The sequence below is a fragment of the Kosakonia sp. YIM B13571 genome (assembly GCF_042788095.1).
Classification (GTDB): Bacteria; Pseudomonadota; Gammaproteobacteria; order Enterobacterales; family Enterobacteriaceae; genus Kosakonia; species Kosakonia quasisacchari.
Window position 1 is genome coordinate 283,966 of the sequence record NZ_JBHZPL010000001.1, and the last position, 56,614, is coordinate 340,579.

The following is a 56,614-nucleotide window of genomic DNA, read 5'->3' on the forward strand; positions in this document are numbered from 1 at the left end:
GTTGGTTTCCATGCAGGTGCGCATATTCGCTTCGAAATCCGCCGTCAGGTTCTTGATCGCCTGCATCAGGCTGGCCCGGCGTGGATCCAGGGAAAACCCGCCGGAAGCTGGGCCACGCTGATACTTGAGCAAATCGATGATATGCACGACTTCTATGCCCGCTACTTGCCACAAATGACGCTGGCAGCGAGCGTACCTCTGCTAATCATTGCCACTCTGTTCCCGATTAACTGGGCAGCAGCGCTAATATTGCTGGGTACAGCCCCGCTAATTCCGCTCTTTATGGCGATGGTCGGAATGGGTGCGGCGGACGCCAACCGCCGTAACTTCAAAGCGCTGGCTCGCCTGAGCGGCCATTTCCTTGACCGCTTACGTGGGATGGAAACACTGCGTATTTTTGGTCGGGGCGCTGCGGAAACAGAAAATATTCGTCATGCTTCACAGGATTTTCGCAGCCGCACTATGGAAGTGCTGCGCATGGCTTTCTTATCATCCGGCGTGCTGGAGTTCTTCACCTCATTATCGATTGCGTTGGTGGCGGTCTATTTCGGTTTTTCCTATCTTGGCGAGCTGAATTTCGGTCACTACGGCGCTGGTGTAACCTTGTTCGCCGGTTTTCTCGCGCTAATTTTGGCACCGGAGTTCTTTCAGCCGCTGCGCGATCTCGGTACCTTTTATCACGCTAAAGCCCAAGCAATTGGCGCTGCGGACAGCCTGAAAACGTTTATGGAAGCACCACTTGCACATCCGAAACGAGGTGATCTCACGCTGAAAACCGATGAGCCCGTAACGCTGACGGCAAGCGATTTGCTTCTGAAATCCCCAGAAGGCGCGGTACTCGCCGGGCCGCTCAATTTTTCCCTGTCCGCGGGTCAGCGCGTCGTAGTAGTAGGAAGAAGCGGCTCTGGCAAGAGTTCACTGATCAATGTGCTTTCTGGCTTTCTGCCTTACGAAGGTTCATTACGCGTTAACGACGTCGAACTGAGCGAGTTGGACCCGGATAGCTGGCGCGAAGCGATAAGTTGGGTTGGGCAAAATCCGCAACTTCCCGGCACCACATTGCGTGAGAATGTATTGCTGTCACGCCCCAACGCCAGCGATGCAGAGTTGAAAACCGTTCTGGATAAAGCCTGGGTCAGCGAGTTTCTGCCACTGCTTCCTGAGGGGCTGGAAACTCAGTCTGGCGATCAGGCTGTACGCCTCTCTGTTGGCCAGGCACAGCGTGTGGCCGTTGCCCGTGCGCTGCTCTCTCCCTGTAAACTGCTGCTGCTGGACGAACCTTCAGCCAGCCTTGATGCCCACAGCGAGCAACGCGTGATGCAGGCACTTACCGAGGCTTCGCGCCAGCAAACGACCCTGATGGTTACGCACCAGTTAGAACACCTGGCTGATTGGGATGTTATCTGGGTAATGCAGGATGGCCAAATTATGGAACAAGGCAGCTATGCCGAACTTGCTGCTGTGCAGGGGATCTTTGCCGACCTCCTTGCCCATCGCCAGGAGGAGATTTAAATGCGCGCATTACTGCCTTATCTCGCACTGTATAAACGCCACAAGTGGATGCTGATGCTCGGCGTTATCCTCGCCGTTATCACTTTGCTTGCCAGCATTGGTCTGCTGACGCTCTCCGGCTGGTTCCTCTCTGCGTGCGCCGTGGTTGGCGTCGCCGGCATCTACAGCTTTAACTATATGCTGCCTGCTGCAGGTGTTCGTGGCGCAGCGATTATTCGTACGGCCGGGCGCTATTTTGAACGGCTGGTCAGCCATGACGCGACGTTTCGCGTACTGGAACACTTGCGCGTCTCGACATTCAGTAAACTGCTCCCCCTCTCCCCTGCCGGGCTGGCGCGCTTTCGCCAGGGTGAGTTGCTAAACCGCGTCGTTGCCGATGTCGACACGCTCGATCACCTTTACCTGCGCGTGATCTCCCCGTTGATCGGTGCACTGGTGGTCATCATCGTTGTCACACTGGGCTTAAGCGTACTGGACATATCGCTGGCTCTGATGTTGGGCGGTATTATGCTGGCAACCTTGATTATCCTGCCGCCGTTATTTTACCGCGCGGGCAAACCGACAGGCGAAAATCTGACCGCCCTGCGCGGACAGTATCGCCAGCAATTAATCAGTTGGCTGCAAGGCCAGGCAGAGTTGACCATTTTTGGTGCCAGCCAGCGCTATCGTGAACAGCTAGAAAACACTGAACTCAGTTGGCATGATGCCCAGCGTCGTCAGTCCGATCTGAGTGCCGTTTCGCAGGCCGTGATGCTGCTCATCAGCAGCGCGGCAGTGCTTGTGATGCTGTGGTTTGCTTCCGCCGATATTGGTGGTAACACGCAGCCCGGCGCATTGATTGCGCTGTTTGTCTTCTGTGCGCTTGCAGCTTTCGAAGCGCTGGCCCCGGTAACCGGTGCGTTCCAGCATCTGGGGCAGGTTATTGCTTCCGCCATACGCATCACGCAGGTAACGGAATGTCAGCCGGAAGTCACCTTCCCGCAAAACAGTGCCGCCACGCCTACAGATGTCGCCCTGCAATTCGAGGCCATGACGTTTAACTACCCAGGCCAACCGCAGCGTGCGCTGGACTCAATTTCCTTATCGATTTCCGCCGGAGAACATGTGGCAATCCTTGGCCAAACCGGGTGCGGCAAATCCACATTATTGCAATTACTGACGCGCGCATGGGATCCGCAGCACGGCGAGATTCGTCTCAATGACCAGGCGCTTGCTAGCTTTGCGGAAGCTGATTTACGCAAACTTATCAGTATGGTGCCGCAGCGCGTACATCTGTTCAGCGCGACGCTGCGCGATAACTTGTTGCTGGCCTCACCGCAGGCGAGCGATGACACACTGAGTGCGATGCTCGCCCGTGTCGGGCTGGAAAAACTGCTTGAGGATAATGGGCTGAATGCCTGGCTCGGCGAAGGCGGACGCCAGCTCTCCGGTGGTGAGCTGCGTCGTCTGGCGATTGCTCGCGCGTTATTGCATGATGCACCGCTGGTGCTTCTGGACGAACCGACCGAAGGTCTGGATGCCGCTACAGAGAGCCAAATCCTTGAATTATTGGGCGAAGTGATGAAAGGCAAAACTCTGCTGATGGTCACGCACCGTCTGCGCGGGCTGGCACGTTGCGATCGGATAATTGTGATGGACAACGGGCAAATAATTGAGCAAGGTAATCACGCAGCGTTAATGGCGAAACAGGGTCGGTACTACCAGTTTAAGCAGCGTCTGTAGTGGCTATTCGTCATTTTGCCGTTTCTGTAACGGCAGCGCTAAAGTGGAACGACCAAAATGACGATAGTAAGTAGGGTCCCTTGTCGCGTTGTGGAGCACAGAAGTCATGCGCCTGGTGCAGCTCTCTCGTCATTCTATCGCTTTTCCTTCGCCCGAAGCGGCGCTGCGTGAACCCAATGGGCTGCTGGCGCTGGGTGGCGATCTTAGTCCGGCGCGTCTGTTGATGGCCTACCAGCGCGGCATTTTCCCCTGGTTCTCACCCGGCGACCCAATCCTGTGGTGGTCGCCCGATCCGCGCGCCGTGCTGTGGCCGGACACATTCCATGTCAGCCGCAGTATGAAGCGTTTTCATAAAACCTCTCCCTATCGCGTAACGCTGAATCATGCTTTTGGCCAGGTGATCGATGGTTGCTCGCAGGATCGCGACGAAGGCACCTGGATCACGCCTGATGTGGTGATGGCTTATCATCGTCTCCATGAGCTTGGACATGCGCACTCCATTGAGGTCTGGGAAGGTAACGAACTGGTGGGTGGTATGTATGGCGTGTCGCAAGGCGCGCTGTTCTGTGGTGAATCAATGTTTAGTCGCCGCGTAAATGCATCCAAAACTGCGTTACTTGTTTTTAGCGGCGAATTTGTGCGCATGGGCGGCGAGCTAATTGATTGCCAGGTGCTGAATAGCCATACTGCGTCGCTCGGTGCCATAGAGATTCCGCGTCGGGATTACCTTTTATATCTCGAGAAAATGCGTAAACTCCCTCTCCCTTCCCATTTCTGGGTGCCCCGAACGCTGTTTTCATCGCTCTGAAGAATGTTTTCGGCACATTTTTTATCAGAGTGTTATAATGGACGCTCAGAGCAGCTTTTGCCTGTTGCCCCGCCCCACCTGGGAGTTGTTCGTATCAGGGATGCCCTTCGCTTTACTCCACCGCTCCCCTTTACGGTTGCGCTTTTAGCGCGTCCAGGCTGTGGCGTGAGGGTAACTGGCAAAAGTCGTTTTGCTGTGTTTTATCAGCGTAAATCTTTACTTAACACACGAACTTCGGCATTATCTTGCCGGTTCAAAAATTATGGTAGTGATACCCCCGAGGATTAGATGGCCAAAGAAGACAATATTGAAATGCAGGGTACCGTTCTTGAAACGTTACCTAATACGATGTTCCGCGTAGAACTGGAAAACGGTCACGTGGTCACTGCGCATATCTCCGGTAAAATGCGTAAAAACTACATCCGCATTCTGACGGGCGATAAAGTGACTGTGGAACTGACCCCGTACGACCTGAGCAAAGGCCGCATTGTCTTCCGTAGCCGCTAAGATCTTCCATCAGCACAGCTAAGTGCACCTATTTCGAAGGCCGGGTAATCCCCGGCCTTTTGTTTTTCTTACGCCCATCCCTCTTGATTAGACTTTAACCACTACCGACAATTGTCTATAATCAATAATGACAAATGTCACCACCTGGGAGGAAAGATGAGAACCTGGAGCCCGGATCAAAAACCAGCTGAGAATGCGCTCTGGCGCTTTGCCGGTTTCCCCGCAAACAGAGGGCTAAAACTCGTTCAGATGCTGAACGAAGGCTTGCCCGTCAGCATTCTCGACAATATTCATGAATGGACAGAAATGTCCCGCTCCGACATTCTGCGCGTCACTGGTATCAACGAACGCAATGTTGCACGTCGCAAAAGCGCAGGTCGTACACTTACGCCGGAAGAAAGTGAGCGCATTGCTCGTTTAGTTAGGGTTGTTGATGCTGCGGTACAGTTTTTCGGTAGCAAAAAGATGGCGTGGGACTGGCTGGAAACCCCCGTTCGCGGCCTTGGCAACGTAGCGCCGATTTCGCTGATTGCTACTGAAAGTGGCGCACTGGAAGTGACCGATCTGCTCGGCAGGCTGGAGCATGGAGTGTTTGCGTGATTTTCTATCGACTGGTGACGCGCCGCTACGCCAGTGAAGCCTGGACAGGCAGCGGTGCGAATCTTTATGGCGGGCGCTGGAATCACAAAGGTCACCCTGCGGTTTACGTTGCCTCATCCGTTTCACTTGCAGCGCTCGAAATGCTGGTACACGTGCACAGCGACACGGTTCTGAGCCAGTATGGGCTGTTCAGTATCGAAATCCCTGACAAGGATATTGAACATCTGGATAAGAAATGGCTACCGCCAGACTGGCAGGAAAACCCGGCACCGCTTTCAACGATGGATTTAGGAACAGCGTGGCTTGAAGCCAACAGCGCCGTCGCGCTGGTGCTTCCGTCTTGCGTTATTCCACTAGAGAATAATGCGATTTTGAATCCTATCCATCCTGGTTTCAGTAAGTTACTAAAAACTGTTAAAGCGCTTCCCTTCTCTTTTGACCCACGCCTGGCAACCCCGTAATTTTTGGGCAATTTACCGGACACATCCACCGCCGGCTTGCGGCGATGCGCGATACGCTCGTAGAGCTGGAAAATGGCAAATATCCGCTGACATAATTACTGAACCGCCGCTTTATCCCTACCATTGTGCGCGGGAAATCTCACTGGCACTAAACGTGCGTAAACTCTTTATTCTGGCGATGCTGGATATTGACTACTTAAGAGCGTCGGACCCAGTGCGGGCGATACAGCGACGATCATTTCAGCTGCAGTGATGACGTTTTCCGCTACGGCGCGAAGAGTTTATGGTGCTGCTGGTCGAATCTGGCCTGTTATAGGCGAAAATCATTCTGGAAACGCTGCGGCAAAAAATTGCCACGTTGACGGTTAAAGTATCACCGGCACAACGCTTTTCGAATACTGTGGCGTTGGCGTCGCCGAGTTCGATTACCACCCGGATGACAAGTGATTGAATGATAAAGCGATCTCTATATTGCTAAAATCCACGGGCGCAATCGTATTGAAACCAAGCTAATTTGATGCTGCTTTTGCAGCCATAAAAAAACCGGGCTTATATCGCCCGGTTTTTAGAAGTGAACCGCAGAGATTAATGTGCCGCTTCCGGTTTGTGCTTCTGCGCACTCAGGAAGCCGTACTCCAGCTCATTTTTCTCTTTATTCAACGTTACCGTGACCTGACCACCATCAACCAGTGACCCGAACAACAGTTCGTTAGCCAGTGGTTTTTTCAGGTTGTCCTGGATAACACGCGCCATTGGACGAGCGCCCATTGCGCGGTCATATCCTTTCTCTGCCAGCCAGTCGCGAGCTTCCTGGCTGACTTCCAGCGATACGCCTTTCTGATCCAACTGCACCTGAAGTTCGACAATAAATTTGTCGACCACCTGATGGATCACATCGGTAGACAAGTGATCGAACCAGATAATGTTATCCAGGCGGTTGCGGAACTCCGGCGTAAAGATCTTTTTAATCTCTTCCATCGCATCGGTGCTGTTATCCTGGTGGATAAGGCCGATGGATTTGCGCTCGGTTTCACGCACCCCAGCATTGGTGGTCATGACCAGCACCACGTTACGGAAATCGGCTTTGCGCCCGTTATTATCGGTCAGCGTTCCATTATCCATCACCTGCAACAGCAGGTTAAAGACGTCCGGATGCGCTTTTTCGATTTCATCAAGCAGCAGCACCGCGTGCGGATGTTTGATCACCGCGTCGGTCAACAGCCCCCCCTGATCAAAACCCACATAGCCTGGAGGCGCACCAATCAAACGGCTGACAGTATGACGTTCCATATATTCGGACATGTCAAAACGCAGCAGTTCAATGCCTAGCGCTTTCGACAGCTGCACTGTCACCTCGGTTTTACCTACGCCGGTTGGGCCAGCAAACAGGAAGGAACCAACCGGTTTATGGTCTTGCCCCAGCCCTGCACGGCTCATTTTGATGGCTTCGGTTAATGCCTCAATGGCTTTATCCTGGCCAAACACCAGCATTTTCAGCCGATCGCCAAGGCTCTTCAGCGTGTCGCGGTCGCTCTGAGAAACACTCTTCTCAGGAATACGCGCGATACGGGCCACCACCGATTCGATATCCGCCACGTTAACGGTTTTCTTGCGTTTGCTCACCGGCATCAAACGCGCACGCGCACCCGCTTCGTCGATAACATCAATCGCTTTATCCGGCAGATGGCGATCATTGATATATTTCACCGCCAGCTCTACCGCCGCACGCACCGCTTTCGCCGTATAACGCACATCGTGGTGCGCTTCATATTTCGGTTTCAGGCCGTTGATAATCTGCACCGTTTCCTCAACGGACGGCTCAGTGATATCAATTTTCTGGAAGCGACGCGCCAGGGCGCGATCTTTTTCAAAGATATTGCTGAATTCCTGATAGGTGGTGGAACCCATCACGCGAATTTTACCGCTGGAAAGCAGCGGCTTGATGAGGTTTGCAGCATCTACTTGCCCGCCAGACGCAGCGCCCGCACCGATGATGGTATGGATCTCATCGATAAACAGAATGCTGTTATTGTCCTGCTCAAGTTGTTTCAGCAGCGCCTTGAAACGTTTTTCGAAATCACCACGATATTTGGTCCCGGCCAGTAAAGAACCGATGTCCAGCGAGTAAATTGTGCAATCAGCCATAATTTCCGGCACGTCACCCTGCACAATACGCCACGCCAGCCCTTCAGCAATGGCGGTTTTACCCACACCGGATTCACCCACCAGCAACGGGTTGTTTTTACGACGACGACACAGAACTTGAATCGCACGCTCAAGCTCTTTACCACGGCCAATCAGCGGGTCGATTCCTCCCACACGAGCAAGCTGATTAAGGTTGGTGGTGAAGTTTTCCATACGTTCCTCCCCTCCTGCCTGCTCTTCGCTGTTCACCTGCCCGCTACTGCTGCTGCCAGTGGCGTCAGATGATGGGCCTGGCTCGTCTTTACGCGTGCCGTGAGAGATAAAGTTCACCACGTCAAGGCGGCTTACTTCATGTTTACGCAGCAGATAAGCCGCTTGCGACTCCTGCTCGCTAAAAATGGCAACCAGCACGTTCGCACCAGACACTTCGCTGCGCCCGGATGACTGAACGTGAAACACCGCGCGCTGAAGAACACGCTGGAAGCTGAGCGTCGGCTGCGTGTCGCGCTCCTCTTCACTCATGGGTAGAACGGGTGTGGTTTGTTCGATGAAGGCTTCGAGTTCCTGTCGCAGCGCCACCAGGTCCACTGAACACGCTTCCAGCGCTTCGCGGGCAGATGGGTTACTGAGCAGTGCCAGTAACAAGTGCTCGACGGTCATAAACTCATGTCGGTGCTCGCGCGCTCTGGCGAAAGCCATGTTTAAACTGAGTTCCAGTTCTTGATTGAGCATAGGCACCTCCCCCAAGTTTTATACCTGCATTCAGGCTCTTTCCAGCGTACACAGCAACGGATGCTCGTTCTCCCTTGCGTACTTGTTCACCATTGCGACTTTCGTCTCGGCAACCTCGGCGGTGAAAACACCACAAATGGCCCTGCCGTGATAGTGAACCGTAAGCATCAGTTGCGTTGCACGTTCTACATCATAAGAAAAGAACTTTTGTAGCACGTCAATAACAAATTCCATTGGCGTGTAATCATCGTTCATTAACATAACTTTATACATGGATGGCGGTTTTAGCGCATCGCGCAGTTTATCTTCCGCCAATTGGTCGAAATCCAGCCAGCTATTACTCTTACCCATCGTTAGCGTTTCATCTTAGGTTACAGTTTCCGGCAGCGTTTAATCGGCCGATTACATGAGTCTAGATGTATTTTCAATCTACATCAGATGTCAGATAACAATCATCTATCGTTGTCATTCGCGACGGCTGTCACATTCCTTTGTAATAGCGTTAACTGCTTCAAAATTTTGATGCGCCGCCTCCCAGAACCCCTGCCAAATGCTTGACGCGTTATACGAATTATCTAAATTGTACAGTCGAGAGTTGGCGAGGTTTTGAACAGCCCGCTAGCTCTACCACCGGTTCATTCCATCTTACTTAAATAAGATTTACGAAGGATGTCGAAGCATGGAAACGGGTACTGTTAAGTGGTTCAACAATGCCAAAGGGTTTGGTTTTATCTGCCCTGAAGGCGGCGGCGAAGATATCTTCGCGCATTACTCCACCATTCAAATGGATGGTTACAGAACGTTAAAAGCCGGGCAGACTGTCCGGTTTGATGTACACCAAGGCCCTAAAGGCAATCATGCCAGCGTCATCGTGCCCGTAGAAGTGGAAGCCATGGCCTGAAGCCTGTTATCACATTGTGTACATGCCGCAGTCAAAATGCCAGCCCAATCGGCTGGCATTTTTATTACTCGCGAGCCAGTGCATCCACCGGGTCCAGCCGTGCGGCATTACGCGCAGGCAACCAACCAAACAGCACACCGGTAAACGTCGAACACAAAAACGCAGTTAATAGCGCCACCGGCGAAAAGCCAATCTCCCAGCCTGGTAAAAAGAGCTGCAACGTAAAGGCAATCAGCATGGATAGCGTGACGCCGAGCGCGCCACCGACAAGGCAAACAAATACCGCCTCAATCAGAAACTGCGACAAGACATCGCCGGCCCGGGCGCCAACTGCCATCCTGATGCCAATCTCTCGAGTCCGCTCGGTGACCGATACCAGCATAATATTCATTACGCCGATACCGCCAACCAGCAACGAAATGACCGCCACCAGCGTCAAAAACAGCTGAAGAGTACGTGTGGTCTTTTCTGCCGTTTTCAAGACCCCGTCCATATTCCAGACGAAGAAATCTTTCTTACCGTGGCGCAAATTGAGCAACCGCGTAAGCTGCTGTTCCGCCTGTTCGCTGCTGTAGCCCTCATTCACCCGTACCGTAATTGAGTTTAACCAGGACTGCCCCATAATACGCCCGGAGATGGTGCTATACGGCAGCCAGACACGCAGGATCTTGCTGCTGCCAAACATCGACTGCTTCTCCTCCGCCACGCCAATCACCGTTGCGGGCATGTTGCCAACCAAGATCACCTCACCGACCACGCTGACTTTATTGGGGAATAACTGACGACGGGTGTTGCTGTCGAGCACCACCACCTGCGCACGGCCTTTGAGCTGCTCCTCGTTAAACGAAGCCCCTTCGCTGAACGTCATACCATACACATTAAAATATTGCCCGCTCACACCATTGGCGCTCGCCGCCACATCAATATTGCCGTAGCGCAAACGTAGATTTTGTGAAACGGCAGGGGTGGCAGATTTTACCCAGGGCTGTTTTTGAATCGCCTGCAAATCATCATATTTCAGTGCCTGCTGGTATTGCGGCTCGTCGTCACCAAAATCTTTGCCGGGATAGACATCGATAGTGTTGGTGCCTATTGAGCGAATATCCGCCAGCACCAGCTGTTTAGCGGCATCACCGACCACCACAATTGATACCACCGACGCAATACCGATAATAATGCCGAGCATGGTCAGCAAGGTGCGCATTTTATTGGCCGCCATGGCACGCCAGGCCATGGTCAGCGCTTCCTGAAAACGGCTGACGAACTGCCGCCAGCCCCCGGCTTGCGTCATTACTGCATCATGGTTCGCGGGCGCGGCGGCTTCCGTTTTGGCTGGCGGATTACTGATTATCTCGCCATCACGAATTTCAATTACCCGCTCCGCCTGCGCAGCAACTTGCGGGTCGTGAGTCACGATAATTACCGTATGTCCGCGATCACGCAGCTGATGCAGGATTGCCATCACCTCTTCGCCAGAGTGGCTATCGAGCGCGCCGGTCGGTTCATCGGCCAGAATCACCTGCCCACCATTCATTAACGCGCGGGCAATACTCACGCGCTGCTGCTGGCCACCAGAAAGCTGCGACGGCTGATAATCAGCCCGCTCACCCAATCCTAAGCGGGTCAGTAATGCTTTTGCGCGCTCCAGCCGCGCTTTGCGTTCCGTCCCCGCATACACCGCCGGAACCTCGACGTTCTGCGCGGCCGTCAAATGGGAAAGCAGATGATAACGCTGAAAGATAAAACCGAAATGTTCGCGGCGCAGTTGCGCAAGCTGGTCGCTACTGAGCAACGACACATCCGTTCCCGCCACCCGGTAAGTGCCGCTGGTGGGTTTGTCCAGGCACCCCAGAATGTTCATCAGCGTGGATTTACCGGAGCCGGATGCGCCAACAATCGCCACCATTTCGCCGGCATTAATGCACAGCGTGATGCCTTTTAGCACCTCGACCTGTCCGTCACCGGACGGGTAACTGCGGCGGATATTATTCAGATCCAGCAATGCGGTCATTGCGCCGCTCCACTTTTCTCGCCAATCACCACTTCTTCGCCCGCATCCAGGCCTTTCGTTACCACCACTTCCGTATCATTGCGTGCACCCAACGTCACCTCGCGCTCGCGGGTTTCGCCATTACGTAGCACCTTCACTTTGTAACGGTTATCCCCCACCGGATCGCCAAGCGCCGCCAGCGGAATAGTGATCACATTTTTCAGGCCGGTCAGTTGGATATGTACCTGCGCGGTCATATCAAGGCGCAGCACACCCTCCGGGTTTGGCACTTCAAAGCGCGCATAGTAAAAAATCGCATCGTTGACCTTTTCTGGCGTCGGCAGAATATCTTTCAGTTCGCCTTCATAACGCGTTCCCGGATCGCCCAGCACGGTGAACCACGCTTTCTGCCCAGGCTTCAGGTGGATGACATCCGCTTCGGAAACCTGCGCTTTCACCAGCATCGTGCTCATATCGGCCAGCGTCAGGATGTTCGGTGCTTGTTGCACGGCAATCACCGTCTGGCCCTGCAACGTGGTAATTTGCGTCACTTCACCAGCCATCGGCGCAAGAATGCGTGTGTAATCAAGATTGGTTTTTGCGGTATCCAGCGTTGCCTGGTTGCGTTTGATCTGGGCATCAATGGTACCGATTTGCGCTTCTTTTACCGCCACATCCGTCGCCGAGGTGTCCAGATCCTGGCGGGAGATCAAATTGCTTTTCACCAGTTGCTGCTGGCGCGCTAACGTCACCTGCGCCAGCTTCAATTCAGCCTGCGCCTGACGGCGCTGCGCCCGCAGTTCCATTAAGGTCGCATCCACTTCCTTGATTTGGTTTTCCGCCTGATCGGGGTCGATCACGCCCAGGAGCTGATCTTTCTTTACCTTGTCGCCGATATTTACCGACAGCGTTTTTAACTGACCATTTACCTGAGCGCCAACATCAACTTTACGAAGCGCATCCAGCTTCCCGGTCGCCAGCACGCTTTGTTGCAATTCACCCGGGCGTACAATCAGCGTCTGATACTGGACAACAGGAGCATTGAGTTTGCCCCACAACCAAAACGCCGCCAGTAAAACAACCACTGCCAGCACAATCATTACCGTCCTGCGTTTTCCCTTCAGTTTCATAAAAATCCCAGATAATCGGACATGCAGTTTATAGAGACCAATCTTAACTAAACAAAACATCAACGAAACAAAAAATTCGCATTTCCTCCATCATTCATTTAGACGGCGTTGAGAGTGCAGCTGTTGAAATGGAGACATCCCTGTGACGTCCGGATTTCAACATGTCCATCATCGCTCAGACTACCCATACTGAACTGCCGCTGCCGAAAACAGCCGGGCAGCTTTTTCGTTGTTTAATTTCCGGCGAATTGATGCCGGGCCGCGCCTGGCAGAACCCGGCATATCGTCGCAAATTTTTGTTGCGCTCGTTGACCACACCGGTCAGCACCGCCAGCTATCTGGCTCACCTGGTCCAGCAACCTCTCCTAGCGCAGATGCTACACGTTCAACCCGGGCTACCGTGCCGGTTACATCGCCCGTGGTTGTCAATCAATATGAACCGTACGCAAACGGCGCAAGCTATTTGCTGGCACTATGAAAATATGATTCGCCTGTTGCCCGCCGCGCTTATCAACAGCTATCTCAGCAAACCCGGCCTCACGCTGGCCGTGCTGACCGGTAAAAATGAACAGGCCTATTCGCTGCGGTTGCGTTCAGATTTCATGCTGGATAAAGAGGGCGAAGCGACACTGGTTTTCTGCGATGCCCAAGACACCATACTTGCGGAACTGACCTTTGCTTTGTGCCAGTTTGCTGGCAAAACCACGCTCTATATTGGTGGGCTACAAGGCGCAAAAGCGCATGTTCCGCATGAGGCGATTCAGATAGCGACCAAAGCGTGTCATGGGCTATTCCCGAAACGTCTGCTGGTGGAAACTGCCATGACGATGGCGAAATTTCTGCAAGTGGAAGAGATCCGCGCCGTCAGCAATGAAACGCATATCTACCGCAACGCCCGTTATCGCAAGAAAAAACAGGGGCTGCTGCATGCCGATTACAACAGCTTCTGGGAATCGCTGGGTGCCGTTGCCGACCAGCACGGCGACTTTATGTTGCCGCTGGTGATGCCGCGCAAACCGATGGAAGAGATCGCCAGCAAAAAGCGTTCTGAGTATCGCCGCCGCTACGAGCTGCTCGACAGCCTGCAGGCACAGACTGCCGCTCACTGCCAGAACTAATCTGCCCGTCCGCGTGCCAGCCACAGCACGCGGGAAAACATTTTCCGAAAGAGATGCGGCACCGACTCCACGCCGCGCCTTCCGGCTTCCAGCGCAACTTCAATTGCCAGATCCGGTTTTGACGAACGGTGAATCGCTTTGATAATCACACGCCGCATATTCATCGACACATTTTCTGGTAACTGTGCGACGCGGTGATAGACATCCGCGAACCCTTCGCGATACATAAAATGCTCCATATCCAGCGCCGGAAGTTCAGTCAAATGTTCGCGCGTCTGATCCCTGTCGTTATCGAGCAGGCTGCGCACGGTAGCGGCATACTTCTTCCCGGCTTCGTCACCATCGACTAGTACATGCCATTCAATGCCCATACGGCGCGCAAACTTAATCAGCGGCTTTAAGCCTGACTGGGCAAACTCAATAATTTTCACCCCTTCGGCATCGAAATGATGGCCGCACTGGCGCGCCAGTTCATTGATAACCCAGTTTTCCGTCTCCCCTTCCACCAGCAACCAGCAGCGGGCAAACAGGGAAGAAGGCCGGTTAACGCGAATATGAAACGCAATGCGCCGCCCATCTTCGGCACTTAAACCGCCAGGGCCAAGACGCCATGCCGCCACACGCGAAGACTCACGCACCAGGCGACAAACATGTTCAACCGGTGTTAACGACAGCAGCTCACCGGAGTTGGTGGTGGTTATCTTTTGTAACGGCAGCAAGTTCAGCAACTGCCAGGCCACAGAGAGCATGATCGGATGCAGCCGCGTTTCCGGATCTTCCACCAGCAATAACGGTCGCGCGTCACGGTCGAGATGTACCGAACCCTTCGCCTGCAACAGTGTGGCGAAAAACCCCAGCAGGATAACCCGGTACATCCGCCCGCCGGGCTTATCGATCATGCGGTTGATAATGTCGAGATAGCGCCAGCTGCGTTGCTCATCATGAGAGCGACGGCGCATCAAGCGCTGGTGTGAAGCGCCACTGCCCTGCTCGGCAAAATAGTGCTCCAGTAATTGCACCATCGCCGACAGCCCGTGGCGTATCTGCGCGTCGGTTAAATTTTGCGGGCGGGAGATTAATTCGTGGGAGAGGAAATCAAGCTGACGCGCGGTGTTTTCCAGCAACGGCGTGTCCGGCACGCTGCCGTTACGAATGCGGCGCATAAAGCGTGCATCACGAAGCCGCAGTACCGGCATCAGCCGCACCAGGTGGCGGGCACTCTCATCAATGTCCTCCAGCGGCAGCAAATCCCCCTGAGCATCGAGAAAACCGCGTAGCGTCATTACGCTGCCATCGTCGGAAAGCTCACCTTCGTGCCGGTAGAACAGACGGCGATAACCGTCATTACTGGCGACCCAACAATCTGCCAACGGTCGATAACGCCGCGTGCGGTAACGTCCGGGTTCGGACTCGCGGAAAGTCAGAATAATATGCAGATGATGTTCTCGTCCTTGCAGATCCCCCGGCGGGAACCAAAAATCATCGCGGACAAAATGGTAGAGATCCGTTTCCGGTGACAGCAGCAGGGTTAACGCGTCCAACAGGCTTGATTTACCCCAGGCATTTTCACCAATTAGCACGTTGTTCTGCTCAAGCATCAGCGATAAACGATTAATGCCACGAAAGCCGACAATTTCCACACGCTCCAGAATCATTCTTCCTCCGGCATCTCTGGGCTTTTCCGTCTATTCTTTAAGAAGTATAGCGGGACGAAAAGCGGCAGAACACGCGCTAAGTGCAAAACTTTATTGAAATATATTTGATTATTCCGTCGTTGTTATATTTAAAAAGATCAACAACATCATTTAAAAGCATATCACTCTAATTTTTTAATTTAAGATGAAACTTAGCACCAATTAAAAGCAATAACTTACGATTAATTATCCACATGAAATCAATTTACTGGCTTTTATAACTCGTCTTTTTATTTTGTTATTCCGAAAATATGCACGCTTTTATTCACGCATCCATTGATGTCTGACACACGGCGCGGGCCTGTACCCGTTTCTGTTTTTTATCGAGGTGGCTATGTTTAGAAAATTAGCGGCGGAATGTTTTGGCACATTCTGGCTAGTGTTTGGCGGCTGCGGCAGCGCAGTGCTGGCGGCGACGTTTCCGCAAACCGGCATAGGTTTTGCTGGCGTCGCGCTGGCGTTCGGTTTAACGGTCATGACCATGGCATTTGCCGTCGGGCATATTTCCGGCGGTCATTTTAATCCGGCAGTCACACTCGGCCTGTGGGCTGGTGGCCGTTTTCCGGCAAAAGAGGTGGTGGGATATATTCTTGCGCAACTTGTTGGTGGCATTATTGCCGCAGCAGTACTCTATTTGATTGCCAGCGGTAAAAGTGGTTTCGATGCGGCAACCAGCGGTTTCGCCTCCAACGGTTACGGAGAACATTCGCCAGGACATTACTCAATGTATTCCGCCATTATTATTGAGATTGTCCTGACCTGCGGTTTCTTGCTGGTGATTCACGGTGCGACAGATAAAAATGCCCCTGTCGGTTTTGCGCCCATCGCCATCGGCCTGGCGCTGACGTTAATCCATTTAATTAGCATCCCGGTCACCAACACCTCCGTCAACCCGGCGCGCAGCACCGCTGTGGCTATTTTTCAGGGTGGCTGGGCGTTAGAGCAATTATGGTTGTTCTGGGTGATGCCGATTATCGGCGGCATCCTCGGGGGCGTTATCTACCGCACACTGCTGGAAAAACGCACGTAATATAAAGACCCGGTTTTATGCCGGGTCTTTTGCATGATCTTTCTCATTTTTTCGCAGCTTTACTCATTTTCCACCTTTGGGTAGTGTGTTCCCCGGTGTTTTCACTTTGCAAGGATTCGGGCGCTTCATGCTTTCAGGATTGTTAATTATTCTTCTGCCGTTGGTCATCGGTTATCTTGTTCCCCTGCGTCACACTGCGGCGCTCAAACTTATCAATAAATTACTTAGCTGGATTGTCTACCTGATCCTCTTTTTTATGGGGATAAGCCTCGCTTTTCTGGATAATCTCAGCGCGAATTTACTGGCGATACTGCATTATTCTGCGGTCAGCGTGGTGGTGATCCTGCTGTGTAACGCCGCTGCGCTGCTGTGGCTGGAGCGCACGCTGCCGTGGCATCACCAACACCAGCAAGAAAAATTGCCTTCGCGCATTGCGATGGTGCTGGAATCCCTGCGTCTGTGCGGTGTGGTGGTTATCGGTTTCGCCATTGGTCTTTCCGGGCTGGCGTTTTTACGCTATGCCACGGAAGCCAGTGAATATACGCTTATCTTCCTGTTGCTGTTGGTGGGTATTCAGTTGCGTAACAGCGGGATGACACTGAAACAGATTGTCCTCAACCGTCGTGGGATGATTATTGCCGTGGTAGTTGCCGTCAGTTCGCTGATTGGCGGTGTAATTAATGCGCTGATCCTCGGCTTGCCGCTGAAAACGGGCCTTGCGATGGCATCGGGATTTGGCTGGTATTCGTTGTCGGGCATCCTGCTCACCGAGTCGTTCGGGCCGGTGATCGGCAGTGCTGCTTTCTTTAACGATCTGGCGCGCGAGTTAATTGCCATCATGCTGATCCCCGGCCTGGTCCGCCGAAGCCGTTCTACTGCGCTTGGGTTATCGGGGGCGACATCGATGGACTTCACCCTGCCGGTACTCCAGCGCTCCGGTGGCCTGGAGCTGGTGCCCGCCGCCATTGTGCACGGTTTTATTCTCAGCTTGCTTGTGCCGCTATTAATGGCCTTTTTCTCTGCCTGATACTTCAATTGGCGGTAGATGCCTGCCGCCAAACTTGCGCTAAATCAATATCCCCTTAAATTGCCGACAAAATCGCTTTTAAGCCTCCCGACAGCAGCATAATCTTAAACATGCATTTCAAATATAACTTTAACATAAAGGTGTGACCATGTTTTGTGTGCAATGTGAACAAACCATCCGAACTCCGGCGGGCAACGGCTGTGCGTACGCGCAGGGGATGTGCGGTAAAACCGCTGAAACCTCCGACCTGCAGGATTTATTGATTGCCGCGTTACAAGGGCTCTCCGCCTGGGCCAGCAAAGCACGTGATTACGATCTGATTGACCACGAGATCGATAACTTCGCGCCGCGTGCCTTCTTCTCTACCCTCACCAACGTTAACTTCGATTCCGTGCGTATTGTCGGCTACGCGCGCGAGGCGATTGCCAAACGTGAAGCACTGAAAGCACTCTGCCTCGCTATTGATCCGAATGCCCACGTCGATAACCCGATGGCCGACCTGCAACTGGTCAGCGACGATCTTGGCGAATTGCAGCGCCAGGCGGCGGAATTCACACCGAACAAAGATAAAGCGACGATTGGCGAAAACATCCTTGGCCTGCGTCTGCTCTGCCTGTACGGCCTGAAAGGCGCGGCGGCCTACATGGAACACGCCCATGTGTTGGGCCAGTACGACAACGATATCTACGCCCGTTACCACAAAATCATGGCGTGGCTGGGAACCTGGCCTGCCGATATGAATGCCCTGCTCGAATGTTCAATGGAAATTGGCCAGATGAACTTCAGCGTGATGAGCATTCTGGATGCCGGTGAAACCAGCACTTACGGCCACCCGACTCCTACCCAGGTCAACGTCAAAGCCGTTGCCGGTAAATGCATCCTGATTTCCGGTCACGACCTGAAAGATCTCTACAACTTGCTGCAACAAACCGAAGACACCGGCGTAAACGTCTATACCCACGGTGAAATGCTGCCTGCACACGGCTACCCGGAACTGCGCAAATTCAAACATCTGGTCGGTAACTACGGCAGCGGCTGGCAGAACCAGCAGGTAGAATTCGCCCGCTTCCCGGGCCCAATCGTCATGACGTCAAACTGCATTATCGACCCGACCGTCGGTTCTTATGACGACCGTATCTGGACGCGCAGCATCGTCGGCTGGCCGGGTGTTAACCATCTGGAAGGTGACGATTTCGCCCCGGTGATCCGCCAGGCACAGCAGATGTCCGGCTTCCCGTTCAGCGAAATCGAACACCTGATCACCGTCGGTTTTGGTCGCCAGACGCTGCTTGGCGCAGTGGATACACTGATTGATCTGGTGAGCCGTGAAAAACTACGCCACGTCTTCCTGGTCGGTGGCTGTGACGGCGCGCGCGGTGAGCGCAACTACTTTACCGATTTCGCCACCCAGGTGCCGGATGACTGCCTGATCCTGACGCTGGCCTGCGGGAAATACCGCTTCAACAAACTCGACTTTGGCAATATTGAAGGGCTGCCGCGCCTGATTGATGCAGGTCAGTGTAACGATGCTTATTCGGCCATCATTCTGGCAGTAACGCTGGCGGAAAAACTGGGCTGCGGCGTTAACGATCTGCCGCTGTCACTGGTGCTCTCCTGGTTCGAGCAAAAGGCGATTGTCATCCTGCTGACCCTGCTTTCGCTCGGGGTGACAAATATTGTCACCGGGCCGACGGCACCGGGCTTCCTGACACCGGACCTGCTGGCCGTGCTGAATGAGAAATTCGGCCTGCGTCAGGTCACGACTGTGGAACAGGATATGCAGCAGTTGCTGAGCGCGTAAGGAGCTAACCATGACCATGCCAACCCCTCAATGCTCGTGGCGTATGCAGGTTCACCATATCCAGCAAGAAACGCCGGATGTCTGGACACTGTCGCTGTTGTGCCACGATTACTACCCGTATCGCGCCGGGCAATATGCGCTGGTGAGTATCCGCAACAGTGCGGATACGCTGCGGGCCTACACCCTTTCTTCGACGCCGGGCGTTAGCGAATACATTACGCTGACCGTACGCCGTATTGATGATGGCGCAGGTTCTCAGTGGCTGACACGGGAGGTAAAACGCGGCGATTATCTGTGGCTTTCCGATGCGCAGGGAGAATTCACCTGCGATAACGAACCGAACGATAAGCTGTTGCTTCTGGCGGCAGGGTGCGGCGTGACGCCGATTATGTCAATGCGCCGCTGGCTGGCACATTACCGTCCGCATGCCGACGTGCAGGTGATCTTTAACGTACGTTCGCCGGAAGATGTAATTTTTGCCAACGAATGGCGTGATTACCCGGTCACGCTGGTAGCAGAAAATAACGCTACGGCGGGTTTTGCCTCCGGTCGTCTGAGCCGCGAACTGCTGAGCCAGGTGCCGGAACTGGCGGCACGCACGGTAATGACCTGCGGCCCGGCGCCGTATATGGATTGGGTAGAAAACGAAGTCAAAGCGCTTGGCGTGACGCGTTTCTTTAAGGAGAAATTCTTTACGCCGGTGGCGGAAGCCGCAACCAACGGGCTGAAATTCAGCAAGCTTTCACCGATGAAAACCTTCTATGCACCGGTAGGCAGCACGCTGCTGGATGCGCTGGAAAGCAATAAAATGCCGGTCAATGCCGCATGCCGCGCCGGTGTCTGCGGTTGCTGTAAAACGCAGGTGGTCTCTGGTGAATACACCGTCAGCAGCACCATGACGCTAACGGAACAAGAGATTGCCGATGGCTTCGTGCTGGCCTGCTCCTGCCACCCGCAAGGTGATTTAGTTCTGGCATAATCCGCAATAAAAAAGCGCCCCTCATCTGAAGGGCGCTTTTCCCAAAACCGTTTACTTCCAGGCCGGTGCGACGGAGTAACGACCCGCGCCAATAAACGCAACCACCAGCGCCGCAATAAAGTAATAAACCATACTCTCAATCGCCCAGGCACCGGTCGCATCCAGAGACCCGGTTTTACCTACACCAACCAGCAGCCAGGCCACAATCATGGTGAATGCCAGCCCCAGCGCAGCAGGACGCGTCAGTACACCGAGAATAATCAGGATCGGGCACAGCACCTCACCAATCAGCACGCCATAAGCGATAAAACCAGGAAGCCCTTTCGCCACCAGCATCCCTGCAATCCCATCAATACCGCCAATTAATTTATGCAGCCCGTGAAATAGCATCAGCCCGCCAACCATCAAACGCAGCAGCAAGCGGCCAAAATCTTCATGCGAAAACATCTTATTAACTGAGTTTAACAATGATTTAACCATTTGAAATGATTCCTGTTTTCATCGACATGTATCAGACTATTCCGATCTGTAACAAAAATAAACCCCTGTTTTATAAAAGCTCATTCTAAATCCGCTTTGTGACGCATTCATTGTCTAAGCTTGTAAGCAAGATCACAAAAAGGAGCGTCGTAGATGAAACAGACAGTGGCTGCGTATATCGCCAAAACGCTTGAACAAGCAGGCGTAAAAAGAATTTGGGGTGTAACCGGAGATTCCCTTAACGGCTTAAGTGACAGCCTGAACCGCATGGGTACTATCGACTGGATGCCAACCCGTCATGAAGAAGTTGCTGCCTTTGCCGCTGGCGCAGAAGCGCAACTGACCGGCGAGCTGGCTGTCTGCGCAGGTTCGTGCGGGCCAGGAAACTTGCATTTAATTAACGGTTTGTTCGATTGCCACCGCAACCATGTTCCGGTACTGGCGATTGCCGCACATATCCCTTCCAGCGAGATCGGCAGCGGCTATTTCCAGGAAACTCATCCTCAGGAGCTGTTCCGCGAATGCAGCCACTACTGCGAGCTGGTGTCTAACCCGGAACAGATCCCGCAGGTGCTGGCGATTGCCATGCGCAAAGCCATTCTCAATAAAGGCGTGTCGGTGGTGGTGCTGCCGGGCGATGTGGCGCTGAAACCTGCGCCGGAAAGCGCCAGCAGCCACTGGTACAGTGCGCCGCAGCCAGTTGTTACCCCCACGGAGCAGGAGTTGCACAAGCTGGCGCAGCTGCTGCGCTATTCCAGTAACATTGCGCTGATGTGCGGTAGCGGCTGCGCCGGGGCGCATAAAGAGTTACTGGCGTTTGCCGGCAAGCTAAATGCCCCGATTATTCACGCCATGCGCGGAAAAGAGCATGTGGAATACGACAACCCTTTTGACGTGGGAATGACGGGGTTAATTGGCTTCTCGTCGGGTTTCCATACCATGATGAATGCCGACACGCTGGTGCTGCTCGGCACCCAATTCCCTTACCGCGCGTTTTACCCCACCGACGCGAAGATCATCCAGATCGACATCAACCCGGCAAGTATCGGCGCGCACAGCAAAGTAGACATGGCGCTGGTCGGTGATATCAAAGCTACCCTTGCCGCCCTGTTACCGCTGCTTGAAGCCAAAACCGACCGCAAATTCCTCGATAAAGCGCTGGAGGATTACCGCGAGGCGCGCAAAGGGCTGGATGATTTGGCAAAACCCAGCGACAAAGCGATTCATCCGCAATATCTGGCACAGCAAATCAGCCACTTCGCTGACGATGACGCCATTTTCACCTGCGATGTCGGCACGCCAACCGTCTGGGCCGCGCGTTACCTGAAAATGAATGGCAAACGCCGTCTGATTGGTTCCTTTAACCACGGTTCGATGGCAAATGCCATGCCACAAGCGTTGGGCGCGCAAGCCACATTCCCACAACGGCAAGTGGTTGCACTGTGTGGCGATGGCGGTTTTAGCATGCTAATGGGCGATTTCCTGTCGGTCGTACAGATGAAACTGCCGCTGAAAATTATCGTTTTTAATAACAGCGTGCTCGGTTTTGTGGCGATGGAGATGAAAGCTGGCGGCTACCTGACAGATGGCACAGAACTGCACGACACCAACTTTGCGCGTATCGCCGAGGCCTGTGGTATTACCGGTATTCGCGTTGAAAAATCGGCCGATGTTGACGAGGCTCTGCAACGCGCGTTCTCTATTGACGGCCCGGTGCTGGTGGATGTCACCGTCGCGAAAGAAGAGCTGGCGATCCCGCCGCAAATCAAGCTGGAACAGGCCAAAGGCTTTAGCCTCTATATGATGCGCGCCATCATCAGCGGGCGCGGCGATGAGGTGATCGAACTGGCGAAAACCAACTGGCTCAGGTAAAACAGAGGGCATTACCCATCGTAAGATAAGGAAATGCCGTGATCGATTTACGCAGTGATACCGTAACCCGCCCGAGCCGCGCCATGCTGGAACAGATGATGGCCGCCCCGGTCGGGGACGACGTTTACGGTGACGACCCAACGGTCAATGAACTGCAACGTTACGCCGCCGAACTCAGTGGTAAAGAGGCAGCGCTGTTTTTGCCGACCGGCACCCAGGCCAATCTGGTCGCCCTGCTCAGCCACTGCGAACGCGGTGAAGAGTACATTGTTGGCCAGGGCGCACATAACTATCTCTACGAAGCGGGCGGCGCAGCGGTGCTCGGCAGTATCCAGCCGCAACCGATCGATGCCGCCGCCGATGGTACGCTGCCGCTGGACAAAGTCGCGGCGAAAATCAAAGCCGACGACATTCACTTTGCTCGTACCAAACTGCTGAGCCTCGAAAACACCCACAACGGCAAAGTGTTGCCGCGCGACTACCTGCGACAGGCGTGGGAATTTACCCGCGAACGCGGATTGTCGCTGCATGTTGATGGTGCGCGCATCTTTAATGCGTTGGTGGAATATGACTGCGAACTGAAAGAAATAGCCCAATATTGCGACTCGTTCACCATTTGCCTGTCGAAAGGTCTCGGTACGCCGGTGGGTTCCCTGCTGGTCGGCGGCAAAGCGTATATCACCCGCGCTAACCGCTGGCGCAAAATGACCGGCGGCGGGATGCGCCAGGCCGGGATCCTTGCGGCGGCGGGCCTTTATGCATTACAGCACAACGTCACGCGGTTGAAAGAGGACCATGAGAATGCCGCGTGGCTGGCGGCACAACTAAAAGAGATTGGCGCAGACGTAATGCGCCACGACACCAATATGCTGTTTATCCGCGTGGGTGATAACGCACAAGCGCTGGGCGCGTATCTGCGCGAGCGCGGCGTGTTAATCAACGCCTCGCCAGTGGTGCGCCTGGTCACGCATCTGGATGTTAATCGTCAGCAACTAGAAGAAGTGGTTCGCCACTGGCAGACCTTTTTACAGCACTAAGGAGCGGGATGTGGCGCAGCGGATCCTGGTGCTTGGTGCCAGCGGTTATATTGGACAAAGACTGGTCGAAGCGCTCAGCCAGCAAGGTCATCAGGTCAACGCGGTCGCGAGAAATTTAACTCGCCTGCAAAAGCAGCAGTTGCCGGGTGTAAGTTGCCATAGCATTGATCTCTGGTGGCCACAGGATCTGCCCGCGTTACTGCACGATGTCGATACGCTCTATTATCTGGTGCACAGCATGGGCGAAAGTGGCAATTTCGTCGCCCATGAGCGGCAAATCGCGTTGAATGTGCGCGACGCCCTGCACGGCTCGTCGGTTAAGCAGGTTATCTTTCTCAGTTCGTTACAGGCGAAGGGGGTAACGAATTCTGACCACCTGCTGGCCCGGCAATACACCGGCGATCTGCTGCGCGCGGCGGGCATTCCCGTTACCGAGTTACGCGCCGGAATCATTGTTGGCGCGGGTTCCGCCGCGTTCGAAGTGATGCGCGACATGATATTTAACCTGCCAGTGTTAACACCGCCGCGCTGGGTGCGTTCGCGCACCACACCCATTGCGCTGGAAAACTTACTGCATTATCTGGTCGAGTTGCTTCAGCACCCTGCGCAGGAACACCGGGTGTTTGAAGCCGCCGGGCCGGAAGTGCTGAGCTATCAGCAGCAGTTCGATCACTTTATGCGTGTAAGCGGCGTTCATCGCCCGCTGATCCCGATTCCACTCCCCACCCGGCTGATTTCCGTCTGGTTTTTACACCTCATCACGTCTGTGCCGCCGACGATTGCCAAAGCGTTAATTCAGGGTTTAAAGCACGATTTGCTGGCGGATGATACCGCGTTGCGCCGGTTGATTCCGCAGACGCTAATTCCTTTTGATGATGCAGTTCGCCGCACCTTGCGGGAAGAGGAAAAGCTGGTTAACTCCAGCGACTGGGGCTACGACCCGCAGGCGTTTTCCCGCTGGCGTCCGCAATACGGTTACTACCCAAAGCAAGCGGGTTACACGGTGAAAACCTCAGCCAGCCCAGCCGCATTATGGGAAGTAGTGAACCGCATCGGCGGTAAAGAGCGCTACTTTTTTGGCAACCTGCTGTGGCAAACCCGCGCAGTGTTGGATCATTTGATAGGCCACAAACTGCCACGCGGGCGACCCGAACGCCCGTTTTTGCAAACCGGCGACACGGTAGACAGTTGGAAAGTGATTATTGTCGAACCAGAGCAACAACTGGCGCTACTGTTTGGCATGAAGGCACCGGGGCTTGGGCGGCTCAGCTTTACGCTGACCGATAAAGGCGATCACCGGCTGCTGGATGTCCGCGCATGGTGGCATCCGCACGGTATGCCGGGGCTGTGGTACTGGTTATTGATGTTCCCGGCGCATCTGTTTATTTTTCGCGGCATGGCGCAGCGTATTGCCCGCCTGGCAGAACAAAATAGAGAAAAAGTCTGAGCTTAACCGCTTTTCTTTTCGTCATCCCATTGCATCAGAGCGTAATTCACGGAAGAATGCCCGCGATAAAGGCTTTTCAACACAATGGATCGATATGAAAGTACTGGTCACGGGCGCAACCAGCGGTTTAGGCCGAAACGCGGTCGAGTATTTGCGGCAAAAAGGAATTAGCGTTCGGGCGACGGGTCGTAACGAAGCCATGGGCAAATTACTCAGCAAAATGGGCGCTGAATTTGTACATGCCGATCTGACCGAGCTGGTCTCCTCTCAGGCAAAAGTGATGCTTGCCGGGATCGACACGCTGTGGCACTGCTCAAGCTTCACATCACCATGGGGTACGCAGGAAGCGTTTGACCTGGCGAATGTGCGCGCGACTCGCCGTCTCGGTGAGTGGGCCGTTGCCTGGGGCGTGCGCAACTTTATTCATATCTCCTCCCCTTCGCTCTATTTTGACTATCACCATCATCGCGATATCAGAGAAGACTTTCGCCCTGTGCGTTTCGCCAACGAATTTGCCCGCAGCAAAGCGGCCGGGGAACAGGTGATCGATCTGCTGGCGCAGGCGAACCCCAACACCCGTTTCACCATTTTGCGCCCGCAAAGTCTCTTTGGCCCGCACGATAAAGTCTTCATCCCGCGCCTGGCGCAGATGATGCACCACTACCGCAGCGTGTTGCTGCCGCGCGGCGGCGATGCGCTGGTGGATATGACCTATTATGAAAACGCGGTGCATGCGATGTGGCTCGCCAGCCAGCCCCAGTGCGATAAGCTGCTTTCCGGGCGGGCGTACAACATTACCAACGGCGAGCCGCGCTCGCTGCGCAGCATCGTGCAGACGTTAATCGACGAACTGGGTATTCACTGCCGTATTCGCTCGGTGCCATACGCAATGCTGGATATGATGGCGCGCAGCATGGAGCATTTCGGCGATAAACGCGCCAAAGAGCCTGCATTCACCCATTATGGCGTGTCGAAGCTCAATTTTGATTTCACGCTGGATATCAGCCGCGCTCAGCAGGAACTGGGTTATACGCCGATAGTGACGCTGGATGAAGGCATCAAACGCACGGCGTACTGGTTAAAAGACCACGGTAAACTGCACCGCTAAATGATTCAAAACGGGTCGGATTTGACGTCAGAAATTTTCTGCCCGCTTTTATCGATATAGAACCACTCACCGCCGACCAGAGCAGTATGCTCGCCGTCCTTTTGCGGTTTGCAGCCATTACACACCAGCGCTTTGCCCTCTTTAAACTGCCAGGCATAATCAAATTGCGGCGCAATGCGATTGCGGAAATTGTCATCCCAGTAGCCCACTTTACCGTTCTGGCGCGATCGCACCAGCCCTTCAACAAACCAGTCCGGGCCATTATCAAAGTGAACAACGGGAAGGTAACTGTCCGGTGAACGCACATAATAATCGGCATCCATCAACCCGGCGGCGCGCATATAGTCATACAGACCGACCCACGACATGCCCTCGACGTCACTGGTTTTCGCAAACAACGCTGGCAAGAACCTGAGCTTACCCTCTTTCACTTCAACGCATGTATCGAGTTTTTCCACGTTATCCGTAGATTTATCCCAGTAAGCACAGCTGAACACCGTCACCGGGTTTGGCGCGGCATGGGCAGAAAAAGCCACCATCAGCAGCACGCCTGATATGATGCGAAACCTCATCTCCATTGACCTCGTCATAAAAAAACAGTGGGCATTACCCCGCCTGGCCATATTTTTCCAGTAATGCCTCGGCAATCGCCAGGCTTTCAGCATCGGCAATGCCGTTCCAGAGCCCCGGACGGAAATGCATTTGGAACGCCATGATTACCCTTTTTTGCTCTGCAGGCGACATTTGCGGTTTCACGTCGTAGCCATATCGCGCCAGTAAATCAAGCAAAGAAGCCGTATCTACCGGCTCATGCGCAGAACGGCCATTCAAGTAAAACGCCACACGCTGCGCATCCGGCCAGGCACCAATCCCCTGGGAAAACAGCATTTGCCACGGGAACAACGGGCCAGGATCGTCTTTACGCTGCGGCGCAATATCCGCATGTGCGACGACATTTTGCGGCGCAATGTTGTAGCGCGAGACTATATCTTTTACCAGAGGAATCAATGCATTAATTTGCGCGGGCGCAAAAGGTGCGAATTGTTTTCCGCCAGCGGTACGTTGCCAGCCACGATTTTCCAGTTCAATGCCAATAGAGGTATCATTGATGCGTGTCGCGCCGCGCCAGAAACTTGCCCCTGCGTGCCAGGCTAACTCCTGCTCTGGCACCAGTTGCCAGATTCGCGGTTTACCGTGATGCAGCGGTGGATCCGCCGGGATCAGGTAATGCGCACTCACCTGTTTATCCGTCAAGGTGGCCAGTGAAACGTCAAAATCATCGGCGGTGTAGTGAATAACCAGCACTTTAATACGCGGATACGCCGCCTGCGCTTGTCGCCGGGTATCAAGCTGATAGCCATTTTTATCAATAATGCCTTTTTCACTGGCGCAACCTGCGAGCAGGAGTGCCAGCAACAGTAATGCGATGTTTTTCATGCCCGCGTTTTCACCGCCGTACCGCTGACACATACCATCAGCATACTGCCGTCTTTACCCACCGTTTCGTAATCAACATCAATGCCTACCACCGCATTCGCCCCCAGCGCTTTTGCCTGATCGCCAAGTTCGCGAAACGCGATCTCACGGGCCTTGCGTAACTCTTTCTCATAAGCGCCGGAGCGACCGCCGACGATATCGCGGATACCGGCAAAGAAGTCACGAAAAATATTCGCCCCGAGAATCGCTTCTCCGGTAACGACTCCGCAGTACTCGACAATCGGCTGCCCTTCCAGCGTCGGCGTGGTTGAAAACTGCATAGGTTTCTCCTTTTAGCGTTCAATGCGTTACGCCACACATTATCAGATCAATACACTATTCTTGAAAGGTCGTGACTTCTGAAGAGAAATAAGGAAATCAATATGCGCTATTCAGTTTTGACTCTCACCTTGCCATGCGCGCTGCTGTTAAGCGCGTGCACCACGGTAACTCCAGCATTCAAGGATACGGGCGCGCGCGTGGGCCCGTGTGTGGAAGGCGGCCCGGATACCGTTGCACAGCAATTTTACGACTACCGCATCGCTCACCCCGGTAATGACTGGACTGCGCTGCGCCCCTATCTGAGCGATGATCTGAGCAAGATGCTCACCGCAGCCAGCCGTGATTCGCGCAATGCCACGCTTTTAAAAGCGGATCCGTTCTCCAGCCGCAACGTCACACCTGAAAAGGCTGACGTCGCCAGCGCATCGACCATTCCGAATACCGATGCACGGAATATTCCGCTGCGCGTCACGCTTAGTAAAGGTGACCAAAGCTGGCGGGATGAAGTGCTGATGATCCGTGAAGGCCAGTGTTGGGCGGTAGACGATGTACGCTATCTCGGCGGTACCGTTCATGCGCCCGCCGGAACGCTACGTCAGTCGGTAGAACATCGGTGATTATTTCATGCTGCAATAGATAACCCCCGTAAAATGTCTGGCATTCCGCAATGAATGCCGACATTTATGCCTGGTTCCCGCACCGCTCGGTATTTTGTGCTAACTTTATGTAGGAACTTGGTTTATTTTTAAGTTTTAACGCACAAATATTGCATAACTATTCTGTGAACGTTACTATTTGCGGCCTCAATTGCTATCAGACTGCTTCGATGAGTATTAAATTAAACAGCATCAATTGCTTTTATGGCGCACACCAGGCGCTGTTCGATATCACGCTGGATTGCCCGCAAGGGGAAACACTGGTGCTGCTCGGCCCAAGCGGCGCGGGTAAAAGTTCGCTGTTGCGCGTACTCAACCTGCTCGAAATGCCGCGTTCTGGCCAGCTAAGCATTGCAGGCAATCACTTCGACTTTGCTAAAACCCCGTCTGATAAAGCGATCCGTGAATTGCGCCAGAACGTGGGCATGGTATTCCAGCAATATAATCTCTGGCCGCATTTGACCGTGCTGCAAAATCTGATTGAAGCGCCGTGCCGCGTGCTCGGTTTAAGCAAAGATCAGGCGCTGGCGCGTGCCGAGAAACTGCTGGAGCGTTTACGTCTTAAACCGTATAGCGACCGTTTTCCGCTGCATTTATCCGGTGGTCAGCAGCAACGTGTCGCTATCGCCCGCGCGCTGATGATGGAGCCGCAGGTGCTGTTGTTTGATGAACCGACCGCCGCGCTCGATCCGGAAATCACCGCGCAAATCGTCAGTATCATTCGTGAGCTGTCTGAAACCGGCATCACGCAAGTTATCGTGACCCACGAAGTGGAAGTGGCGCGTAAAACCGCCAGCCGCGTGGTGTACATGGAAAATGGTCACATTGTTGAGCAAGGGGATGCGGGCTGCTTTACCGCGCCGCAGACCGACGCGTTTAAATATTACCTATCTCACTGAAGAACCGGGATTAATGACAATGAAAAAAGTACTGATTGCCGCGCTACTTGCAAGCGTAAGCCTTTCCGCTACAGCAGCCCAGACTATCCGTTTCGCCACCGAAGCGAGCTACCCTCCGTTTGAATCAACCGACGCGAATAACAAAATCGTCGGTTTCGATGTGGATCTGGCTAACGCATTGTGTAAAGAGATCGACGCGACCTGCACCTTTACCAACCAGGCGTTTGACAGCCTGATCCCAAGTCTGAAATTCCGCCGTTTCGACGCGGTCATGGCCGGTATGGATATCACCCCGGAACGTGAAAAACAGGTTCTGTTCACCACGCCTTATTACGACAACTCCGCACTGTTCGTCGGTCAGCAGGGTAAATTCACCAGCATTGACCAGTTGAAAGGTAAACGCGTTGGTGTGCAGAACGGCACCACCCACCAGAAATTCATTAACGACAAACATCCGGAAATCACCACCGTTCCTTACGACAGCTACCAGAACGCGCGTCTGGATCTGCAGAACGGCCGTATTGATGCCGTGTTCGGTGACACCGCCGTGGTAACCGAATGGCTGAAAGCAGATGCAAAACTGGCGGCAGTTGGCGATAAAGTAACCGACAAAGAGTACTTCGGTACGGGTCTGGGCATCGCGGTACGCCAGGGCAACACCGATCTGCAGCAAAAATTCAATGCCGCACTGGAAAAAGTGAAGAAAGATGGCACTTACCAGACCATCTATAACAAATGGTTCCAGAAGTAATACTGAATGAACGAAATGTTTCCGTTAGCAAGCGCCGCCGGGATGACCGTCGGCCTTGCCGTTTGCGCACTGATCATCGGCCTGATTCTGGCGATGATCTTTGCCGTTTGGGAGTCCGTTAAGTGGCGCCCTCTTGCCTGGATTGGCACCGCACTGGTCACCATACTGCGTGGCTTGCCGGAGATCCTGGTGGTTCTGTTTATCTATTTCGGCTCTTCACAACTGCTGCTGACACTCTCTGATGGCTTCACCATCAACTTGGGCGTGGTGCAGATCCCGGTGCAGGTGCAGATTGAGAATTTTGATGTCAGCCCGTTTCTGTGCGGTGTGATTGCCCTCTCTTTGCTGTATGCAGCTTACGCGTCGCAAACCTTGCGTGGTGCGTTGAAAGCCGTACCGGACGGGCAGCGGGAATCCGGCCAGGCGCTGGGTTTGTCAAAAGGGGCTATCTTTTTCCGCCTCGTGATGCCGCAAATGTGGCGTCATGCGCTACCGGGGCTGGGAAACCAGTGGCTGGTGTTGTTGAAAGATACCGCGCTGGTGTCGCTGATTAGCGTGAACGATTTAATGCTGCAAACCAAAAGCATTGCTACCCGCACGCAGGAGCCGTTTACCTGGTATATCGTGGCGGCGGTGATTTACCTGGTCATCACGTTGTTAAGCCAGTGGATCCTCAAACGTATTGACCTGCGCGCGACTCGCTTTGAACGGAGGCCAGAATAATGCTCGCGTTTTTACCAGAGCTGTTCAAAGGCCTGCACACCAGCCTGACGCTCACCGTAGCGTCGCTGATTGTGGCGCTGATCTTATCGCTGCTGTTCACCATCGTGCTGACGCTGAAAACGCCGGTGCTGACGTTAATTGTGCGCGGCTATATCACGCTGTTCACCGGTACGCCGCTGCTGGTGCAGATCTTCCTGATTTACTACGGCCCGGGGCAGTTCCCGTCGCTGCAAAACTATCCGGTTATCTGGCATCTGCTTTCTGAACCGTGGCTCTGTGCGCTGCTGGCGCTGTCGCTGAACAGTGCGGCGTATACCACGCAGCTGTTCTACGGCGCGATTCGCGCCATTCCGGACGGGCAGTGGCAATCCTGCGGCGCGTTGGGGATGAGCAAGAAAGACACGCTGGCAATTTTGCTGCCTTATGCATTTAAACGCGCGCTGTCGTCCTACTCCAACGAAGTGGTGCTGGTGTTTAAAAGTACCTCGCTGGCTTACACCATCACACTGATGGAAGTAATGGGCCACGGCCAGCTTCTGTACGGTCGCACTTATGACGTCACGGTTTTCGGTGCCGCAGGGCTGATTTATCTGGTGGTCAACGGGTTATTAACGCTGATGATGCGCCTGATTGAACGTAAAGCGCTGGCATTCGAACGCCGCAATTAACTGCATAAATAGTAAACAAAGGCGAGCTAATGGTTTCATTACTCGCCTTTTTTATTTTCAAGAAAATATATTTAAGCATTTTTATTGAATACAAATTCATTTGATGGCATGGTTAGCGTCACGCTTTAGACACGGCAACAACAATAAGATTGACCGACAGGAGTTCGATAATGAAAAAAATGATATTGGCCGCCCTTCTCGCTTCGTTCGCCGCTGGTGCTTCTGCGGCAGATAAAATTAACTTCGGTGTTTCCGCCACTTATCCGCCATTTGAATCGATGGATGCGAGTAACAAAATCGTCGGTTTTGATATCGATCTGGCAAACGCTCTGTGCAAACAGATGCAGGCCGATTGTACGTTTACCAACCACGCATTCGACAGCCTGATCCCATCGCTGAAATTCAAAAAATATGACGCAGTGATTTCCGGTATGGATATAACCCCGGAACGTAGCAAACAGGTCTCTTTCACTGACCCGTACTACGCTAACTCCGCGCTGGTGATCGCCAAAAAAGATGCCTTTAAATCTTTTGATGATCTGAAAGGCAAGCGTATCGGCATGGAAAACGGCACCACACACCAGAAATACCTGCAGGACAAGCACCCGGAAGTCAAAACCGTGGCTTATGACAGCTATCAGAATGCGATTATCGACCTGAAAAATGGCCGTATCGATGGTGTATTCGGTGACACTGCGGTGGTCAACGAGTGGCTGAAAACTAACCCTCAGCTTGGCGTGGCCACCCCGAAAGTGACCGACCCGCAATACTTCGGCACCGGCCTTGGCATTGCGGTGCGTCCGGATAACAAAGCGCTGCTGGAAAAACTGAACGCCGCGCTGAAAGCAATTAAGGCTGATGGCACCTACCAGAAAATTAGCGATCAGTGGTTCCCGCAGTAATTCACATGGGTTCTGATAAAAAAAGCCGCGCTCGCGGCTTTTTTTATTGCTTTACCAACAGCGTCAACACTTCGTAATGAGCGGTATGCGGAAACATATCAAACAGTTGAACGCGCTCAACGCGATAGCCTGGCAACATGCGAATATCTTTCGCCATCGTGCTGGCATTACAGCTGGAGTAGATAATGTACGGTGGTGCCATGCGGCTTAAATAGTCGCACAGCGCCGCACCAATTCCGCGCCGTGGCGGGTTAACCAACACCAGTTCGGGCATATCGTGCGAAGCAGTGGCGAACTGCGTCGAATCGAGCGCCTGGAAGCGCAAGTTATCCAGCCCGAGCGCCTGAGCGGATTGTGTGGCACAAGCAATGGCTTCCGGCGCGATTTCAATGCCGGTCAGGCGCATCTCCGGCGTCGCACAGTGCAGACCAAAACCGCCGACGCCGCAAAACAGGTCCCACATATGATTGACCGGTAGCGTTCGCACCCAATCGCGGGCTGTCGCATACAACGCGCTGGCAACGGTCGGGTTGGTCTGGAAAAAGCTCTGCGGGCGGATCCACAGCGGCACGCCGTTAAAGTTTTCAGCCAGCGCCTGCTGTTCGGTGAGAAAAATCTCCGTCTCACCTTCCATGATCGCCATATGTACCGGCTGGATATTGGCAGAAATCACTTTCAGTTGCGGCAATTGCGCCTGCAGCGCGGGCAAGGCTGCGCGCAACTGGGTGAGTTTCGCCTCCGAGCGCAGCACAAAACGCAGCATCATGCCGCCATCCTGTTGGCTTTCGGTCAGTAGCAGATATTTTAGCTCACCGCGCTTACGCGCCACGTTGTAAGGCGTTAAACCGGCGCGGGCAATAAACGGTTTGAGCGCGGCAAAAACCGGAGCGAAAGTGTGTGGGTAAAGCGGGCAATCGGTCAGATCTTCGGGCGAACCATCGCGATGTAGCATGCCAAGCAGCGGTTTTTCCACACTGCCGCTGACCACCATTTTGGCTTTATTACGAAACCCCTGCTCCGGGCCACTCACTGGCGAACACCACTGCGCGACAGGCAAACCGTCCAGCAGCGTGTGGAGATCTTCCATTTTCGCGGTAAGTTGCTGTGAGACTGGTTGTTCTATCCATTGACAGGAACGGCAACGACCAGCATCAAAGAGAGCGCACTGCATAGTAAAGCCTTTCATTTTGCGGGGCCGGGATTGTACCACCGTTATTGCAGGCGGAAAAAGCGTCGGCTGGGCGCGGGAACAAACAGCAGGAATAACACCAGCAGATCGGGGAGTTTTTGCATCACTAATGCATGGAAAATCTCACGTCGGGAACCACCGGCAATGCTGAAGAGCTCCGGGTAGCCATAACCGAGCGAAGCGGCCCATAAATAACCGGTTGCGACAACTTGCGTGCCGAGATAAAGCCAGCGCGCCCAGTTCCTGCCTTTGACGACCGAGAAGGCACTGAGAATTTCGGCAAACACCAGCAGCAAGCTGCCAAGAAAAACCAGCGTCAGGCTCCAGGTCTGCGCACTGCGCTGCACAAAATCGATCAGGCCGCGCCACCCCAGCAAATTAAACACCATCAATACATCAACGCAGCGAATCATAATAATAGCGATGGCCGCCACTTGCACCAGTGCCGGTACATTCAATTTCGCGTGATGAGTGGTTTTCTTGAAGAACCCCAATCCGATGATTTCCCTGTGAAAAATGCCGCGACAAGCGCGGCATCAGCAACACAATTTCACGATTCTAATAAGTTCAGCCTTGTCTTGCACGTTGGATATCACGGATCCGCTGTTTTTCCGCCCGCGCCATTAAATACCAGGCGATAAAACCAACAATCCCGACCACACCAAGGATAAGCGTCGCCAGCGCGTTGATTTCCGGGTTCACCCCCATGCGCACACTGGAGAAGACCAGCATCGGCAATGTCGTCGCCCCCGGCCCGGAGACAAAACTGGCAATCACCAGGTCATCCAGCGACAGAGTAAACGCTAAAAGCCAACCGGAAATAATCGCCGGCATGATCATCGGCAGCGTGATAACGAAGAATACTTTCAATGGCGTCGCACCAAGATCCATTGCCGCCTCTTCGATGGAGCGATCCAGTTCGCGCAGACGCGAGGAGATAACCACTGCCACATAAGCGGTACAGAAGGTCACATGCGCCAGCCAGATAGTGAGCATCCCGCGATCGGCGGGCCAGCCAATAGCATGGCCGAGCGCAACAAACAGCAACAGCAGCGACAAGCCAGTGATCACATCCGGCATCACCAACGGTGCGGTAATCATAAAGGCGAAACCGTTTGAGCCACGAAAGCGGCCAAAACGCACCATCACCACCGCCGCGATAGTCCCCAGCACCGCCGCCATCGTCGCCGCACAAGCGGCGATGGTCAGACTTAAGCCGACAGCGCTCATCATCGCATCGTCATGAAACAGCTCGCCGTACCAACGCGTCGACCAGCCCGCCCAGACGGTGACAAGCCTTGAACTGTTAAAGGAGTAGATCACCAGCATCAGCATTGGCGCGTACAGGAAAGTAAAGCCGAGCACGAGGATCAAAATGCGCCACGGAGAGCGCACTACCGGTAAGGTGTTCATGCGTGGTCCTCCCCTTGTTTCTGCTGATGTTTGTGGAACCACATGATCGGCACAATCAGCAACAGCAGCATAATCACCGCCACCGCCGAGGCTACCGGCCAGTCGCGGTTATTAAAGAACTCCTGCCACAACACGCGGCCAATCATAATGCTATCCGGGCCACCGAGCAGTTCCGGGATGACAAACTCGCCAACCGCCGGGATAAACACCAACATCGAACCGGCGATAATTCCGCCTTTGGTCAACGGCACAATCACGCTGAAAAAGGTTTTCAGCGGGCGCGCGCCAAGATCCAGCGAGGCTTCTACCAGCGAATAATCGATACGCGTCAGCGCGGTATAAATCGGCAGCACCATAAACGGCAAATAGGCATAAACAATCCCGATATACACCGCGAGGTTGGTATGCAGAATCGTCAGCGGCTGATCGATAACGCCCATCCACATCAGGAAATTATTCAGCACGCCGTTGTTTTTCAGGATCCCCATCCACGCATAAACGCGGATCAGAAACGACGTCCACGACGGCAAAATCACCAGCAGCAGCAGAATATTGCGCGTCGACGGTTTGCTGTGCGCCACTGCCCAGGCCAGCGGATAACCCAGCAGCAGACAGCAAATCGTTGAGATTGCCGCCACCTGTAACGACTGCAAGTAGGCTTCGAAGTAAAGCGGATCGTCGGTAAGTTGCAGGAAGTTGCCGATATTCAGCGTTACCGTCAGTTGGCTGTCGGCCCACTCGATAAGATCGGTATACGGCGGGATCTGCCGCGCCATCTCTGCAAGGCTGATTTTGAACACGATCAAAAACGGCAGCAGAAACAGCAAAGTCAGCCAAATATAGGGCAGCGCAATCACCAGTTTGCGCCCGTGACGCATCTGCATACGCCCCAGCCATAAAGTAAAACCGCCCGGTTTTTCGACGCGGGACGGTGGTTCCAGTGTACTCATCGCCGCTCCTTAAACCGTCAGAACCACACAACTATCGGCATCCCAGCAGAGGCGAACTTCATCGCCCCAGGTTGGCGCGCCTTTACGGTAGCGATGCGCATTCTGCAACTGGGCACTGAGCATCTGCCCGCTTTGCAAACGCACGTGATAAATAGAGAGGTCGCCAAGGTAGGCGATATGCACCACTTCCCCGACAGCAAAGTTATAGCCATCGGCCGGTGGTTCTTCACAGAGCATGATTTTTTCCGGGCGCAGCGCCACATACACCGGCACGTTATCCACAACCGACGCATCGGCGTCCACTTTCAGAGGATGCACCAGCCCCGGAGAGTCGATCACCAGACCGTCTTCCTGACGCTCTTTCAGCAGCCCTTCGAACACATTCACCGAACCGATAAACTCGGCGCTGTAACGCGTGGTCGGATGCTCGTAAATCTCTTCCGGTTCGCCTATCTGCACAAACTTACCGCGGTTCATGATAGCGATACGCCCGGCCATGGTCATTGCTTCTTCTTGGTCGTGAGTCACCATCACACAAGTCACGCCAACACGCTCAAGGATATCCACCACTTCGAGCTGCATGCGGTCGCGCAGCTTTTTATCAAGCGCGCCCATCGGTTCATCCAGCAGCAGCAGTTTCGGGCGTTTTGCCAGGCTGCGCGCCAGTGCCACACGTTGACGCTGGCCACCTGAAAGCTGGTGAGGTTTACGTTTAGCGTACTCGCTCATGTGAACCAGGTGCAGCATTTCAGCCACGCGGCTGGCGATTTCCGCTTTCGGCAACTTATCTTGTTTAAGACCGAAAGCAATATTTTGCTCCACGGTCATATGCGGGAAGAGTGCGTAAGACTGGAACATCATATTGATCGGGCGCAGATAGGGCGGCACATGTGCCAGGTCTACGCCATCGAGCATGATTTGTCCGTGGGTAGGCTGCTCAAAACCGGCGAGCATGCGCAGCAACGTTGATTTACCGCAGCCAGACGCGCCAAGCAGGGCAAAAATTTCACCTTTATAAATGGTTAGACTGACATCATCAACAGCGTGCTGACCATCAAAGGATTTGGTCAGGTTGCGAATTTCCAGCAGCGGCGTCAGATCCTTGCGGCTCTTCGCCTGTGGGCGGGGGATAGCGTCATTCACTCAAGTGCTCTCCGGCAAAAACATCAACCCGTTTCAACGAGTTGTCGTACAAATGACTGGACAGAGGCGCATCACCTCTGTCCATTTTTGGGGCAGGCGCACCGCCACGGTGCAGCCTTATCACCTGTCAGGTGATTGAATTATTTGCCGCTTTTAACTTTAGTCCACGCGCGGGTTCTTATGCGGTCGATTTTCGGATCCTGGACTTTCAGCGTAAACAGTTTGGCGAAAACATCCGGCGGCGGGAAGATAGCCGGGTTGTCACGCACTTCTGCGCTGATCAGCGGAACAGAGGCTTTGTTGCCGTTCGCGTAGAACACATGATCGCTAATATGCGCAATCACATCCGGGCGCATCAGGTAGTTAAGGAACTGATACGCTTCGTCTTTGTTTTTAGCGTCAGCCGGCATCGCGAAGACATCAAAGAACGCCAGCGCGCCCTCTTTCGGAATGGTGTAGTTAATATTCACGCCATTCTTCGCTTCTTTTGCACGGTTTGCCGCCTGCCACACATCACCCGCCCAGCCAATAGCCACACAGATGTCGCCGTTTGCCAGGTCATTAATGTACTGAGAAGAGTGGAAGTAACGGATGTTCGGACGCAGTTTTAACAGCAAGTCGGTCGCGGCAACGCTGTAGTCATCCGCTTTGCTGCTGTTCGGATCTTTGCCGAGGTAGTTGAGCACGGTGGCAAAAATCTCTTCCGGCGCATCGAGGAATGAAACGCCGCAGCTTTTCAGTTTTTCCAGGTTTTCCGGTTTCAGCACCAGATCCCAACTGTTTACCGGTGCATCTTTGCCGAGCGCCGCTTTCACTTTGTCAACGTTATAGCCAATCCCGGTTGTCGCCCACAGGTACGGGACAGCGTATTTGTTATCCGGATCGTGCTTGGCCACCATCTTCAGCACGTCTGGATCGAGGTTTTTCCAGTTCGGCAGCTTGCTCTTATCGAGCGGCTGGAACACCCCGGCGGCTAACTGGCGCTCAAGGAAACTTGCTGAAGGCACAACCAGGTCGAAACCGGTGCTGCCCGCCATCAATTTGCCTTCCAGCACTTCGTTGGAGTCAAACACGTCATAAATGACTTTGATGCCCGTCTCTTTTTCAAAATTCGCGACGGTGTCCGGCGCAATATAATCAGACCAGTTATAAACATGCAGCGTCTTTTGCTCGGCTGCGAGCGTGCTGGCAGAGACAGCCATCAACGCACCCGCGACAAGACCCGATACCCATTTTTTGCTCAAGGCGGTCATATCTCATTCCTTCTGGAAAGTCCGTTAACATACGAACTAAATGTACGCATCATAAGATATGCAAGAATCATGCATATTTTGTCACTCTGCACAGCCCCGGAGAAGAAAACGCTTCCGGCTGACACCGCATGCTGTTTTAAGCAGCGCAAGAATAACTGTAGCCAGGGTTTGAGGCTATAGGTCAGATTAAAAAACGCCTTTTATCAATTTTTTATGCAGGATACGTCTATGTGATAAGCCGTTACGCGAGGAATAGCGGTGAAAAATTCTTTAAGGAAAGGTTAATAGCAGAATAAAAATATTTATTATGCAGTCGCCATGGCAGCGACTGCGTCGAATGCAACGCAGAGTCAGTGGAGAAAATTGTGTGACTCTTCATCTACCGCCATCTCTTCTTCGCTGGGCGTGAACAGCAGTTGATGGGCGTTAGCTTCCATAATGACCATTGAAATCTGCTCTTCACTCTGGCGCATAAACCAGGCGAACTGTTCAAACGTAACGCCAGGTCCGACGCATAAAGACTGGCAAACCACCAGTTTTGGCAGATTATCATCCTGTATATCGAGAAATGCTTTCACGGTTAAAGAACTGGCATTAATGGCAGAGAGATCGGCGGCCAGCGCCAGCAGTGCCGACGGTTTGACTTCCGCCATGGCGGTAAACAGCACCACGTCATTAACAAGGTCGACTTTTGCATCAAACACGCCATCAAAATTTTGCATGTGCGGCAGGTGCAGCGCCTGGCAGTTATCGCACTCAAAAAAGTTAATGCCTAGTTCATCCAGCCAGTGACGCAGCGTGTCCAGACCCGGAGCGACGAGTGAATCCATAAAGCAGTGCTCTCTTAGCGAAAAAATTGGCCATAGCTTACGCAAAAAGGCCAGAACGTACCATTAATTGCGCGGGAAAATAACCTCAGCCGCCGGTTTTCAGGCAAAAACCTGGCGTTGCCTGACGCTCGATCCACTGGATCATGCGGCCAGCAATATCAATACCGGTGGCTTTTTCGATCCCTTCAAGCCCAGGAGAAGCATTTACCTCCATCACCAGCGGACCACGATTGGCGCGAAGAATATCGACACCGGCCACATCCAGCCCCAGCGTTTGTGCAGCAGCCAGCGCGATTTCACGCTCACGCTCTGTGATGTTCGCCACCAGCGCCTTGCCGCCGCGATGCAAGTTAGAGCGAAAATCACCCTCTTTCGCCCGGCGTTCAATGGAGGCTACCACCTCATTTCCTACCACCAGACAGCGAATATCGGTTCCCTTCGCTTCGGCAATAAACTCCTGCACCAGGATGTGCGCATTCAGGCCGCGAAAAGCGTCAATCACGCTCTCTGCTGCCTGACGCGTTTCCGCCAGCACCACGCCAATGCCCTGCGTCCCTTCTACCAGCTTCACCACCAGCGGTGCGCCACCAACCATATCAATCAGATCGCTGGTATCGTCCGGTGAATGCGCAATGCCCGTCACCGGCAGATCGATCCCCTGACGCGCCAGTAACTGTAACGAACGCAGCTTGTCTCTGGCGCGGGTGATCGCTACCGATTCATTGAGCGGGTAACTCCCAAGAATTTCAAACTGACGCAGCGCAGCAGTGCCGTAGAAGGTAATGGCCGATCCAATACGCGGGATTACCGCATCGAAATGCGGCAACTGGCGGCCTTTATAGTGAATGGACGAGGCCGCCGGGCTGATATTCATATAACAGGAAAGCGGGTCGAGGATCTCGACCAGATGACCGCGCTGCATCGCCGCTTCGCGCAGGCGTTTACACGAATAGAGCGTTCCATCCCGGGACAATATGGCAATTTTCACCCTGCACCTCTCTAAAAGGACCTGTCAAAGCAGGCGTATGATACACGCAGCGACGTGCAGGATGAACGGGAATTAGCGTGTCGCCCATCCCTGTTTATGCAAATAGTCGAGAATAAACGGACGGCTCTCTTTAATGATGGTGCGGCGAATATGGTCGCTCCAGGTATCACGCCGTGTATTGCTGCCGCGCGTCATATAATAGTGGGCGATTTCATCGTCGTATTGCGCCAGCACACCTTCATCCAATGGTTGATAGCGGTTTTCATGCACCACCAGTTGCGCAGGCAGACGCGGTTTCTTATCTGGCTCGTCGGCCGGCCAGCCAAGGCACAGACCAAACAGCGGCAGCACATGTTTTGGCACCTGCAACAACTCACCTACGGCTTCAATGCTGTTACGAATTCCGCCGATATAAACACCGCCAAGCCCGAGCGATTCTGCCGCAGTGAAGGCGTTTTGTGCCATCAGCGCGGTATCGACAACACCGAGAAGCAACTGCTCTGCCAGGCCTGGATTCGCCTGCGGGCAAATCTGGAAATTACGGTGGAAATCGGCGCAGAACACCCAAAACTCTGCCGCCTGCGCCACATGTGGTTGCCCGCCGGTGAGTGTGACCAGTTGTTCGCGTAGTGCAGCATCGGTGATACGAATTATCGTACTGCATTGCAAAAAGCTGGAGCTGGATGTCGCCTGTGCGCTGGCAATAATCGCCTCGCGCTGCGCCTGAGTAATCGGTTGATCGGTAAAATGGCGAATAGAGCGATGGGCGCACAGCAATTCAATAGTTGGTGTCATGAATAATCCCCCAAATAAACAAGACCCTCAGTATAGGCGAAGCCTGCGCCGCCGCAGTATCCGCAATTTGCAATGAAAGGTTGTAAAGATTAAAGCAACAGGCACAACCTGCTTTTCATTACGCTCAGTTATGGTCATGATAACCAGCAGTTACCTTCAGATTCGGGAGAGAGTATGTTTGCTGTAATTTTTGGCCGCCCTGGCTGCCCATACTGTGTACGCGCAAAAGAACTGGCAGAAAAACTGACCGCTGAGCGTGATGATTTCAACTATCGCTACGTGGATATCCACGCGGAAGGCATCACCAAAGCCGACCTGGAAAAAACCGTCGGTAAACCGGTTGAAACCGTCCCGCAGATTTTTCTCGACCAGAAACATATTGGCGGCTGTACGGATTTCGAAGCCTATGCCAAAGAACATTTCGGCCTGTTTGCCTGAACCGAACAACGCCCTCTTTTTGGGGCGTTTTTTATTTTTTGTGCCGCAAGATTTTACGCACAAAGAGATAGAATAACCCGCCTATCCCACACCAGAAAATCGCGCTGAACAACCAGGCGATAACCTGCCAGTGCGACTGAGAAGACGCTAAATGCAGATAAATCAGCACATAGCAAAATGGTGCAGCCAGCACGGCACCGAAAAGCGGTACGACAGCTTTGCGACGACGAGCAATCAACCCACCGACAATGCCGGGAAGAGTGAAAAGCAGTAAGCCTAATTCAGGATTACCGGACACGGGCAGTGCGCCTTTCATATTTATGACCAGCAAGAAACACACCACAATAAAAAGTAATGCGCAGCAAATAACACCGACCCGACTTCGCCTGTTCTTCAAACACGCCTCCTGACTTTTTCTCTATCGCACTAACAACTCGTTCAAAAGAATGTCCGGACAGATAAAGCGTTGCGGCAATCCGTGCCAGAAAAGCACCCACGTAAATACGCGATTCTCACTAGCCGTTGTAATCTAATACGATTAAACTAGCGGCCTGTTTTTGTTTTGTGGGGAGTGTCTGGTGTTGCACCGCTTTTTTCATACGCCAGCGCATGGACAAAACACTAGCTCAAATAACCATTTCTTTCAACAGCTTACAAGTAAACAAGAAGTTAGCCTCCGTGAATATAAACGTCGCAGATTTGTTAAACGGGAATTACATACTGTTATTGTTTGTCGTTCTGGCACTCGGACTTTGTCTCGGTAAATTACGACTGGGTTCTGTTCAACTCGGTAATTCCATTGGCGTTTTAGTGGTTTCATTATTATTAGGCCAGCAGCATTTCAGCATTAACACGGATGCACTTAACCTTGGCTTTATGCTGTTTATTTTTTGTGTCGGTGTTGAAGCCGGACCAAACTTTTTCTCTATTTTTTTTCGCGACGGCAAGAATTACCTCATGCTGGCGTTGGTATTAGTTGGCAGTGCTCTGTTAATTGCGTTAGGTCTTGGCAAACTGTTCGGTTGGGATATCGGCCTGACGGCGGGCATGCTGGCGGGCTCGATGACCTCAACGCCTGTTCTGGTGGGCGCTGGCGATACGCTGCGCCATTCTGGTATGGAGAACGGGCAACTCTCCAGCGCGCTGGATAACCTGAGCCTTGGTTATGCTCTGACTTACCTGATTGGTCTGGTAAGTCTGATTTTCGGCGCACGTTATTTGCCGAAATTGCAGCACCAGGATTTACAAACCAGCGCCCAGCAGATCGCCCGTGAACGCGGTCTGGATACCGATGCGCACCGTAAAGTTTATCTGCCGGTCATCCGCGCCTACCGCGTAGGGCCGGAGTTGGTGGCATGGGCCGACGGCAAAAACTTGCGCGAGCTGGGGATCTACCGTCAGACAGGGTGTTATATCGAACGTATTCGCCGCAACGGCATTCTCGCCAGCCCCGACGGTGATGCCGTGCTGCAAATGGGCGATGAAATTTCGTTGGTCGGTTACCCGGATGCACACGCACGCCTTGACCCAAGTTTCCGCAACGGCAAAGAGGTGTTTGACCGTGATCTGCTCGATATGCGTATCGTCACCGAAGAAGTGGTTGTCAAAAACCACAACGTTGTGGGCCGCCGTCTGGCGCAGCTCAAGCTGACCGATCACGGTTGCTTTCTAAACCGCGTGATCCGCAGCCAGATCGAGATGCCGATTGACGACAATATCGTGCTCAACAAAGGCGACGTTTTGCAGGTCAGCGGTGACGCGCGTCGTGTAAAAACCATTGCTGACCGCATCGGCTTTATCTCTATTCACAGCCAGGTCACCGACCTGCTCGCCTTCTGCGCGTTTTTTATTGTTGGCCTTATGATCGGTATGATCACTTTCCAGTTCAGCTCCTTCAGCTTCGGCGTGGGTAACGCTGCCGGCCTGTTATTCGCCGGGATCATGCTCGGCTTCCTGCGTGCCAACCACCCGACTTTCGGCTATATCCCGCAGGGCGCGCTGATGATGGTGAAAGAGTTTGGCCTGATGGTATTTATGGCAGGCGTGGGCTTAAGCGCCGGTAGCGGCATTGGCAACGGTCTTGGCGCGGTGGGCGGCCAGATGCTGATTGCCGGGCTAATTGTCAGCCTGGTGCCGGTGTTAATTTGTTTTCTGTTTGGCGCGTATGTGCTGAAAATGAACCGTGCTTTGTTGTTCGGTGCGATGATGGGCGCACGTACCTGCGCCCCGGCAATGGAGATCATCAGCGATACGGCACGCAGCAATATCCCGGCGCTGGGCTATGCGGGAACGTATGCCATCGCCAACGTTCTGCTGACGCTGGCGGGGACATTAATCATCATTATCTGGCCTGGCCTCGGATAAGTCTGAAGCTGAGAAATATTTCAGCTATGCGCAGAACTTTTTTGTGGGGCGTCAGTCATAACTAGTGCCACTGCTTTTCTTTGATGTCCCCATTTTGTGGAGCCCATCAACCCCGCCGCTTAGGTTCAAGGTTGATGGGTTTTTTGTTGCCTTTTTTCATTGCCCTCTTCGATTTGAATCGATAAGAAGCCTGTGTTTCGCTTTCTCACTGCCCCTGGAGAAGCAACGCAGATTTGGTAATATCGATGCCGAAACAGCATTACTCGCTATAACGGGAAAACGATGAAAGCGGAAGAAAATAGACTCGAAAGCTGGCTAAAAAAATCATTATGGCGCGATGTTTTTTATAAAATCGGTATGTGGTGCGTTATCTCCATCATTTCATTTTATATTGCAGGAAAAACGGCAAATTTTGATATCGCAAAATATTTTCTTAGTTTTTTGGATAAAAGCATGCCGCAACTTAATTACGGTTGGATGGTGTTATTTATTATTGTCCCGGCATCCTTTTTCATGAAAGATATGGAAGCCATGAAACCCGACACCTGGGGAATGGAGACCCTGCGAGGCAAAGTTGGTGCAGCACTGCGCAAAGTAACCAGCGACCTACTGCTGTGGTCCAGCGGGATTTCTACAGCATTACTGACGACATCATTAATGGCGCTCGCGATTCTCTTTTACAGAGAACCTCAAGTGACCTATAAAAGCCTTGTGCAAATCGCTTTTGTATTAACGGTATTATTCATTTTCTTATTTGCCAATATATGGTGTTATTTCATATTAAAACGCAACAACGCTGTACTCTTTTCTATTATGAATAGTCAGCGAGGGATAAATTTAGGACATCTTATTATTATTCTATTCTGTTTATACGCCGCGCATAAAATATCTGTCGATATCAACAAAAAAGTGACAGCTGAACAATCGCAACCAAAAACGTCTTAAAACGCTACGCGAAACCATATCGCCCACAGCACATAAACGCCACCCGCTAAAAAGCATAGCCCGTACGCCCATACAATCCCCGATTCACGGCGCAGGTAGAATTTAAGCGGGTTGCGGTGCAGATTGGCAGCGTTATAAGTTTTATGAAAGTGCGTCATCTGTTGCGCACCTTTGCTGATAAGCGCAAAGAAAAAACTCACCGTTATGATCATTGCAAACGCCATATAACACTTCAAAAACAACCTGAGACCGGTAAACACCCACGGGCCGGAGTCTCTGCTAACACCCGCAACACCGTGCTTTTTCAACATAATGGCGGCACCGCTCAACATCAGATGCACCAGCAGAAAAAGGCCAAAATGTTTCGCATTTGTGGCAAAGGTATTTTTTAAAGTGATACCAAAGATCCAGGCGAAAAACACGGCCACGGATATCAGCCACATTACGGTGTTTAACAACATTCTATTCCTTTTCAATAGGTTGTTTGAATTTCCTATTTTTGCATTAATACTTAAGCGAACGCCAGCGCTGTGTTTTTCATTGTGCTCTTTTTTTAACGATCGCCCGACACTGCAAGGAGCTCCACAATGCTGATTTACAACGTTTTTGGCCGTTACATTGGAGTGAAGCGCGTTGCGGATGGCTGGCAGGTGTTCCGCGTGGACAGAAGCGAAGGCAAGCATTCGCGGCTTTATAACATCATCATTCCCGGTGAATTAAGCGAAGCGGAGATCCCTGGCTGGCTGGGGGATATTTTCCATGAGGCCACAACGGAAAAACATCCCAATGTTTTTCGCGTGGAATAAAGGAGCAGAAAATGTGTGCACAGTGGTACAGCCAAAGCCCGTTCGATGTAAGGCTGGAGTGGGGTTTAGCCGCAGCGGAGCACCTGGCGCGGGAAGCCGATTGTGTGGTGATTGTCGACGTGATGTCATTCTCCACGTGCGTTAGCATCGCCACCGAGAACCAGGCGCTGATTTACCCGTGGCCGTGGAAAGATGCCAGCGCGCAGCGCTACGCGCAGGAAAACCATGCCGATGTTGCCAGCTTCAATCGCACCTTTGCCGGTGGCAAATATACGCTCTCGCCCGCCTCATTACTGCCTATTCCCGCCGGACACCGGCTGGTGCTCCCCTCACCTAACGGTTCCACCTTTTCGTTTAAAGCACGCGATTTCGGCGCAGCGGTGTTTAGCGGGTGTTTTCGTAATCGACTGGCGACCGCAAAAGCGTGTGCAGGTTTTGAGCGCATTTTGCTGATCCCGGCAGGGGAACGCTGGCCGGATGGCAGCCTGCGCCCGGCGGTGGAGGATTATCTGGCAGCGGGCGCAATTATCGCCGCACTTGGTGAACGTAAGCTATCACCCGAAGCGCAAGCGGCAAAGGCAGCATTTCAGGGCTGCGTGTTCAGCGATCTCTGTCACTGCGCATCCGCCAATGAACTCCACGCGCGGGGTTTTTCAGCGGACGTAGAATTGTGTCTCGCTCTTGACGCAAGCCATCGCGCCTGCGCATTAATCGACAACGCGTACCGCTCACTGCCCGGCGAGACGCCCAACCATTAAGCGAATGGTTTCGCGGCTCAGCGGTTCGCGATCGACCACAAAATGCAGCGTCATTCCTTCGATAAACGCATCCAGCGCACGCGCCGTCATCGGTTCGAACCAGCGCTCCAGCGTAGCCTGGCTGGCGCACATCCAGTCTTGCATCACACTTTTCAGCGTGGGCTGGCGGCTCATAAATGCATACAGCTGGTACATCAGTTCCATATTGCGCGCAGTGGTTACCTGGGCGCTGTAAATCAGTTCGGTTAGCGCCTCACAGGCTTTTGCCTGACTGTCAACACCGTCGAAAAAAGCGGCATATTGCGCCGACATCTGCCGGGTAAACAGGCTGAAAGCTTCTTCTAATAACGCTTCGATGCCGGAAAAGTAATAGGTCATTGAACCCAGCGGCACATCAGCACAGCTGGCAATTTTGCGGTGCGTTACTGCCTGAATCCCATGTGCAGCAATGGTATCCAGCGTCGCTTGCAGAATGCGGTCACGCCGCTGCGGGTCGTTGGGTCTTCGGGCCATAGATCCTCTCACTCATTTATGTACAAATGTACACTTCCTTGCTAGTGTTGTCTCACCTTTTCACTGTTTGATGTGAAGCTATGACAACCAATGCATCGCGAAAAGCCCTGCAACATCGCTTGTGGGCGCTGTTTACCTTCTTTTTTATACCGGGGCTATTAATGGCGTCGTGGGCCACGCGAACGCCAGCGATCCGCGATATTTTATCGGTCTCCACCGCGGAAATGGGCGTGGTGCTGTTTGGTCTGTCGGTCGGTTCGATGAGCGGCATTCTTTCCTCCGGTTGGCTGGTGAAGCGCTTTGGCGCACGGAAAGTGATCCTCGCCAGCATGTCACTTTGCGTCATCGGGATGGTGCTGCTGAGTATCGCGCTGTGGTTCGCTTCCCCGCTGTTGTTTGCGGTCGGCCTCGCCTTTTTCGGCGGTAGCATGGGCGCGGGCGAAGTGGCAATAAACATCGAAGGTGCAGTGGTTGAGCGCGAAATGGGCAAAACCGTGCTGCCCATGATGCATGGTTTTTACAGCTTCGGCACGTTGGTCGGCGCAGGAATTGGTATGAGCGTTACCGCTATTGGGCTGGCGGCAAACTGGCATATTCTGGCAGCAGCGCTGGTGGCGATTGTTCCCATTACCCTGGCGATTTCCGCCATTCCGCCTGGCACCGGCAAAGACTCCGCCGAAGATAAAGCGCGCGGGAAAAAAGGGCAGCCGTTCTGGCGTGATACACAACTGCTGCTAATTGGCGTGGTCGTACTGGCAATGGCATTTGCCGAAGGTTCCGCCAACGACTGGTTGCCGCTATTGATGGTGGATGGTCATGGCTTTAGCCCGACTTCCGGCTCGCTTATCTATACCGGTTTCACCCTTGGAATGACTGTCGGGCGATTTACCGGCGGCTGGTTTATTGACCGTTACAGCCGGGTCACCGTGGTACGCGCCAGCGCCCTGATGGGGGCGTTGGGCATCGGGCTGATTATCTTTGTTGATAGTGCATGGGTGGCGGGTATTTCAGTGATTTTGTGGGGGCTTGGTGCGTCACTCGGTTTCCCGCTGACCATTTCCGCCGCCAGCGATACCGGCCCGGATGCGGCAACCCGCGTCAGCGTGGTCGCCACCACCGGTTACCTGGCGTTTCTCGTCGGCCCGCCGCTGCTCGGTTTTCTCGGCGAGCACTACGGCCTGCGTAGCGCCATGTTGGTGGTGATGGGGCTGGTGTTGATTGCTGCCCTGGTTGCCCGCGCGGTCGCCAAACCGGCCCCGGAAACGCAAGCTGAAACTTGCTGACAACAGGACGGCGCTTTGATGAGCGCCGCCCTATCCTTCCAGCGAATTCCCTACCCGTTTATCACGCAGAAACACCACCATCAAGCCCAGCCACAGCACACCGTTAGCCAGGTTGAAGAAGCTGAACAAGCCATTGCCGCCGCTCAGCCAGGCATGTTTACTGATTTCGATACCGACGGTGAAAATAAACATCTGTAACATGCCCATCGCCGCCGAAACGGTGCCTTTACTCATGTCGCTGGCAAACAGCGTCAGACGCACCAGCCCGGCATTCGCCAGCCCGATACCAAACGCGTACAGACTCAGCCCGGCTGTCATCCACAAATAGGCATGCGAAGAGGCGAGAGTAGCGCCAGCCGCCAGCAGCAACCCGGCCATAATTGGCCAGCCGCCCATAATGATCAACGCGCGCACGGTACGCCGAGACGTCAGACGCGCCAGCACCAGGTTACCAATAATCAGCGCGCCAAATATCGGCACCTGCAACAAGCCGTATTCATAACTACTCAGTTGCTCGCCGCTGATGATAATGATCGGCGACTGGGCAATCCACGCCAGCAATGGCAGGCTGACAAAACCTGTCGCCAACGCTCCAGCAACAAAACGCAGGTTCTTCATCACTTCTGCGTAGTCGCGCCACAGCGCTTTAAAAGAGAGCTTTTCACCCAGCCGCGTAGCCGTCTCCGGCATCGCCCGTTGCAGACCAAAAAAGGAGAACGCCGCCAGCAACGCGAAAAGAACAAACATCCCCTGCCACGGTGCAGCATGCACCCACGCGGCCCCCACCAGCGGACCGAGCAGCGGCGCTATCAGCGCCACGTTTGCCATCAGCGCGGTAATTTTTATGCACACCGCTTCTTCGAAAGATTCCTGGATTGCCGCGTAACCGACTGCGCCAATAAAGCACAAGCTAATGCCCTGCAAAAATCGCAGTAGCGTGAACTGCTCAATGTCCTGCGCCAGCAGTGTTGCCAGGCACGTGACGATAAACCACACCACGCCGGTTAGCATCACCGGGCGGCGGCCAATGCGATCCGACAGCGGCCCCAGCAGCCATTGCAAAAACATGCCGCCCGCAAGGTAAGCGGTCATGGAGGTCGGTACCCACTCAATGCCGGCGTTGTACTGCTCCACCACGGCCAACATGCCGGGCTGGATCATATCGTTGGCGATATAGGTGGAAAATTCGTAAAGCACCAGGCAGAGGGGAAACAGTAGCGCCCGTCGTCCCAGACGTTGGCCAGTTAAGGTATGGTTTTGCATGCAATCTCTTCATCTATGAAAAATCGCGCAGAGTGTAATCAAAGCCGCTTTGCCGCGATAGGAAATTCTCTGTCACACATTAAATAAAGCACATTTCAGTTCGTTTAAGGTTCACTTAAGTCCCCCTCCGTACTATACGCCCTCTGTGGTTCACTCCAGGAATCGTCTAACTCTCAGATGAGTAAGACAAAACCGCTTTACCGTTAACCATGCCGCTTTTAAGGTGGGCGCTTTCGCGTCAATGTAGATTGTTTAATCAAAGAGTAACAAGCGTATGTTAGAGAGCCTGAATTACACCCTGTTCTACTGGATTAACGCCACGCCAGACTCTCCGCACTGGCTGATTGCGTTTGCCGATTTTGCCGCCAGCGATTTAATCAGCATTGTGCCGCTGCTGGCGGTTGGCCTCTGGCTATGGGGTCCACGCGAGCAGGTGAACGCACAGCGTCAACTGGTGATTAAAGTCACCCTGGCGATGTTGGTCAGTCTCTGTTATTCGGCGTTACTGGGGCATTTTTTCCCGCACGATCGTCCCTTTGCCGATCGCGTCGGCTACAACTTCCTGCACCACGCGGCGGATAGCTCCTTCCCGAGCGATCACGGCACGGTGATCTTCACCTTTGCGGTGGCTTTCCTTGCCTGGCACCGTCTATGGTCGGGCGCGCTGTTGATGGTCATCGGGCTGACCATCGCCTGGTCACGTATTTATCTTGGTGTGCACTGGCCGCTGGATATGCTCGGCGCGCTGCTGGTTGGCATCGGCGGCTGTTTGTCCGCGCAAATCCTCTGGCAAGGCTTTGGCCCTACGCTCTACCACAGTGTGCAACAGATCTATCGCGCCTGTTTCGCCATGCTGATTCGCCGCGGCTGGGTACGTGACTAAGCCACCAGGCAAAGGTAATATGAACGCCCTGCTCAATGCAGGGCTTTCTTTTATTCAGGGGAATTATGGAAACAAGACGCGACGAACGGATAGGCCAATTGCTGGCGGCGCTCAAGCGCAGCGATAAACTGCACCTCAAAGAGGCGGCGACGCTGCTTGGCGTATCTGAAATGACCATTCGCCGCGATCTCAGCGCCAACAGCGCGCCGGTAGTGCTGCTGGGTGGTTACATCGTACTGGAGCCGCGCTCCGCCAGCCATTATCTGTTAAGTGACCAAAAAAATCGGCTGGTAGAAGAGAAGCGTCACGCGGCAAAACTCGCCGCCTCCCTGTTAAAAGCGCATCAGATGGCCTTTTTCGATTGCGGCACCACCACACCATGGATTATCGAGGCGATCCCCGACGATCAGCCCTTCACCGGCGTCTGTTACTCCCTGAACACCTTTCTGGCATTACAGGAAAAACCGCAGTGCCGCGCCATTCTCAGCGGTGGTGAATTTCACGCCAGCAACGCTATTTTCAAGCCGTTGAACTTCAACGAAACGCTGAACAATCTGCGCCCGGATATCGCCTTTTATTCGGCGGCGGGTGTGCATGCCGAGCAGGGCGCGACCTGTTTTAATCTGGAAGAGTTGCCGGTAAAGCACTGGGCGATGGCCAGCGCGCAATACCATGTTCTGGTGGTGGATCACAGCAAGTTCGGGAAAGTGCGTTCGGCATGCATGGGGGCATTAAGCCGCTTTGACGTGCTGGTCAGCGACTGCCGCCCCGACGAGGCGCTGGAGAGCGAAGCAAAAAAAAATCAGATAACGTTGCTCTATTGACCGCGCCCAATCGGGCACGGTCAATTGGGTATCAGGAGAACCAGCCGCCAAACCACTGGTGGAATTTCAGCAATACAAAATCCCACATCCGGCCGATGAAACCGGCCTCTTCCACCGCCTCCATCACCACCAGCGGGCGTTGCTCAATGGTTTTACCGTTCAACTGAAAATCGATAGTGCCCACCACTTGGCCTTTGGCCAGCGGCGCCTGCAGTTCCGGCTGTGTCAAGGTGTAGCTGGCTTTCAGGTTATTCATCTGCCCCTTAGGAATGGTAATAGATCCCGCTTCACCAGCGCCAAGTTTTGCTTCGCTGTTATCACCAAACCAGACACGTTGGCTGACAAACGTCGCGTCGGGTTTAATCGGGGTCACCGTGTCGAAGAAACGAAAACCCCACGTCAGCAATTTTTCTGACTCATTAAAACGGATGCGGTCAGTTTTCGCGCCCAACACCACAGAAATCAGGCGCATATCGCCCTGCGTCGCTGAAGCCACCAGGTTGTAACCCGCACCGTCGGTGGTGCCGGTTTTCATGCCATCCACATTCATACCGGTACTCCACAGCAACCGGTTACGGTTCGGCTGGCGGATCTTATTGAAGGTGAACTCTTTCTCCTTATGAATGGCGTACTCATCCGGCACGTCATGAATCAGTGCTTTACCGAGCAGCGCCATATCGCGCGCGGTACTGAACTGCCCTGGTGCATCCAGGCCGTGTACCGTTTTAAAGGTGGTATTGGTCAGACCGAGTTTTTGCGCATAGCTGTTCATCAGGCTGACGAATGAGTCCTGGCTGCCCGCCACGAAATCTGCGATGGCGATGCTGGCGTCGTTGCCGGACTGGATAATCACGCCTTTGTTAAGATCGGCAACGGAAACCTGGTCGCCAGGTTTCAGGAACATCAGCGAAGATCCGCGCAGCGCCGGGTTGCCTGTCGCCCAGGCGTCTTTACCGACGGTCACCGTATCGGTGAGGTGAATTTTTCCGGCTTTCAACGCCTGACCAACCACATAGCTGGTCATCAATTTCGTGAGGCTGGCAGGATCGAGCTTCTCGTCAGCGTTACCTTCTGCCAGCACCTTGCCGCTGGCGTAATCCATCAGGATCCATGCTCTCGCATCGACCGGAGGCGCACCCGGCGTTTGTTCCACCGCGTACAACGAAGGGGAGAAAAGCATCAACAGCGCAGAGCCCGCAACCAGGCTGCGAAGGGATAAAGAGAAATGCGTCATAGGGGCCACCCGAGTATCCATTCAAAAACGTCACAACACCGTGCCGCAACAAACGGTGAGTAATAGCGCACAAATGAAACGAAAAAAACCGTCACTGGGTAAAGTTTTTAAAGTTTACGCAATAACAGCATGTTGCGCTCCGTTTGTACTGAATATTTATCCCCTGAATAATTCGAGTTGCAAGACAAAACGCCCTCGCGCGTCGGGCTGTGCTTGCGCTGGCGCCGAAGGCGCGACGCTTACGAATGAACCGGTAACAAAACCCGCGCATCTGCAACTTGAAGAATGACGGAGATTGGCACACGATGAATGTCACACCGACACTCATTCACACCACTGAGGTAAAAATGATAACGCTATGGGGCAGAAATAACTCGACTAATGTCAAAAAAGTTCGCTGGCTGCTGGAAGAGCTGGAATTACCGTATCAGCATATTCTGGCGGGCAGAGAGTTTGGCGTGAACAATGAGCCTGACTATCTGGCGATGAATCCGAATGGTCTGGTGCCGCTGCTGCGTGATGATGAAACCAATGTGGTGCTGTGGGAATCCAACACCATCGTGCGTTACCTGGCGGCACAGTACGGTCAGGGCCGTTTGTGGGTTGAATCCCCCGCTGAGCGTGCACAAGGGGAAAAGTGGATGGACTGGGCGCTGAGCACTCTCTCCCCGAAACATGGCCCGCTGCTGCAGGGGCTGGTGCGCACTGCGCCGGAACAGCGTGACAATGCCGCGCTTGAAGCCAGCAAAAGCGCGCTGGATGAGATGTTCGTGCTGCTCGATGATGCGCTGGCAAAACAGCCGTGGCTCTCCGGGCAGGCCTTTGGCTGCGGGGATATCGCCGTCGGGCCATTTATCTATAATCTCTACAATATCCCCGGATTGCGCTGGGCATCGCACACCAATCTGCAACGCTGGTATGCGGAATTATGCGAACGCCCCGGCTTCAAAAACGCGGTAATGATCCCGGTGACCTGATAATTTTTTTGACCGGTGGCGCTGACATTATCGCCTGCTGTTGGTGATGAAATATGCCCAGCGCCATCCGGTATCCCCACGCGGTAACACGCAGGTCTTGTGGCCAGGAGCAGACACACTACTCCTCTTCGCCCTCGACATCCGCAAACAATGAATCATCTTCTAAGGGAACCAGGCTACTTTCATCCCATTCGATCTCATCCGTTGCGTGGTCAATAAGATCGACTTCACAGCACTCCTCCAGCAGCGCTTCTGCCTCATCAAGAAGTTCGATTGCATCCTGATAAAAAGCCATCACGTCGGGTTCTGCCACTTCATCATTATTTATCGCGTCGAGTTTATGGATAGCAAAATCGATATTCTGCAAACTCTCCAGCAAGAGCGTCACCTCTTCGCCACACTCCATACCCGATATCACCGCAGCATGATCATCACTCAGCGCGTCATCCTGCTGAGTAAAAGAGTGATCCGCTAAGCCAGATTGTCTGGCAGCCGACAGAAATGATTGCGATCTTTTCTTTAAAAAACTTGCCCGTTCTAACGACAGACCTAACTGCTCAGTGGCGACATTATCCATCATACCCATCTCGTAAAGTGATATAAGATTTTCATTACAGCTGAATAATTAATTTTCATATGGCTTGCATGCGGTACTGAACCGAAACACGCCGAAGTAATACAGGAACAGTTTCTATAAACTGAAAACAGGTGTGAATGGTATTGTTCATTTCCCTGGGGGTGTTGGAATTTAAATAATCATCCAGTGTTATCAACGCACATTCATAGGTAAATAAAAAATCAGTCAACTCTGGCGGGTATGAATGCGCCGTCAGTTCAACGCGAAGCTCATTATATAGCGCCATCAATTTTTTCAGCGCAAAGCAGGCATCCGTTCTTTTGTTTTCAAATACATGCTCATTTAATGCTGGCTTGATAACCGCGAGCAACGAACGATGAACGTTGGTATATTTTGAGTTAAGAAACATGAGTCACCTCTGACATCATTAAATTTTCCAGCGTATAATTCTGGTGTTTTCATTGACGAATAAGAGCGATAAAACAGACATATTATAAATTAAAGGAATAGCAATATTGCTGAGAAACAAACATTTTTTAAAAAATGCAACGTTTGTATCTCAACATATTCTCATAACAAGCGAACGTGTCGTTGTTATTACAATCGAATCAAAATAAACAAGCCACTACAATGTATTCAGTCTGGCGTTAATTCTGCCGCCGACATCGCTGCCAAAACTGTAATATTTTTCTTTCATAATATCGCCTTCACGTACCATCATAAAAACCCGGCGCGATAAATTATTATCTTTGATGTTAATATATTTAATACTATTGTGATCGTTGCCGAGCGTTGAAAGCTTCGGAAAAAACGAGACATTATCCGAGTGTTTTACCATATATCTGATAGTTTCCAGGTCGTTTGAAATACTCCGCGCATGGTTGAGTATCTCTTCACTGCCAGGTTCAAGATTAAGATGTTCTGGCATCGATTTAGTCATAATGAGCTTATGCTTTTTCAACTCGCTGAGATCAATAACTTCTTGTTTAGACAACGGATGACTGTTGTTTACACCCAATACAAATTGCTCTTCATAGAGCTGGGCTTCAAGGAAGTTAGCGTTATCAATAGGGCCAATCAGTAACCCCAACTGTAATTGCCCTTTTCCTAACATACTCAGCAAATTATCTTCACTGACTTCATGTAGCTTGATCTCATTATCCGGGAATTTTTCTTTGAAGGCGCTAAACAGGTCTTCATATATATAGGATCCAAGCGTCGGTATCACACCAATATTAATAACGCCAACCGGTTGAAAACGTAGACGCTGCGCCAGTTCGTGAAGGTTATGCACCTCACGAAGAATATTTTCAATCAGCGGTAACAGATGCAAACCGATAGGCGACAAGCTGAAACCTTTGCCTTTACGGTGCAGCAACGGAATGCCTAATTCCTCTTCCAGTTTTTTGATTTGGATGCTCAGGGTGGGTTGAGAAACATCGCACTCCTCTGCCGCCTTCTGAAAATTCATATGTTTTATCAACGCGACGAAGTATTCCAAATCTTGCGTTCTCATAAAATCAGCTCTCCCGTGTGCAGACAAAAAAACACAAAACATCACATAAGCCTTTTATATTTCAGCCAGGCTAGCAAACACTACCGCGACTGATGCGTGATTTTTCGTGCTAAATTTAATTTAAGTACCATTCCCGGCGTAACTATTCAGTTATTAGTTATATAAGAACACAATAATCTTGCTTATCAAGAATCGAAAATCTGGCGCAAAACTTTAATTGTTAATTCATATCATCAATCGTCTAATAGGATACACCGATGCAATAATGTAAGAATTTGCTTTTAGTACTCACATTATGTACAACATTTAACCTTTTCAAAAAATAACATTGGAAATAGCAACATGTTTAAATATCAGCCTAACAGCATCCTTGCGTCAGGAAAAGCAAATTTACTTGGGTTGAGGTTATAAAAAATAATCTTTTTAGATAAAAAATTAAATCATACTTAATTATAGTTTAGCAACACTAAAATAAGCTTATGCGGTTATTCTTACTTATCATTCACCTATCCTGAATTATGATCGGAAGCACCTATAAGCATTATTAAAATAGAATACATCAGCGGCAATTAAAATACATTTACAACCACTATTAGCTATAAAATCATGGTATTAAACAGCTTCATTTATAAAAATAAACTATTAGCCATTTAAATTTAAAGTTTTATTCCGTACGGACGATATCATTTTCGCCAAGCAATATTGGGCAATACTCATAGATTAATTCTATATTCCTGGAGAAATGAAATGGCTGTTATTAATACCAATACCTTGTCTTTAATGACCCAAAATAACCTGAGCAAATCTCAGTCTTCATTAGGCACCTCTATTGAACGTCTGTCATCCGGTCTGCGTATTAATAGCGCAAAAGATGATGCCGCTGGTCAGGCAATTGCTAACCGTTTCACATCCAATATTAATGGTCTCTCCGTTGCAGTACGTAACGCGAATGACGGTATCTCGCTGGCGCAAACCACCGAAGGCGCACTGAGCGAAGTGAACAATAACCTGCAGCGTATTCGCGACCTGACTGTGCAGGCGCAGAATGGCTCCAACTCCGCATCCGATGTCGACTCCATTCAGGCGGAAGTTAACCAGCGTATGGAAGAGATCAATCGTATTACCACCCAGACCGATTTTAACGGCCTGAAAGTGCTGAATACCGGCTCGGGCGACAGCCAATATAATTTCCAGGTTGGCGCGAAAGATGGCGA

General features: G+C 52.8%; 58 protein-coding genes (2 of these 58 running past the window's edge). 32 read left to right on the forward strand and 26 right to left on the reverse strand.

Annotation, left to right across the window (positions count from 1 at the left end):
- The 6 genes from cydD to ACFX4O_RS01390 all read left to right on the forward strand — a co-directional run.
- On the forward strand, positions 1–1,512 hold the 3' portion of the coding sequence (gene cydD / locus ACFX4O_RS01365; protein ID WP_380206754.1) for a cysteine/glutathione ABC transporter permease/ATP-binding protein CydD. Its footprint begins 255 nt before the window's first position; 1,512 of the gene's 1,767 nt are visible here — the last part of the coding sequence; its start codon lies off the left edge, out of view; the stop codon is at positions 1,510–1,512.
- Positions 1,513–3,234, forward strand: coding sequence for a cysteine/glutathione ABC transporter ATP-binding protein/permease CydC (gene cydC / locus ACFX4O_RS01370; protein WP_380206755.1), 1,722 nt, complete (start codon positions 1,513–1,515; stop codon positions 3,232–3,234).
- Positions 3,235–3,340: 106 nt separating this feature from the next.
- Positions 3,341–4,042, forward strand: coding sequence for a leucyl/phenylalanyl-tRNA--protein transferase (gene aat, locus ACFX4O_RS01375; protein ID WP_380206756.1), 702 nt, complete (start codon positions 3,341–3,343; stop codon positions 4,040–4,042).
- Positions 4,043–4,330: 288 nt separating this feature from the next.
- Positions 4,331–4,549, forward strand: coding sequence for a translation initiation factor IF-1 (gene infA / locus ACFX4O_RS01380; protein WP_001040187.1), 219 nt, complete (start codon positions 4,331–4,333; stop codon positions 4,547–4,549).
- Positions 4,550–4,705: 156 nt separating this feature from the next.
- The gene (locus tag ACFX4O_RS01385; RefSeq protein WP_020457220.1) at positions 4,706–5,149 is read left to right on the forward strand and encodes an antitoxin Xre-like helix-turn-helix domain-containing protein; all 444 of its coding nucleotides are present in this window, start codon (positions 4,706–4,708) and stop codon (positions 5,147–5,149) included.
- Positions 5,146–5,610, forward strand: a complete 465-nt coding sequence (locus tag ACFX4O_RS01390; protein WP_380206759.1) for an RES family NAD+ phosphorylase — start codon at positions 5,146–5,148, stop codon at positions 5,608–5,610. Before ACFX4O_RS01385 ends, ACFX4O_RS01390 begins: the two co-directional genes overlap by 4 nt.
- Positions 5,611–6,195: 585 nt before the next feature.
- On the opposite strand, the gene clpA is transcribed toward ACFX4O_RS01390, so the two are convergent.
- Complete coding sequence (gene clpA / locus ACFX4O_RS01395) at positions 6,196–8,487, reverse strand: ATP-dependent Clp protease ATP-binding subunit ClpA (RefSeq protein ID WP_380206761.1); 2,292 nt, start codon at positions 8,485–8,487, stop codon at positions 6,196–6,198.
- Positions 8,488–8,517: 30 nt separating this feature from the next.
- The gene (gene clpS, locus ACFX4O_RS01400; protein WP_017456164.1) at positions 8,518–8,838 is read right to left on the reverse strand and encodes an ATP-dependent Clp protease adapter ClpS; all 321 of its coding nucleotides are present in this window, start codon (positions 8,836–8,838) and stop codon (positions 8,518–8,520) included.
- A gap of 328 nt (positions 8,839–9,166) precedes the next feature.
- Between clpS and cspD the strand changes: the two genes are divergently transcribed.
- Complete coding sequence (gene cspD, locus ACFX4O_RS01405; RefSeq protein WP_007374119.1) at positions 9,167–9,388, forward strand: cold shock-like protein CspD; 222 nt, start codon at positions 9,167–9,169, stop codon at positions 9,386–9,388.
- A 64-nt stretch (positions 9,389–9,452) separates the two neighbouring features.
- Here cspD and macB read toward each other — a convergent pair whose 3' ends face one another.
- Positions 9,453–11,399 (reverse strand): macrolide ABC transporter ATP-binding protein/permease MacB, encoded by a 1,947-nt coding sequence (gene macB / locus ACFX4O_RS01410; protein WP_380206764.1) that lies wholly within the window; start codon positions 11,397–11,399, stop codon positions 9,453–9,455.
- Complete coding sequence (gene macA, locus ACFX4O_RS01415) at positions 11,396–12,508, reverse strand: macrolide transporter subunit MacA (RefSeq protein WP_131410925.1); 1,113 nt, start codon at positions 12,506–12,508, stop codon at positions 11,396–11,398. Before macA ends, macB begins: the two co-directional genes overlap by 4 nt.
- Positions 12,509–12,669: 161 nt before the next feature.
- On the opposite strand from macA, the gene ACFX4O_RS01420 reads away from it, so the two are divergent.
- Positions 12,670–13,626 (forward strand): VirK/YbjX family protein, encoded by a 957-nt coding sequence (locus ACFX4O_RS01420; protein ID WP_380206766.1) that lies wholly within the window; start codon positions 12,670–12,672, stop codon positions 13,624–13,626.
- Here ACFX4O_RS01420 and ACFX4O_RS01425 read toward each other — a convergent pair.
- Positions 13,623–15,281, reverse strand: coding sequence for an ATP-dependent endonuclease (locus ACFX4O_RS01425; protein ID WP_131410921.1), 1,659 nt, complete (start codon positions 15,279–15,281; stop codon positions 13,623–13,625). The two genes, ACFX4O_RS01420 and ACFX4O_RS01425, sit on opposite strands and share 4 nt — an antisense overlap.
- Before the next feature lie 373 nt (positions 15,282–15,654).
- On the opposite strand from ACFX4O_RS01425, the gene aqpZ reads away from it, so the two are divergent.
- The 4 genes from aqpZ (at position 15,655) to hcr (ending at position 20,157) form a co-directional block, all read left to right on the forward strand.
- Positions 15,655–16,350 (forward strand): aquaporin Z, encoded by a 696-nt coding sequence (aqpZ, locus tag ACFX4O_RS01430; RefSeq protein ID WP_380206769.1) that lies wholly within the window; start codon positions 15,655–15,657, stop codon positions 16,348–16,350.
- A gap of 127 nt (positions 16,351–16,477) precedes the next feature.
- Entirely contained in the window at positions 16,478–17,377 is a 900-nt protein-coding gene (locus ACFX4O_RS01435; protein ID WP_380206771.1) for a lysine exporter LysO family protein, read from the forward strand.
- A 148-nt stretch (positions 17,378–17,525) separates the two neighbouring features.
- Entirely contained in the window at positions 17,526–19,178 is a 1,653-nt protein-coding gene (gene hcp, locus ACFX4O_RS01440) for a hydroxylamine reductase (RefSeq protein WP_380206773.1), read from the forward strand.
- Between the two features lie 10 nt (positions 19,179–19,188).
- A complete protein-coding gene (hcr, locus tag ACFX4O_RS01445; protein WP_380206775.1) occupies positions 19,189–20,157 on the forward strand; it encodes an NADH oxidoreductase in 969 nt (322 codons plus the stop codon).
- 51 nt (positions 20,158–20,208) lie between these two features.
- Here hcr and ACFX4O_RS01450 read toward each other — a convergent pair whose 3' ends face one another.
- On the reverse strand, positions 20,209–20,637 hold the full coding sequence (locus tag ACFX4O_RS01450) for a DoxX family protein (protein ID WP_380206777.1): 429 nt from the start codon (positions 20,635–20,637) through the stop codon (positions 20,209–20,211).
- A gap of 153 nt (positions 20,638–20,790) precedes the next feature.
- Between ACFX4O_RS01450 and poxB the strand changes: the two genes are divergently transcribed.
- From poxB to ACFX4O_RS01470, 4 genes are all read left to right on the forward strand, one after another.
- A complete protein-coding gene (gene poxB, locus ACFX4O_RS01455; protein ID WP_380206779.1) occupies positions 20,791–22,509 on the forward strand; it encodes a ubiquinone-dependent pyruvate dehydrogenase in 1,719 nt (572 codons plus the stop codon).
- A gap of 38 nt (positions 22,510–22,547) precedes the next feature.
- Positions 22,548–23,546 carry a low-specificity L-threonine aldolase gene (gene ltaE, locus ACFX4O_RS01460; RefSeq protein WP_380206781.1) on the forward strand — a complete coding sequence of 333 codons (999 nt, stop codon included), beginning with the start codon at positions 22,548–22,550 and terminating at the stop codon, positions 23,544–23,546.
- A gap of 10 nt (positions 23,547–23,556) precedes the next feature.
- Complete coding sequence (locus ACFX4O_RS01465; protein ID WP_380206783.1) at positions 23,557–24,993, forward strand: DUF2867 domain-containing protein; 1,437 nt, start codon at positions 23,557–23,559, stop codon at positions 24,991–24,993.
- Positions 24,994–25,087: 94 nt separating this feature from the next.
- The gene (locus ACFX4O_RS01470) at positions 25,088–26,101 is read left to right on the forward strand and encodes an NAD-dependent epimerase/dehydratase family protein (protein WP_380206785.1); all 1,014 of its coding nucleotides are present in this window, start codon (positions 25,088–25,090) and stop codon (positions 26,099–26,101) included.
- A gap of 5 nt (positions 26,102–26,106) precedes the next feature.
- Here ACFX4O_RS01470 and ACFX4O_RS01475 read toward each other — a convergent pair whose 3' ends face one another.
- From ACFX4O_RS01475 to ACFX4O_RS01485, 3 genes are read right to left on the reverse strand one after another with little or no spacing between them, the layout of a single operon-like run.
- The gene (locus tag ACFX4O_RS01475) at positions 26,107–26,673 is read right to left on the reverse strand and encodes a WG repeat-containing protein (RefSeq protein WP_380206787.1); all 567 of its coding nucleotides are present in this window, start codon (positions 26,671–26,673) and stop codon (positions 26,107–26,109) included.
- A 34-nt stretch (positions 26,674–26,707) separates the two neighbouring features.
- Positions 26,708–27,538 carry an N-acetylmuramoyl-L-alanine amidase gene (locus tag ACFX4O_RS01480; RefSeq protein ID WP_380206789.1) on the reverse strand — a complete coding sequence of 277 codons (831 nt, stop codon included), beginning with the start codon at positions 27,536–27,538 and terminating at the stop codon, positions 26,708–26,710.
- Entirely contained in the window at positions 27,535–27,858 is a 324-nt protein-coding gene (locus ACFX4O_RS01485) for a heavy metal-binding domain-containing protein (RefSeq protein WP_131410897.1), read from the reverse strand. The genes ACFX4O_RS01480 and ACFX4O_RS01485 overlap by 4 nt, the downstream gene beginning before the upstream one ends.
- A 102-nt stretch (positions 27,859–27,960) precedes the next feature.
- Here ACFX4O_RS01485 and ACFX4O_RS01490 point away from each other — a divergent pair, with 102 nt between their 5' ends.
- The 6 genes from ACFX4O_RS01490 (at position 27,961) to artJ (ending at position 32,458) form a co-directional block, all read left to right on the forward strand.
- Entirely contained in the window at positions 27,961–28,476 is a 516-nt protein-coding gene (locus ACFX4O_RS01490; protein ID WP_380206791.1) for a lipoprotein, read from the forward strand.
- 209 nt (positions 28,477–28,685) lie between these two features.
- Complete coding sequence (gene artP / locus ACFX4O_RS01495) at positions 28,686–29,414, forward strand: arginine ABC transporter ATP-binding protein ArtP (protein ID WP_131410893.1); 729 nt, start codon at positions 28,686–28,688, stop codon at positions 29,412–29,414.
- A gap of 19 nt (positions 29,415–29,433) precedes the next feature.
- Positions 29,434–30,165 carry an arginine ABC transporter substrate-binding protein ArtI gene (gene artI, locus ACFX4O_RS01500; protein ID WP_131410891.1) on the forward strand — a complete coding sequence of 244 codons (732 nt, stop codon included), beginning with the start codon at positions 29,434–29,436 and terminating at the stop codon, positions 30,163–30,165.
- A gap of 6 nt (positions 30,166–30,171) precedes the next feature.
- The gene (gene artQ, locus ACFX4O_RS01505; RefSeq protein ID WP_131410889.1) at positions 30,172–30,888 is read left to right on the forward strand and encodes an arginine ABC transporter permease ArtQ; all 717 of its coding nucleotides are present in this window, start codon (positions 30,172–30,174) and stop codon (positions 30,886–30,888) included.
- Positions 30,888–31,556, forward strand: coding sequence for an arginine ABC transporter permease ArtM (gene artM, locus ACFX4O_RS01510; RefSeq protein ID WP_131410887.1), 669 nt, complete (start codon positions 30,888–30,890; stop codon positions 31,554–31,556). The genes artQ and artM overlap by 1 nt, the downstream gene beginning before the upstream one ends.
- 170 nt (positions 31,557–31,726) lie before the next feature.
- A complete protein-coding gene (gene artJ / locus ACFX4O_RS01515) occupies positions 31,727–32,458 on the forward strand; it encodes an arginine ABC transporter substrate-binding protein ArtJ (RefSeq protein WP_131410885.1) in 732 nt (243 codons plus the stop codon).
- A gap of 43 nt (positions 32,459–32,501) precedes the next feature.
- On the opposite strand, the gene rlmC is transcribed toward artJ, so the two are convergent.
- The 9 genes from rlmC to nfsA all read right to left on the reverse strand — a co-directional run bounded on the left by rlmC (position 32,502) and on the right by nfsA (position 41,019).
- Positions 32,502–33,629: a 23S rRNA (uracil(747)-C(5))-methyltransferase RlmC gene (gene rlmC / locus ACFX4O_RS01520; protein ID WP_380206795.1), complete on the reverse strand. Its 1,128-nt coding sequence runs from the start codon at positions 33,627–33,629 to the stop codon at positions 32,502–32,504.
- Positions 33,630–33,670: 41 nt separating this feature from the next.
- Positions 33,671–34,165, reverse strand: a complete 495-nt coding sequence (locus ACFX4O_RS01525) for a YbjO family protein (protein ID WP_170312068.1) — start codon at positions 34,163–34,165, stop codon at positions 33,671–33,673.
- A gap of 49 nt (positions 34,166–34,214) precedes the next feature.
- Entirely contained in the window at positions 34,215–35,060 is an 846-nt protein-coding gene (gene potI, locus ACFX4O_RS01530) for a putrescine ABC transporter permease PotI (RefSeq protein WP_380206797.1), read from the reverse strand.
- Positions 35,057–36,010 carry a putrescine ABC transporter permease PotH gene (gene potH, locus ACFX4O_RS01535; protein ID WP_380206799.1) on the reverse strand — a complete coding sequence of 318 codons (954 nt, stop codon included), beginning with the start codon at positions 36,008–36,010 and terminating at the stop codon, positions 35,057–35,059. Before potH ends, potI begins: the two co-directional genes overlap by 4 nt.
- Before the next feature lie 9 nt (positions 36,011–36,019).
- The gene (potG, locus tag ACFX4O_RS01540; RefSeq protein WP_131410875.1) at positions 36,020–37,153 is read right to left on the reverse strand and encodes a putrescine ABC transporter ATP-binding subunit PotG; all 1,134 of its coding nucleotides are present in this window, start codon (positions 37,151–37,153) and stop codon (positions 36,020–36,022) included.
- A gap of 140 nt (positions 37,154–37,293) precedes the next feature.
- Positions 37,294–38,406 carry a spermidine/putrescine ABC transporter substrate-binding protein PotF gene (gene potF, locus ACFX4O_RS01545; RefSeq protein WP_380206802.1) on the reverse strand — a complete coding sequence of 371 codons (1,113 nt, stop codon included), beginning with the start codon at positions 38,404–38,406 and terminating at the stop codon, positions 37,294–37,296.
- A gap of 350 nt (positions 38,407–38,756) precedes the next feature.
- Positions 38,757–39,236: a YbjN domain-containing protein gene (locus ACFX4O_RS01550; protein WP_380206804.1), complete on the reverse strand. Its 480-nt coding sequence runs from the start codon at positions 39,234–39,236 to the stop codon at positions 38,757–38,759.
- Between the two features lie 85 nt (positions 39,237–39,321).
- Positions 39,322–40,224, reverse strand: coding sequence for a 30S ribosomal protein S6--L-glutamate ligase (rimK, locus tag ACFX4O_RS01555; protein ID WP_380206806.1), 903 nt, complete (start codon positions 40,222–40,224; stop codon positions 39,322–39,324).
- Between the two features lie 72 nt (positions 40,225–40,296).
- Entirely contained in the window at positions 40,297–41,019 is a 723-nt protein-coding gene (gene nfsA / locus ACFX4O_RS01560; RefSeq protein ID WP_131410867.1) for an oxygen-insensitive NADPH nitroreductase, read from the reverse strand.
- 174 nt (positions 41,020–41,193) lie between these two features.
- Here nfsA and ACFX4O_RS01565 point away from each other — a divergent pair, with 174 nt between their 5' ends.
- Entirely contained in the window at positions 41,194–41,457 is a 264-nt protein-coding gene (locus ACFX4O_RS01565; protein WP_017456131.1) for a GrxA family glutaredoxin, read from the forward strand.
- Positions 41,458–41,488: 31 nt separating this feature from the next.
- On the opposite strand, the gene ybjM is transcribed toward ACFX4O_RS01565, so the two are convergent.
- The gene (gene ybjM / locus ACFX4O_RS01570) at positions 41,489–41,854 is read right to left on the reverse strand and encodes an inner membrane protein YbjM (RefSeq protein ID WP_380206808.1); all 366 of its coding nucleotides are present in this window, start codon (positions 41,852–41,854) and stop codon (positions 41,489–41,491) included.
- 281 nt (positions 41,855–42,135) lie between these two features.
- On the opposite strand from ybjM, the gene ACFX4O_RS01575 reads away from it, so the two are divergent.
- Positions 42,136–43,821: an aspartate:alanine antiporter gene (locus ACFX4O_RS01575; RefSeq protein WP_020457185.1), complete on the forward strand. Its 1,686-nt coding sequence runs from the start codon at positions 42,136–42,138 to the stop codon at positions 43,819–43,821.
- Between the two features lie 282 nt (positions 43,822–44,103).
- Positions 44,104–44,766, forward strand: coding sequence for a hypothetical protein (locus ACFX4O_RS01580; protein WP_380206811.1), 663 nt, complete (start codon positions 44,104–44,106; stop codon positions 44,764–44,766).
- Here the strand turns inward: ACFX4O_RS01580 and ACFX4O_RS01585 are convergent.
- Positions 44,763–45,449: a hypothetical protein gene (locus tag ACFX4O_RS01585; RefSeq protein ID WP_380206813.1), complete on the reverse strand. Its 687-nt coding sequence runs from the start codon at positions 45,447–45,449 to the stop codon at positions 44,763–44,765. The two genes, ACFX4O_RS01580 and ACFX4O_RS01585, sit on opposite strands and share 4 nt — an antisense overlap.
- On the opposite strand from ACFX4O_RS01585, the gene ACFX4O_RS01590 reads away from it, so the two are divergent.
- Both ACFX4O_RS01590 and ACFX4O_RS01595 read left to right on the forward strand, forming a co-directional pair.
- A complete protein-coding gene (locus ACFX4O_RS01590) occupies positions 45,354–45,572 on the forward strand; it encodes a hypothetical protein (RefSeq protein ID WP_380206815.1) in 219 nt (72 codons plus the stop codon). The two genes, ACFX4O_RS01585 and ACFX4O_RS01590, sit on opposite strands and share 96 nt — an antisense overlap.
- Before the next feature lie 11 nt (positions 45,573–45,583).
- Entirely contained in the window at positions 45,584–46,330 is a 747-nt protein-coding gene (locus ACFX4O_RS01595) for a 2-phosphosulfolactate phosphatase (RefSeq protein ID WP_380206817.1), read from the forward strand.
- On the opposite strand, the gene ACFX4O_RS01600 is transcribed toward ACFX4O_RS01595, so the two are convergent.
- Positions 46,301–46,843: a TetR/AcrR family transcriptional regulator gene (locus tag ACFX4O_RS01600; protein ID WP_380206819.1), complete on the reverse strand. Its 543-nt coding sequence runs from the start codon at positions 46,841–46,843 to the stop codon at positions 46,301–46,303. The two genes, ACFX4O_RS01595 and ACFX4O_RS01600, sit on opposite strands and share 30 nt — an antisense overlap.
- An 80-nt stretch (positions 46,844–46,923) precedes the next feature.
- Here ACFX4O_RS01600 and ACFX4O_RS01605 point away from each other — a divergent pair, with 80 nt between their 5' ends.
- Positions 46,924–48,126, forward strand: coding sequence for an MFS transporter (locus ACFX4O_RS01605; protein WP_131410853.1), 1,203 nt, complete (start codon positions 46,924–46,926; stop codon positions 48,124–48,126).
- A 30-nt stretch (positions 48,127–48,156) separates the two neighbouring features.
- Here ACFX4O_RS01605 and ACFX4O_RS01610 read toward each other — a convergent pair whose 3' ends face one another.
- Complete coding sequence (locus tag ACFX4O_RS01610) at positions 48,157–49,389, reverse strand: MFS transporter (protein WP_131410851.1); 1,233 nt, start codon at positions 49,387–49,389, stop codon at positions 48,157–48,159.
- A gap of 274 nt (positions 49,390–49,663) precedes the next feature.
- On the opposite strand from ACFX4O_RS01610, the gene ybjG reads away from it, so the two are divergent.
- The gene (gene ybjG, locus ACFX4O_RS01615; RefSeq protein ID WP_380206822.1) at positions 49,664–50,272 is read left to right on the forward strand and encodes an undecaprenyl-diphosphate phosphatase; all 609 of its coding nucleotides are present in this window, start codon (positions 49,664–49,666) and stop codon (positions 50,270–50,272) included.
- Positions 50,273–50,337: 65 nt separating this feature from the next.
- Complete coding sequence (gene deoR, locus ACFX4O_RS01620; protein WP_131410847.1) at positions 50,338–51,096, forward strand: DNA-binding transcriptional repressor DeoR; 759 nt, start codon at positions 50,338–50,340, stop codon at positions 51,094–51,096.
- A gap of 31 nt (positions 51,097–51,127) precedes the next feature.
- On the opposite strand, the gene dacC is transcribed toward deoR, so the two are convergent.
- A complete protein-coding gene (gene dacC, locus ACFX4O_RS01625; RefSeq protein ID WP_380206824.1) occupies positions 51,128–52,330 on the reverse strand; it encodes a serine-type D-Ala-D-Ala carboxypeptidase in 1,203 nt (400 codons plus the stop codon).
- A gap of 347 nt (positions 52,331–52,677) precedes the next feature.
- Here dacC and ACFX4O_RS01630 point away from each other — a divergent pair, with 347 nt between their 5' ends.
- On the forward strand, positions 52,678–53,307 hold the full coding sequence (locus ACFX4O_RS01630; protein ID WP_380206826.1) for a glutathione S-transferase family protein: 630 nt from the start codon (positions 52,678–52,680) through the stop codon (positions 53,305–53,307).
- 118 nt (positions 53,308–53,425) lie between these two features.
- On the opposite strand, the gene ACFX4O_RS01635 is transcribed toward ACFX4O_RS01630, so the two are convergent.
- From ACFX4O_RS01635 to ACFX4O_RS01645, 3 genes are all read right to left on the reverse strand, one after another.
- On the reverse strand, positions 53,426–53,887 hold the full coding sequence (locus ACFX4O_RS01635) for a hypothetical protein (RefSeq protein WP_380206828.1): 462 nt from the start codon (positions 53,885–53,887) through the stop codon (positions 53,426–53,428).
- Positions 53,888–53,939: 52 nt separating this feature from the next.
- Entirely contained in the window at positions 53,940–54,293 is a 354-nt protein-coding gene (locus tag ACFX4O_RS01640; RefSeq protein WP_131410839.1) for a hypothetical protein, read from the reverse strand.
- A gap of 216 nt (positions 54,294–54,509) precedes the next feature.
- Positions 54,510–55,400 carry a LysR substrate-binding domain-containing protein gene (locus tag ACFX4O_RS01645; RefSeq protein WP_380206830.1) on the reverse strand — a complete coding sequence of 297 codons (891 nt, stop codon included), beginning with the start codon at positions 55,398–55,400 and terminating at the stop codon, positions 54,510–54,512.
- A gap of 747 nt (positions 55,401–56,147) precedes the next feature.
- Between ACFX4O_RS01645 and ACFX4O_RS01650 the strand changes: the two genes are divergently transcribed.
- Positions 56,148–56,614 carry the 5' portion of a flagellin gene (locus tag ACFX4O_RS01650; RefSeq protein ID WP_017456069.1) on the forward strand. Its footprint extends 439 nt past the window's final position, so 467 of the gene's 906 nt are visible here — the first part of the coding sequence; its start codon is at positions 56,148–56,150; the stop codon falls past the right edge of the window.

Coding starts and splice junctions, on each gene's coding strand:
- cydC (WP_380206755.1), top strand. CDS start 1,513: ATGCGCGCATTACTGCCTTATCTCGCACTGTATAAACGCCACAAGTGG.
- aat (WP_380206756.1), top strand. CDS start 3,341: ATGCGCCTGGTGCAGCTCTCTCGTCATTCTATCGCTTTTCCTTCGCCC.
- infA (WP_001040187.1), top strand. CDS start 4,331: ATGGCCAAAGAAGACAATATTGAAATGCAGGGTACCGTTCTTGAAACG.
- ACFX4O_RS01385 (WP_020457220.1), top strand. CDS start 4,706: ATGAGAACCTGGAGCCCGGATCAAAAACCAGCTGAGAATGCGCTCTGG.
- clpA (WP_380206761.1), bottom strand. CDS start 8,487: ATGCTCAATCAAGAACTGGAACTCAGTTTAAACATGGCTTTCGCCAGA.
- clpS (WP_017456164.1), bottom strand. CDS start 8,838: ATGGGTAAGAGTAATAGCTGGCTGGATTTCGACCAATTGGCGGAAGAT.
- cspD (WP_007374119.1), top strand. CDS start 9,167: ATGGAAACGGGTACTGTTAAGTGGTTCAACAATGCCAAAGGGTTTGGT.
- macB (WP_380206764.1), bottom strand. CDS start 11,399: ATGACCGCATTGCTGGATCTGAATAATATCCGCCGCAGTTACCCGTCC.
- macA (WP_131410925.1), bottom strand. CDS start 12,508: ATGAAACTGAAGGGAAAACGCAGGACGGTAATGATTGTGCTGGCAGTG.
- ACFX4O_RS01420 (WP_380206766.1), top strand. CDS start 12,670: ATGTCCATCATCGCTCAGACTACCCATACTGAACTGCCGCTGCCGAAA.
- ACFX4O_RS01425 (WP_131410921.1), bottom strand. CDS start 15,281: ATGATTCTGGAGCGTGTGGAAATTGTCGGCTTTCGTGGCATTAATCGT.
- aqpZ (WP_380206769.1), top strand. CDS start 15,655: ATGTTTAGAAAATTAGCGGCGGAATGTTTTGGCACATTCTGGCTAGTG.
- ACFX4O_RS01435 (WP_380206771.1), top strand. CDS start 16,478: ATGCTTTCAGGATTGTTAATTATTCTTCTGCCGTTGGTCATCGGTTAT.
- hcp (WP_380206773.1), top strand. CDS start 17,526: ATGTTTTGTGTGCAATGTGAACAAACCATCCGAACTCCGGCGGGCAAC.
- hcr (WP_380206775.1), top strand. CDS start 19,189: ATGACCATGCCAACCCCTCAATGCTCGTGGCGTATGCAGGTTCACCAT.
- ACFX4O_RS01450 (WP_380206777.1), bottom strand. CDS start 20,637: ATGGTTAAATCATTGTTAAACTCAGTTAATAAGATGTTTTCGCATGAA.
- poxB (WP_380206779.1), top strand. CDS start 20,791: ATGAAACAGACAGTGGCTGCGTATATCGCCAAAACGCTTGAACAAGCA.
- ACFX4O_RS01470 (WP_380206785.1), top strand. CDS start 25,088: ATGAAAGTACTGGTCACGGGCGCAACCAGCGGTTTAGGCCGAAACGCG.
- ACFX4O_RS01475 (WP_380206787.1), bottom strand. CDS start 26,673: ATGAGGTTTCGCATCATATCAGGCGTGCTGCTGATGGTGGCTTTTTCT.
- ACFX4O_RS01480 (WP_380206789.1), bottom strand. CDS start 27,538: ATGAAAAACATCGCATTACTGTTGCTGGCACTCCTGCTCGCAGGTTGC.
- ACFX4O_RS01485 (WP_131410897.1), bottom strand. CDS start 27,858: ATGCAGTTTTCAACCACGCCGACGCTGGAAGGGCAGCCGATTGTCGAG.
- ACFX4O_RS01490 (WP_380206791.1), top strand. CDS start 27,961: ATGCGCTATTCAGTTTTGACTCTCACCTTGCCATGCGCGCTGCTGTTA.
- artP (WP_131410893.1), top strand. CDS start 28,686: ATGAGTATTAAATTAAACAGCATCAATTGCTTTTATGGCGCACACCAG.
- artI (WP_131410891.1), top strand. CDS start 29,434: ATGAAAAAAGTACTGATTGCCGCGCTACTTGCAAGCGTAAGCCTTTCC.
- artQ (WP_131410889.1), top strand. CDS start 30,172: ATGAACGAAATGTTTCCGTTAGCAAGCGCCGCCGGGATGACCGTCGGC.
- artM (WP_131410887.1), top strand. CDS start 30,888: ATGCTCGCGTTTTTACCAGAGCTGTTCAAAGGCCTGCACACCAGCCTG.
- artJ (WP_131410885.1), top strand. CDS start 31,727: ATGAAAAAAATGATATTGGCCGCCCTTCTCGCTTCGTTCGCCGCTGGT.
- rlmC (WP_380206795.1), bottom strand. CDS start 33,629: ATGCAGTGCGCTCTCTTTGATGCTGGTCGTTGCCGTTCCTGTCAATGG.
- potI (WP_380206797.1), bottom strand. CDS start 35,060: ATGAACACCTTACCGGTAGTGCGCTCTCCGTGGCGCATTTTGATCCTC.
- potH (WP_380206799.1), bottom strand. CDS start 36,010: ATGAGTACACTGGAACCACCGTCCCGCGTCGAAAAACCGGGCGGTTTT.
- potF (WP_380206802.1), bottom strand. CDS start 38,406: ATGACCGCCTTGAGCAAAAAATGGGTATCGGGTCTTGTCGCGGGTGCG.
- ACFX4O_RS01550 (WP_380206804.1), bottom strand. CDS start 39,236: ATGGATTCACTCGTCGCTCCGGGTCTGGACACGCTGCGTCACTGGCTG.
- nfsA (WP_131410867.1), bottom strand. CDS start 41,019: ATGACACCAACTATTGAATTGCTGTGCGCCCATCGCTCTATTCGCCAT.
- ACFX4O_RS01565 (WP_017456131.1), top strand. CDS start 41,194: ATGTTTGCTGTAATTTTTGGCCGCCCTGGCTGCCCATACTGTGTACGC.
- ACFX4O_RS01580 (WP_380206811.1), top strand. CDS start 44,104: ATGAAAGCGGAAGAAAATAGACTCGAAAGCTGGCTAAAAAAATCATTA.
- ACFX4O_RS01590 (WP_380206815.1), top strand. CDS start 45,354: ATGCTGATTTACAACGTTTTTGGCCGTTACATTGGAGTGAAGCGCGTT.
- ACFX4O_RS01585 (WP_380206813.1), bottom strand. CDS start 45,449: ATGCTTGCCTTCGCTTCTGTCCACGCGGAACACCTGCCAGCCATCCGC.
- ACFX4O_RS01595 (WP_380206817.1), top strand. CDS start 45,584: ATGTGTGCACAGTGGTACAGCCAAAGCCCGTTCGATGTAAGGCTGGAG.
- ACFX4O_RS01600 (WP_380206819.1), bottom strand. CDS start 46,843: ATGGCCCGAAGACCCAACGACCCGCAGCGGCGTGACCGCATTCTGCAA.
- ACFX4O_RS01605 (WP_131410853.1), top strand. CDS start 46,924: ATGACAACCAATGCATCGCGAAAAGCCCTGCAACATCGCTTGTGGGCG.
- ACFX4O_RS01610 (WP_131410851.1), bottom strand. CDS start 49,389: ATGCAAAACCATACCTTAACTGGCCAACGTCTGGGACGACGGGCGCTA.
- ybjG (WP_380206822.1), top strand. CDS start 49,664: ATGTTAGAGAGCCTGAATTACACCCTGTTCTACTGGATTAACGCCACG.
- deoR (WP_131410847.1), top strand. CDS start 50,338: ATGGAAACAAGACGCGACGAACGGATAGGCCAATTGCTGGCGGCGCTC.
- dacC (WP_380206824.1), bottom strand. CDS start 52,330: ATGACGCATTTCTCTTTATCCCTTCGCAGCCTGGTTGCGGGCTCTGCG.
- ACFX4O_RS01630 (WP_380206826.1), top strand. CDS start 52,678: ATGATAACGCTATGGGGCAGAAATAACTCGACTAATGTCAAAAAAGTT.
- ACFX4O_RS01635 (WP_380206828.1), bottom strand. CDS start 53,887: ATGATGGATAATGTCGCCACTGAGCAGTTAGGTCTGTCGTTAGAACGG.
- ACFX4O_RS01640 (WP_131410839.1), bottom strand. CDS start 54,293: ATGTTTCTTAACTCAAAATATACCAACGTTCATCGTTCGTTGCTCGCG.
- ACFX4O_RS01645 (WP_380206830.1), bottom strand. CDS start 55,400: ATGAGAACGCAAGATTTGGAATACTTCGTCGCGTTGATAAAACATATG.